The organism is Bacteroides muris (ex Fokt et al. 2023), from assembly GCF_024704895.1.
GTDB classification, from domain to species: Bacteria; Bacteroidota; Bacteroidia; order Bacteroidales; family Bacteroidaceae; genus Bacteroides; species Bacteroides muris.
In genome coordinates, this window is sequence record NZ_JAMZEE010000021.1 from 1 (window position 1) to 57,671 (window position 57,671).

The following is a 57,671-nucleotide window of genomic DNA, read 5'->3' on the forward strand; positions in this document are numbered from 1 at the left end:
TCAAAGAAAGAAATAATCTGGCGGATACGGAAACCTCTTTAGAAAAAGATTTCAGGCATTTTTAAACAGGCTCTAAATAAAATTATTAATTTATCCATTATTTTTTGCTATATTTGTATTCGTAATACATAAGTCTTTTGTGAACCCTTCGATTAATTAAATTATCATGAAAAAATTTATTTTTTACATTGCCTTAACTGTAACTTCGGCTATACCTGCGAGAGCGCAACAATATTTTGAAAAGCATGTGGTATTTCCATCAGGAGCTACCCTTGAACAAAAAATAGATATGGCTTCAAGACTCGTACCCAGCAAGCAACAGTTGGATTGGCAACAAATGGAGTTGACAGCATTTCTCCATTTCGGAATTAATACCTTTACAGGTCGAGAATGGGGAGAAGGGAAGGAAGACCCATCTTTATTCAATCCCACATCTTTGGATTGTGAACAATGGGTAAAATCTTTGAAAGAAAGTGGTTTCAAGATGGCCATCATTACCGCCAAACATCATGACGGCTTTTGTCTGTGGCCCACTAAAACTACCCAATATTCCGTAACTTCTTCACCATGGAAAGAAGGAAAAGGCGATGTGGTACGCGAATTACGTAATGCCTGCAAAAAATACGGATTGAAATTTGGTGTTTATCTTTCACCATGGGATCGTAATGCTAAATGCTATGGACAAGGTGATATTTATAATCAGTTTTTTATTAAACAACTCACAGAATTGCTCACTAATTATGGTGAAGTACATGAAGTGTGGTTTGACGGTGCTAATGGTGAGGGACCGAACGGAAAGAAGCAAATCTATGACTGGGCTGCCATCGAGAAGACAATCCGCAGTTTGCAGCCCAAAGCCGTAACTGCCATCATGGGCGACGATGTGCGTTGGGTTGGCAACGAAAAAGGGATTGGCCGTGAAACAGAATGGAGTGCCACGGTACTTACTCCTGGTATTTATACACACTCCGAACAAAGGAATAAGGAGATAGGCATTTTTAACCGTTCAAAAGATTTGGGAGGTAGAGAGGTACTGGCACGTGCATCGGAACTTTATTGGTATCCTTCAGAAGTAGATGTATCCATCAGACCAGGTTGGTTTTATCATGCAGACCAAAATGAGCAAGTAAAGCCATTGTCACATTTAGTGGATATTTATTTTAAATCGGTAGGATATAATTCTGTATTGCTACTGAATATACCACCTGACAAACGAGGATTGATTCATGAAACAGATCGTCTCCGGTTGAATGAATTTGCCAGTTATCTGAAAAATACGTTCAATGACAATTTCCTGAAAAAGGGAAACTCATATTGGCAGGCTTCCTCTGGAGAATCAAGAGAATTTACAGTTCAGACAAACGCACTGGTCAATACTTTTATGCTTCAGGAGGATATAGCAAAAGGGCAACGAGTAGAAGATTTCCTATTGGAAGGATGGATGGACAATGCATGGCATAAACTGGCAGAAGGCACCACCGTAGGCTATAAACGCCTGATACGTTTTGATTCATGCCAACCGGAAAAAGTAAGACTGACTATTCGTTCGGCACGAGGCAAAGCCAATTTTCTAAATGCCGGACTATTCTATGCACAACCACTCTCGAACACTAATGCCAAAGTGAAGTTGGGTAATGTGCCAATTTCTCAATACCACATCGTTGGTGATGACAAAGAAGCCGGTAAAGCCATAGACGGAAATCTTCAGAGCGTTTGGCGTACAGAGGGATTGATTCCATTGGTGGTTGACTTAGGCAGTGAAACAGAAATTACTGGTTTCAGCTATGCCCCTGCTACCGATGAAAACTTAGATGGAACAATCTACAAATATAATTTTTATGTAAGTAATGACGGTAAGAAATGGACAAAATGCATTACCCATGGTGAATTCAGCAACATCATGCACAATCCTGTACCTAATGTCGTACAATTCGAAAGAAGTTATAACGGCAGATATTTCAAATTAGAGCCGCTGATGGAAATCAATGCAAAGAATTGCACTTCTATTGCGGAAGTCGGCATATTTGCTTTGACAGTTTTGCAACAAGCTTTATAACCTGGGAGATAAAGGGAACCCTTGAGCAATAAATAGAGGGAAATGAATGGGCACAAAATAAAACCTAGAGCCTGTTTCCCCCTTTCTATTCGTTACATAGCTCGCTATGCTCCCAAAAAATGCTGAATAAGATTAAAACAGATTCTTAGAAGCACGAAGGCGAAAAACTAAAATCATATTAGCTTTTCGCCTTCAAAAAACACGAAGAGCAATCAAGATTTGTATTCCTTCTTTTGCTCGTCACATAGCCCACTATGCTCTTAATCACTCTTTCGCCTGATGCACCGTAAGTTGTGGGAACGGGAAGCCGATGCCCTCTTCGTTGAATACGGAGTAAACCTTCTTGTTCATATCAAAATATACGTCCCAGTAGTCGCCACTCTTTACCCAGACACGGATTACTACATTCACGCTGCTGGCATCCAAGGCATGAAGGGCGACAAACGGCTCGGGAACATTCAGGATACGGCTGTCTTCGGAGATGATACGACGCACGGTGCTTTCCACCTTATCATAATTTTCACCGTATTCCACCCCGATTACCCAATCTACACGACGCGTATCCTCACGGCTGTAATTGGTCACCGTCCCACTGCTCAACGCGCCATTGGGGATATAAATCACCTTATTATCGGCTGTGGTCAAAATCGTATGGAAGATTTGGATTTCACGTACCGTTCCGGACACGCCCTGACTTTCAATCCAGTCGCCTACCTTGAAAGGACGGAACAACAGCACAATCAATCCACCCGCAAAGTTCTGCAAGTTTCCGGAAAGTGCCATACCAACAGCCACACCGGCAGATGCCAACAAAGCTGCAAATGAAGTGGTCTCCACTCCCAACTTGCCGACAACGGCAATAATCAGCAGAACGGTCAGCAAGATATTGGCCAAACTTTTCACAAAACTCTGGATACTGGCATCCACACGCCTTTTTTCCAATAATCTCGCCAGCATTTTCCGGAGAAGGGATATCAAGAATCGCCCCACCACAAAAATGATGACAGCCCCAATGATGCGCCCACCGGCATCCACACTCCAATTTATCAATTGCTGAAGAAATATTTGCAGTTTGCTGAAACCATCGTCAGCAGTTTGGATGGCAAAAGTTGCCATGAATAAGGATAATAACATAACTATACTTTTTTGAAATTAAGCGTACAAAATTAACAAATAACTCAGGTTTTCGTTCACTTAGCTTGTCTTTTTCGACGGAACTCCCTACTTTTGCCCTCGATTTCAACTAAGGGGTGCCCTAATACGACGGGCTGAGATCATACCCATTGACCTGATCCGGGTAGTGCCGGCGGAGGGAAAAACGAGAAAAGTCTCCCCTTTTCTGTATTCATCTAAACGAAACAATTGCAAATGAAAAGACATGCAATGGCAGCCTGCCTCCTGATGGCAGCACTGAGTGTCTGTGCGCAGACACGGGAACAAGACAGCCTGCGGGTGGTGAACCTGCAAGAAGTGGAGGTCATCTCCACGCGTGCCACCAGCAGCACACCGGTGGCATTCACCAACATCGGAAAAGAACAACTGAAAAAACAGAATTTCGGACAAGATTTGCCGTATCTGTTGAGCATGACGCCCTCCGCCATTACCACCAGCGATGCCGGTGCGGGAGTAGGTTACACCACGCTGAGGGTCCGCGGCACAGACGGCACGCGCATCAACGTCACCGCCAACGGCATCCCCATCAACGATGCCGAGAGCCACACGGTGTTCTGGGTCAACCTGCCGGACTTTGCCTCCTCCGTCAAAGACATGCAGGTGCAACGCGGAGCAGGGACCTCAACAAACGGAGCTGGGGCTTTCGGTGCCAGCATCAACATGCAGACGGGTGATTTCTCCATGGAACCCTACGCAGAGTTCAACGGTTCCTACGGCTCCTTCAATACACACAAGGAAACGGTGAAAGTGGGAACAGGACTCATCAATAATCATTGGTCGTTCGATGCACGGCTCTCCAACATCAGCACGGACGGATATATAGACCGGGCGTCCGTAAGCCTAAACTCCTATTACCTGCAAGGAGGATATTACAATGACAATACCTCCATCAAGCTGATAACCTTTGCCGGCAAAGAGCGCACTTACCACGCATGGAACTACGCCAGCAAGGAGGAGATGGAACGCTACGGACGGCGTTATAATTCCTGCGGCTTCATGTACGCCACCGACCGGGAAGGCAACGTGTACGGCAAAGAATATTATAAAGACGACAACGGAGAGAAACATTACCTCACGAACGAAGGAGGCGCCCTGCACTTCTATAACGACCAGACCGACAACTATACACAGAAGAACTACCAACTGCTCCTCAACCACAACTTCACTTCACAATGGAATCTGAACGTCGGCCTGCACTACACCAAAGGCGACGGATACTATCAAGAATATAAAGGCGAACGCTCTTTGGCTGAATACGGTATGTCATTTTTCGAATGCAATGGCAGCAAGGTAGAAGAAAGCGACCTTATCCGTAAGAAAGCGATGGACAACAGGATGGGAGGCGGAATCTTCTCCGTAAGCTATAAATCCAACCGTTTGCATGCCTCACTGGGCGGTGCCCTGAACCGTTATGACGGCGACCACTTCGGCCGGGTGCTTTGGGTAAAGAACTATATTGGCCACCTGAACCCCGACCACGACTACTATCGCAACAACGCCACAAAGAACGACGGAAACATCTATCTGAAAGCCAACTATGACCTGATAAGCAGCCTAAGCGCCTATCTCGACCTACAATACCGCCACATCAACTACAAGATAAACGGACTGAACGACAAGTACAACTGGACTGCCGCCACTCCGGGAATGCAAAAGCTGGACATCGATGAAGATTTTGACTTCTTCAACCCGAAAGCCGGACTGTCCTGGCAACTCAACCGCAATCACCGCTTGTACGGTTCGTTCAGCGTAGCCCATAAAGAGCCGACACGTAACAACTACACCGACGGCTACTTCACCGAATATCCCAAGGCTGAGCGCTTGTTCGACTACGAACTGGGATATACCTTTGCCAACTCATGGCTCCATGCAGGTGCCAACTTCTACTATATGGATTATAAAGATCAGCTGGTACTGACGGGAGAGCTGAACGAGATAGGCGAAGCCATGGCCAGCAACGTGCCCGACAGCTACCGCATGGGTATCGAATTGATGGCAGGCATCCGGCTGGAGTGCGGTATCCAATGGGACATCAACGCCACGCTAAGCAAAAACCGTGTGCAAAACTTCACCGAGACACTCTACGAGAACGAAGAAGTCGGGTCTGAGGCATGGGGCGTCAAACACGGGGATACCCCCATCGCATTCTCTCCCGACTTCATACTGAATAACCGCTTCGGCTATTCATTCAAGGGATTCGAGGCCTCGTTACAGTCGCAATATATCAGCAAGCAATACATGAGCAACGCCAAGCAAAAGGAGTGCACGCTGGATGCTTATTTCGTAAGCAACCTGAATCTCTCCTATACCTTCAAGTTTCCTAAAGTAAAGTCGGTAACCGTAGGATGCACCATCTACAATCTGTTCAATGAAGAATACGAGAATAACGGATACGCAGGCAGCGGATACTACCGCGACGATAAAGGAGAAAAAGCCCGTTACAACTATGCGGGCTATGCCGCGCAGGCGGGAAGGAATGTACTGGGACACATAGCTATTAATTTTTGATGGAACACGGTCTTGAAATCATAGGCACTATTGTCGGGATTCTCTACCTCTGGTTGGAATACCGGGCAAGTATTTATCTCTGGATAGCAGGCATCATTATGCCCGCCGTTTATATCTTTGTCTACTACGAGGCAGGGTTATATGCCGATTGCGGCATCAATATCTACTATCTGGGTGCCGCCATCTACGGCTGGACGATGTGGAAGTACGGAGCGTCCCTACGACGGACTATCCTGAAACGGAAAGGTGCGCCACAAAGGGGAGAAGACAAAAGAATAGAAGAACAAAAGCAGGAACTGCCCATTACCCACATACCGTCGCACTATCTGTTGCCGCTTACCGCCGTATTTGTCGTGGCACTCTTAAGCATTACCTGGATACTGATGAACTTCACGGACAGCAATGTGCCCTGGCTGGACTCCTTCACTACCGCACTGAGCATCGTTGGCATGTGGATGCTGGCACGGAAATATGTGGAACAATGGTGGGCGTGGATTGTGGTAGATGCAGTCAGCGCCGGACTCTACCTCTACAAAGGACTTGATTTTACAGCCGGACTCTACGCACTTTACACAATTATAGCTATCTTTGGCTACTTCAAATGGAGAAAAATGATGAATGGCGACGAGTGATTAACGTTAAACGGATACGCAACAGATTATGAAGGACGAACTTTCAATTTTCAATTCTCAATATTCAATGAACGAAGCCGTGGTTCTGGCAAACGGAGAATACCCTACCGCTCCCCTGCCTTTGAAGATATTGGCAGAAGCGCCATACGTGGTTTGTTGCGACGGTGGAGCGGACGAATACATCCGCCGGGGCAATACTCCCGACGCAATCATCGGCGACGGCGACTCCCTCAGTGATGAAAACCGCCGGAAGTTCGGGCATATCCTACATCGCATCAGCGACCAGGAGACCAACGACCAGACCAAAGCCGTCAACTTCCTGCTGGCGCAAGGCAAACGCTACATCGCAATCATCGGCGCCACGGGCAAACGCGAAGACCATACACTAGGAAATATCAGCCTGCTCATCGACTATCTCCGCGCCGGAGCCGATGTACGCACCTATACCGATTACGGTATTTTCATCCCCTGTCGGGGTACCCGCACCTTCCCAAGTCATCCCAGACAGCAAGTATCCATCATCAACTTCACCGCACGCGGCTTGCATGGCAAAGGATTGGTCTATCCTCTCAGCGACTTCACCAACTGGTGGCAAGGCACACTCAACGAATGCACCGATACGGAATTCACCATCGAAGCGGAAGGAGAATACTTGGTATTCCTCAACGATACCGTTCTCCGCTGATTCTCCTCCCTCTTCTCCCCACCTGGTACGAAGCAGAAAAAGTATACCGTCCTAGCGCGTCAGCAAATAGGCCTTGAAGTTTGCAAAGTCCTTCGGCATCGGCAGGCTCTTCTTCTCACCGCGCATAAAGGTCTGAAGCTTAGCAGGCATTTCTACGGCTTCACCGATAATCTTTTCGACCGTATCCTTGAATTTCGCCGGATGAGCCGTTTCCAGGAACACGCCCGTTTCGCTGGGTTTCAGTCCTTCGGCCAGGGCCCGGAAGCCGCAGGCTCCGTGCGGGTCGAGCAAATAATAGTCCTTCTTCCACACTTCCCGCATAGTTTCGGCAATCTGCTCGTCGGTATAAGCGGCACCGCTGATTTCGGCAGAGATGGCGGCATGACTGCCTCCATAAAGGTCGAGTACGCGGGCAAAGTTGCTTGGGTCGCCCACATCCATCGCGTTGGCAATGGTGGCGATGCTGGGACGCGGCGTATAAATGCCCGTCTGCAAATATTGGAAGAAAATATCATTGCGGTTGTTGGAAGCGATAAAACGCTCCACGGGAAGCCCCATACGCTTACCGAAAAGTCCGGCAGTGATGTTGCCGAAATTACCGCTGGGGACACAGATAACCGGTGAGGAGTCACCCTTCACTTTCTTCAATTGAGCATAGGCATAGAAATAATAGAATGCCTGCGGCAGGAAACGCGCCACATTGATGGAATTGGCACTGGTCAGTTGCAGGTGTTCGTTGAGTTCCCGGTCCATAAAAGCGGATTTGACCAGAGCCTGGCAATCGTCGAACGTGCCATCTACCTCAATAGCCGTGATATTCTGTCCCAAGGTAGTGAATTGCTTCTCCTGAATTTCACTGACTTTTCCCTTCGGATAGAGCACATAGACGTGTATGCCTTCCACACCGAGGAAACCGTTGGCAACGGCACTCCCCGTATCACCGGAAGTAGCCACAAGAACATTAACTTGCTTCTTGCCCTCTTTCTTGATAAAGTACCCCAGCAAACGCGCCATGAAGCGCCCGCCTACATCCTTAAAGGCAAGCGTCGGACCATGGAACAGCTCAAGTGAATAAATATTCTCCGTCACCCAGACCAGAGGGACATCGAAACTGAGTGTGTCATAAACAATCTGTTTCAGCGTATCGGCAGGAACATCCTCGCCAAAGAAGGCATCGGCCACGCGATAGGCTATCTCCTGAAAGCTGAGCGTATCGATGCTATCGTAAAACTCTTGTGGCAGAGTTTTGATTGTAAAGGGCATGAAAAGCCCCTTGTCTGCGGCAAGCCCCTTTACCACGGCCTCTTCAAGAGTGGCTTCGGGGGCTTGTTTGTTGGTGCTATAATATTTCATTGCGGTATTTTTTTATTCACCACAGAGTCTCACAGAATTCTCTATAAATAAAACCCCGTGAAACTCTGTGTTACTCTGTGGTGGAACTCATAAATTCATTAATAAACTCGTCTTCTTTCATCAGTCCGTAACTGCCTTCACAGGCTGCCACTTCATCAAATGTCCGTACTTCGTCAGCCTCGATACCCGGATGCCAGATGAGGAACGGGATAGGTTCGGCCGTATGCGTACGGAGCTCGCAGGGAGTGGGATGGTCGGGCAATACGGAGATGGCAACGGGTTCCTCCCAATCCTTCACAGCCTCATAGATAGGACCTACGGCACGGCTGTCCAGATTCTCAATCGTCATAATCTTCAAGGGGACGTTTCCTTCATGACCAGCCTCATCACTGGCCTCGATATGCAGGTAGACAAAATCATCCGTCCGCAATGCATCGAGGGCGGCAGCCACCTTATTCTCATAGTTGGTATCATAAAGCCCCGTCGCACCTTCTACGGTGATGCGCCGCAATCCGGCATAGTAGCCGATACCGTTAATCAAATCCACGGCAGAAATCACTGCACCACGCTTCACCTGCGGGAACTTGTCTGAAAGGCGCTCCATCTGCGGACGATAACCAGGGCTCCATGGCCAGATGCTATTGGCAGGGTCCTTCCCCTCCGCCTTCCGCTTCACGTTGACCGGATGGTTTTCCAGCAACTCTTGCGAACGGAGAATCAAATCGTTAATCAAGTCGGCAGTCTGCTTCGGAGTAAGTGCTGCCTCTCCTTCGGGGACTGTAATGTTTTCCGTACCCTCCATCGGCTTCACCATCAACGGACGGAAAGGCTTCAAGGGGACATCGTGGGGCGGTGTGCAGTCAATGCGCTTGTCCCCTCCCTTTATTACCAGCAGATGGCGATATTGCACGCCCGTATGGAAACACACACGGTCGTCGCCCAGATGCTTCTGAAGGTATTTCACCAACACATCCGCTTCCTCTGTGGTGATGTGCCCGGCAGAATGATTCCGGATATCGTCTCCCTCGATGCAGATAATATTGCAGCGCATCGCCATCTCACCCGGCTGCAAGTCCACACCGATGCTCGCCGCCTCCAACGGACCACGGCCTTCATACACCTTCGGCAGGTTATAGCCCAGAACGGACATATTCGCCACCTCACTGCCGGGATGAAATCCCTCGGCCACTGTCACCAGCCTTCCCACACGTCCCATACATGCCAGCTTGTCCATATAGGGCGTTGCAGCCGCCTGTAGCAAGGTCTTTCCTCCCAGAGCCTTCACGGGCCAGTCGGCCATACCGTCACCTAATATAATGATGTGTTTCATCTTTCTATTTACCCTTGGGATTAAACGTTTGCAATGCTCATAATATCCGCAAATACCCCTGCAGCCGTTACACCCGCACCGGCTCCGTAGCCTTGTATCATCATCGGATATTCCTTATAACGTGCCGTGGTCAGCAGGATGATGTTATTGCTGCCCTCCAGACCGTAGAACGGATGGTTGGCACAGACTTCCTGTAAACCGACGGATGCCTTGCCGTTTTCCAGTTTGGCTACGAAACGCCAATGCTTGTTCTCGGCTTCCAACACCTTGCGGCGGGCTTCGAAATCGGCATCGAGGTCCGGCACTTTCTTCCAGAAGTCATCCAGGGAGCCTTCAAAGAAGTCATCGGGCACAAACAAGTTCTTCTCCACATCGCTCTGTTCCAAACGATAACCGGCCTCGCGTGCCAGAATCACCAGTTTGCGGATAACATCCTTTCCACTGAGGTCGATACGCGGATCGGGCTCGGAGTAACGTTCCTCTTGTGCCATCTTGATGGTCTTGCTGAAAGGAATGTCTGCACTGATTTTATTGAAGATGTAATTCAACGTACCACTCAGCACTGCTTCAATCTTCAATATCTTGTCACCGCTATGGATAAGGTCGTTAATGGTATTGATGATAGGGAGTCCGGCGCCTACATTCGTTTCAAACAAGTACTTCACACCGCGTTGGCGGGCAATCTGTTTCAGTTCACGGTAGTTCTCGTATTCAGAAGAAGCGGCAATCTTATTGGCAGCCACTACCGAAACATTGTGCAGCAACAAGTCCTTGTAAAGGGAAGCCACGCCTGCACTTGCCGTACAGTCCACAAAGACAGAGTTAAAGATGTTCATACCGATAATCTCATTGCGCAACGTTTCCAGGGAACTGTTCTTTCCTTTCTCCCGCAGCTCCTCACGGAAACGTCCCAAATCGAAACCTTCGCGGCTGAACATGGCCTTGTTTGCATCGGCGATACCCACTACATTCAGTTGCAAGCCGTTCTCCTGCATCAACTTCTGGCGCTGGCTGTGAATTTGCTCTATCAGGCTGCCGCCTACGGTTCCTATACCGCAGATAAAGAGATTCAATACCTGATATTCTGACAAGAAGAAAGAATCATGAATAACATTCAGCGATTTGCGCAACGACTTGTTGTCCACAACAAACGAGATGTTGGTTTCCGAGGCACCCTGCGCACAGGCAATTACATTGATACCGTTACGTCCCAACGTACCAAACAATTTTCCGGCAATACCCGGCGTATGCTTCATGTTCTCGCCTACGATGGCCACAGTAGCCAGATTCTTTTCCGCCTGAATGGGAGAAATCTCTCCCATCTCGATTTCCTTGGCAAACTCCTCGTTCAGTACCTCGCAAGCCAAGTCGGCATCCGCATTGCGCACACCGATAGAGGTTGAATTCTCTGAAGAAGCCTGGGACACAAGGAACACGCTGATGCCATTCTTTGCCAACGCCTTGAAGATACGGTAGTTCACACCGATAACACCTACCATACCAAGGCCTTGCACTGTAATCAGGCTCGTATCGTTAATGGAAGAAATACCTTTGATGGCCTTACTCTGCGGATTGGAAGCCTCTTGCTTGATAACAGTTCCTACCCCCTCCGGATTAAAGGTATTCTTTACCAGAATGGGGATATTCTTGTGGCAAACCGGATAGATTGTCGGCGGATAGACAACTTTCGCACCGAAGTTACAAAGCTCCGTAGCTTCCACATAGCTCAATTCATTGATTGTGTATGCCCCGGAAATCACACGCGGATCAGCCGTCATGAACCCGTCCACATCCGTCCAGATTTCCAGACTGTCGGCATCCAGCGCGGCAGCAATGATTGCCGCTGTATAGTCGGAACCACCTCTACCCAGATTTGTCACCTCGCCCGTCATCTTGTCTGTGGCGATAAAACCCGGAACCAGCACACGCTTGGGCAGGCTGCTGAATGTCTCACGTACCAGCGAATTGGTCAAGTCCGTATCCAGTACATGCTTGGAATGCTTCTTTTCCGTCTTGATAAACTTACGCGAATCAAACCATTCAGCCCCCGTCAACTGGGCAACAATGATGGATGAAAGACGCTCGCCATAGCTCACAATGGTATCGGATGTCTTCTGCGAAAGGTCTTTTATCAGATAAATACCCTGGAAGATGTCCTTCAGCTCGTTGAGCAGCTCACCAATCTGGCGCTGCAAGACAACCTGCGCCTCGCCTGCCGGAATCACTTCCTTAATCATTTCCACATGACGGTGGACAATCTCCCGAAACTCATTCTCGTAATAAGCATCACCGGCTGCCGCCATCTTGGAAGTGTTAATCAACTTGTCCGTGATGCCGCCCAATGCGGACACTACCACGATAACCGGTTCGTCAACTGCTTCTACAATTCTCTTGACGCTCAAAATACTGTTCACGGAACCTACGGACGTTCCGCCGAATTTCATTACTTTCATTTCTCTTTATATTGTTGAGATGGTTGATACAATGTGTCGGAAACAAGCTGCTACAGCTTGCATTGACTTTAATTAAATGGAAAAACTGCTTAAAAATGGTGTAACACGTAGAAACACAAAATACTACCCCTAACCCCTAAGGGTCATGGTCCACATGGATGTGACTGTATGCAGATAGTACTTGTTCATTGTCTCCTGTTTCTATCGTTTATGATAAGTGTTGCAAAAGTAACAATAAAAACATTCAATATATCACTTTTTACGACTTTTTTGCGATAAAAATATAGAAAGGCCCTAAAAAGGCAAGATATATGCACAACTTCCGGCTTACACTTTCACACTTTCCATACCTTTTTTCTGTATATCCGTCCATTCTTTTCTAACATTTTGATACTATTATTAAGATAAATCATTATATTTGCATGAAAAATATGAAAGAAAAGTGCGCATGAACCCAGAAAACACTTCCGTTTTGCTAATATACACCGGCGGAACTATTGGAATGATAGAGAATACAGAGACCGGTGCTCTGGAAAGCTTCAATTTCGAGCAGTTGCAGAAACATGTTCCCGAGCTTCAGAGGTTTGCGTTCCGTATCGACACTTATCAGTTCGACCCGCCCATGGATTCTTCGGACATGGCCCCCGATGCCTGGCGTAAACTGGTACGCATCATCAGCGACAACTACGACCGGTATACGGGTTTCGTCATTCTGCATGGCACAGATACGATGGCCTATACTGCATCCGCACTCAGCTTCATGCTCGAGGGACTGAACAAACCCGTTATCCTGACCGGTTCACAACTGCCCATCGGCGTGCTCCGTACAGACGGCAAAGAAAACCTACTGACCAGCATCGAGATAGCCACCGCCTGCCACGCCAACGGACGGCCCATCGTGCCCGAAGTCTGCATCTTCTTCGAAAACCACCTGATGCGCGGCAACCGCACCACCAAAATGAACGCGGAGAACTTCAATGCTTTCCGTTCCTTCAATTATCCGGTACTCGCTTCCGCCGGTATACATATTAAATATAATAATGTGCAGATTCATACACACGGCACTCCCCGCGAACTGGAGCCTCACTATCTGCTCGATACCAACATCGCCATACTGAAGCTTTTTCCAGGTATTCAGGAAAATGTCGTGGCAGCCATACTTGCCACTGAAGGACTGAAAGCCGTAGTCCTCGAAACCTACGGTTCCGGCAACGCTCCCCGAAAGGAATGGTTCCTACGCCGCCTGCACGATGCCTGCGAACAGGGAATCATCATTGTCAATGTCACCCAATGCAGCGCCGGCACCGTTGAAATGGAGCGTTATGAAACCGGTTACCAACTGATGCAGGCAGGAGTTGTCTGCGGATATGACAGTACGACGGAATCTGCCGTAACCAAGCTGATGTTCCTCCTGGGGCACGATTATCCGCCTGCCGAAATACGCGAACTGATGGGACGGCCGCTGGCAGGGGAAATTACCGTGTGAAGCACAACCATCACCGCACCGGGGTCAGTTCTCCCGTCACAGAATCTATTATGAAACCGCTGACATTGATGTCATTCGGTATCAGCGGATGATTGATAATGGCTTCCACCGTACCTTTTACCGATTTCTCCGTATCTTCGAATCCATATAACCAGGACTCAAAATCCACTCCGCAGAAACGAATCATATCAATCGTCTCCTGCTTGATACCCCGGGTCTTCATATGCTCTATCATCTGGACACTGCTCATATGGCACGCGCCGCAATCGGAGTGGGCAATCACCATAACTTCCGTCACTCCCAACTCATAGATGGCCACCATCAGACTACGGATGACGCTGCCAAACGGATGCGAAATGATTCCACCCGCATTCTTTATCATCTTCACATCGCCGTTCTTTATGCCCAAAGCGGCCGGCAGTAAAGCGGTCAAACGGGTATCCATACAAGAGAGGATGGCAATCTTCTTATCCGGGTATTTATTCGTGATGTATTTCTCATACCCCTTTTCGGCTACAAAACGTCTGTTATATGCAAGAATATCTTCTATCATGGCTTTTATGATATGTTATTGTTTTCTACCCACAAAAATAAAAAAACTCTATGGGAGTCTGCAAGCCCTGCATCGAAAAATTGTACCTTTGGGCAATCATTTTAGAAGGAATGCTCAATTATGGCTAAAGAAAAGACGGTTTATGTATGCAGCAACTGCGGGCAAGACTCTCCCAAATGGGTAGGCAAATGCCCGTCGTGCGGAATGTGGAACACGTATGTGGAAGAGGTGGTGCGGAAAGAAGTGGTGAACAAGCGTCCCGTATCGGGCATAGCAACTGCCAGGGCCAAACCCGTCACCCTCCATGAAATTGTGGCCGATGACGAGCCGCGTATCGACCTCCATGACGCCGAGCTGAACCGGGTACTTGGCGGCGGTCTTGTACAAGGCTCTCTTGTACTGATTGGCGGCGAACCGGGCATCGGCAAATCCACCCTGGTGCTACAGACCGTACTCCGCATACCGGAGAAACGCATCCTTTATGTATCCGGTGAAGAAAGCACCCGCCAGTTGAAACTGCGTGCCGACCGCTTGACAAACACTTCCAGTGACTGCCTCATCGTGTGCGAAACTTCCTTGGAACAGATTTACGTCCACGTCAAGAACATTCGTCCAGACATAGTCATCATCGACTCCATACAGACGATTTCTACCGAAACCCTCGAATCCTCGCCGGGGAGCATCGCTCAGGTGCGGGAATGTTCCGCTTCCATCCTGCGCTTTGCCAAGGAAACGCATACGGCGGTCATCCTCATCGGGCATATCAATAAGGAAGGCAGCATAGCCGGTCCCAAGGTACTGGAACATATCGTGGATACCGTACTCCAGTTCGAGGGCGACCAACATTATATGTACCGTATCCTACGCAGCATCAAGAACCGCTTCGGAAGTACCGCCGAACTGGGTATCTACGAAATGCGGCAAGATGGATTACGACAGGTAAGCAACCCCTCCGAACTGCTGCTGAGCCAGGACCATGAAGGCATGAGCGGCATAGCCATTGCCTCGGCGATAGAAGGCGTCAGGCCGTTCCTCATCGAAACGCAGGCATTGGTCAGCAGCGCTGTATATGGCAACCCGCAACGTTCTGCCACGGGATTCGACATCCGCCGCATGAATATGCTGCTGGCCGTATTGGAAAAACGTGTAGGCTTCAAGCTGGCACAGAAAGACGTATTTCTCAACATTGCCGGAGGATTGAAGGTAAACGATCCCGCCATAGACCTGGCTGTCATCAGCGCCATCCTCTCCAGCAACATGGACACAGCCGTAGAACCGGAGGTATGCATGGCGGGAGAGATAGGCCTGTCAGGCGAAATACGTCCTGTCAACCGCATAGAGCAACGTATCGGAGAAGCAGAGAAACTTGGATTCAAGCGATTCATACTTCCCAAGTATAACATGCAAGGACTGAACACGAAAAAGATTAAAATGGAATTGATACCGGTGCGGAAGGTGGAAGAAGCATTCCGTGCCCTATTCGGATAATCATTATGATACAAGAATACCAACTGCGCGTATTGCCCGAAGTTGCGGCAAACGAGCAACGCCTGAAAGACTACCTAGTACACGAAAAAGGCCTGAACGCACGGGAAATAACAGCCACGCGCATCCTGAAGCGCAGTATCGATGCCCGTCAGCGGACTATCTATATCAATCTCAACGTGCGGGCATATCTGAACGAGATGCCGAAAGAGGACGAATATCAACATACCCCATATAATAATGTAGAAGGAAAACCGCAAGTGATAGTGGTGGGAGCCGGTCCCGGAGGACTCTTCGCCGCTCTGCGCCTGATAGAGCTCGGCCTGCGTCCCGTCATTGTGGAACGTGGAAAGAACGTACGGGAACGCAAGAAAGACCTGGCGCAAATCGGCCGCCAGCAACTCGTCAACCCGGAGTCCAATTACAGCTTCGGAGAGGGAGGCGCCGGAGCCTACTCGGATGGCAAGCTGTACACACGCAGCAAGAAGCGCGGCAATGTAGACAAGATTCTGAACGTCTTCTGCCAACATGGCGCCTCTACTTCCATACTGGTAGATGCACATCCGCACATAGGTACGGACAAACTGCCGCGTGTCATCGAAAACATGCGGAACACCATCATCGAATGCGGTGGCGAAGTTCACTTCGAGACACGCATGGACGCCCTGCTCATAGAGAAGGATGAAGTCAAAGGCATTGAAACGAATACCGGCAAGACCTTCCTCGGCCCGGTGATACTTGCCACCGGTCACTCCGCCCGGGACGTATACCGCTGGCTTGCCGCCAACAACATAGAGATTGAAGCCAAAGGCATTGCCGTAGGCGTACGACTGGAACACCCCGCTGCCTTGATAGACCGGATACAATATCATAACCGGAACGGACGGGGAAAATATCTGCCCGCCGCCGAATACAGCTTTGTAAACCAGGTGGACGGACGGGGAGTATACAGTTTCTGCATGTGTCCCGGCGGTTTTGTCGTGCCCGCTGCCAGCGGTCCCGAACAGATTGTAGTCAACGGAATGAGTCCCAGCAACCGCGGCTCCCGTTGGAGCAATTCGGGAATGGTAGTGGAGTTGCGACCGGAAGACATAGAGCACGACAGTGCGGCTAATTGTCAATTGTCCACAGTCAATTCTCCATTAAGCATGATGTACTTTCAAGAATATCTGGAGCGCCTCTGCTGGCAACAAGGCAATATGAAGCAGACGGCACCGGCGCAGAGAATGGCAGACTTCACTAAGAAAAAATTGAGTTACGACCTGCCAGAAACTTCGTATGCACCGGGATTGGTTTCCTCACCTCTCCACTTCTGGATGCCTTCTTTCATTGCAGAACGCCTGAGCAAAGGTTTCCAGCTATTCGGAAAATACAGCCACGGTTTCTTGACGAACGAGGCGGTAATGATTGGAGTGGAAACGCGTACATCAGCACCGGTACGCATAACAAGAGACAAAGAAACGTTGCAACATATACGCATAAAAGGCTTGTTCCCTTGCGGAGAAGGCGCCGGATATGCCGGAGGCATTGTGTCTGCCGGAATTGACGGCGAACGGTGTGCGGAAGCGGCAAAGGCCTTCTTCAGCTGAGACACTGTTTTGATTTTCTTTTCGTTCATAAAAATAATCCGTACTTTTGCAGAAACAAAAAACGAGAATGACTCCTGAAATAGCAATCATCGACTTCAACACCCTCTCATGCCTGGGACTGCAGAACCTGCTGGAGGAAATCATCCCGACAGCCGTCATCCGCTCTTTCCGTTCCTTTGGTGAATTGATGGATGATACACCTGACATGTATGTGCATTACTTCATTTCTTCACAGATTTACTTCGAGCATACCGCTTTCTTTCTGGAGCGCAAGCCCAAAACCATTGTGCTGGTCAATGGTGAAACCGTTCCCCAACTGTCGGGCATGCCGACGCTGAACATCTATCAGGACGAACAAAACTTGGCAAAGAACATCCTGCAACTGCGCCAATACGGAAACCAATACAGACAAAACCACGAAAAGCCGGCACCTGCCAGGCACTCGGATATGGCAGTAAATACAGCTGCCGGACACGACCTTTCCGCCCGGGAAATAGAAGTACTGGTGCTGATTATCAAAGGACTTATCAACAAGGAGATTGCCGACAAACTGAACATCAGCCAGACTACCGTCATCTCACACCGCAAGAATATCACCGAGAAGCTGGGCATCAAGTCCGTATCCGGGCTGACTATCTATGCAGTCATGCATGGATATGTGGAAGCCGACAGAATATAATCCTACAACCGGAATACATCAGAAGCGGAGTTCTTCAGAAAGGCTCCGCCCCAATCAATATACTTATATGTTAAAACTTAATCGTTCCGTCATGGGGTAAAAATCGTTCCACCATGGTGGAACGATTTTTACCCCATGACGGAACGATATTTTCTATGTGATGGAACGATTCATGATTGGCACTCCAAGAACGAAATCCTAATAAATGAGGATTGCCTCTTCCGAAAGAATCCCTTTACTTTGCAAGCGCAAAAAAACAGTTTATGAACAGACATAGAATTTTAGCCGGTGTCTTCTGCCTTTTGGCAACCGGCAATGTACTTGCCGAAGAGGCAGACACTTTGAAAGTGGTGGATGTGGAGGAAATAACCGTCATTGCTGCCCCAAAAGAGAACCGGAAACTGCGCGAGCAGCCCGCTGCCGTCACCCTGCTTTCGCAACAAGACATGCAGAACGCACAAGTAAACTCCATCAAGAATCTGACGTCCGTAGTGCCCAATATGTTTATCCCCGACTACGGCTCGCGACTGACTTCGGCTGTCTATATCCGCGGCATAGGTTCGCGCATCAACACTCCCTCGGTAGGACTTTACGTGGATAACATTCCTTATATAGACAAGTCGGCCTTCGACTTCAGCTACGCCGACGTGGAGCGCATTGACGTGCTTCGCGGTCCGCAAGGCACGCTCTACGGACGCAATGCCATGGGCGGGCTGATAAAGGTACACACCAAATCCCCCTTCTCCTACCAAGGAACGGACTTCCACGTGGGGGCAGGCACGCACAATGCCTATAACACCTCGTTGACCCACTATCACCGGCTTTCGGAACGGTTCGCCTTTTCTGCCGGAGGATTCTACGACTACCAGGGAGGATTCTTCCGCAACACGGTGAGAGACGAGAAAGCCGACAAGGGGCAATCGGCAGGCGGACGCTTCCGTGCCATCTACCTCCCCTCGGACAACTGGAAGGCAGACCTGAACATCAACTACGAATACAGCGACCAAGGAGGATATCCCTACTTTTACCTGGGCAGTCTGGCCCCTGCCGGACAGAAAGAGGAACTGAAACCCTACATCGGCAAAATCTCCAACGACGAGGCAAGCAGTTACTACCGCAACCTGCTGAATGCCGGACTGAACCTGGAATATCAAGCCCGTAACTTCACTCTGAGTATGGTCACCGGCTATCAATACCTCAAAGACCGCATGTTCATGGACCAGGACTTCAGCCCCGCCAACATCTTCAACATCGAGCAGAGGCAGAAGATGAACACCCTCTCCGAGGAAGTTGTCCTCAAGTCGAGGCCCAACCGCCGCTGGCAATGGACCACCGGTGCCTTCGGATTCTATCAATGGCTGCACACGGACGGACCGGTCGTGTTCCACAAGGAAGGCATCGACCAGGTGATAGAAGGAAACGCGAACAATGTATTCGCCGGGCTTTCGGGAGCACCGGACATGCACCTGACCATCAACGACCAAAACATGCGGGTAAGCGGCAGTTTCGACACACCCACACTAAGCGGAGCCATCTTCCACCAGTCCACCTTCAACGACCTGCTGACAGAAGGACTGTCCGCTACAGTCGGCCTGCGTCTGGATTATGAAAAGATACGGATGGACTATAATTCAGCCTCTACTCCTACCGATTTCGACTTCAAAGTGACAGTCAACAAGCCAGGCATGCCATTCCCCATCATCATCGGAAACGCCTCGCCGCTGCGAGGCAATGCGGCCTATCAAGGAAAGGAGTCGACGGACTACGTACAGCTGTTGCCCAAATTCGCCCTGCAATACGAGTGGAGCAAAGGAAACAATGTATATGCCACCGCTACCCGAGGATACCGTTCGGGGGGATACAACATACAGATGTTCTCCGACCTGATTACCGGCGTATTGAGCAATTCGATGATAGACGCCATCGCTGCGGACGAGAACCTGAAGATGATAAACCTGATGATTGATGTGAACACCATCAAACAAAAGGTACCGGAAGTACGTGAAGCAACCCGCTACAAGCCCGAATATACCTGGAATTACGAGGCAGGTATGCACCTCACGCTTTGGGAAGACCGTCTGCTGGCCGATGTCTCCGCTTTCTATATGGACACCCGCGACCAGCAAATATCCAAATTCGCAGAAAGCGGACTGGGACGCATTACTGTAAACGCCGGAAAAAGCCGGAGCTACGGAGCCGAAGCAAGCCTGCAGGCTGCCCTGACCGACGCGTTCACGCTGAATGCCTGCTACGGATATACATACGCCACCTTCAAGGAGTACGTCGGCAATGCCCGTATCAACGAAGAACTCCAGGAAGTGAGCTACAACGGCAAATATGTACCGTTTGTCCCCAAGCATACCATGAACGTGGGCGGGCAGTACATCTTCCGCATCCGTCCGGGACGCTGGCTGGACCGTATCCGGTTGAGCGCCAACTATACCGGCGCCGGACGTATCTACTGGACGGAAGAGAACACCGTGAGCCAAGCCTTCTACGGCACGCTGAACGGACGCATCAGCTTCCAGAAAGGGCATGGACAGATTGACTTCTGGGTACGTAATGCACTCGACAAAGATTACGCCTCCTTCTATTTCGAGAGTATGGGAAACGGATTCATGCAGAAAGGACGTCCCGTGCAGGCAGGGATAGAACTGCGATGCAGATTCTGATTTATTCATTAATCGCTCCGCAATGCGGGCAGACTCCTTTTTCCCTCAGTTTCTGCCCGCATCTGCCGCAACGATAGCGTGAAGCCAGCAGCGAAACACGAAGCCTTTTGAAGAATACCCATACAAAAGCAGCCAAAAACAAGTATCCGACATAGATGGATGTAGCAAGGATAAAGAAGAAATAACAGAAGATGCAGCAGGAGGCCAGCCCCAACAGATAGAATACGGCAGCTGCCGGTGAAAGCTGGCGGAACAAGTCATCGAGCACTGCCAGCAATACCACAATGAACAACCAGAAACCCATCAGAAAAGCAGAAAGCACAAGCGGCACCTTGAACGGAGACAAGGTAGGATTGAAGTAGAAGTGCTGCCACGTTTCCGGCGCAAAAACCTGAACAGACTCATAAATAGTGGCACAAGACGCCATCAGCAAGCATAGCAACAACGGATAGAGACTGTCTATGTCATTGAAGTACACCATCTTCAACTGCTTGCGCCGGAAAGCATGGAACAGCCAGACCGCCACGAACAAGGCAAAAATCATGATGAAATAAGAGACATGGGTATCACTGAACAAGTAGATGGCCTGCGAAATACTGTCCGTAGGAATAAAAGCATGCAGCATCTCGGACTCCCTCAGCCATCCCTGCACCTCCTGCGAATGGGCAAGCTTCACCCATACACTGTCCACGCTGTCGGCAGGGTGGATGGCAAACTCCGCGACAACCACGCGGTCTCCCCGATGAAGCATGTTATAGCAGTCTTTCACGGGCAGGCAAGCCAAATTCACGGAATCCGCCAGCACTTCCAGATTGGCGTTCCAGGTATAATGCCGCTCAAAAAGACAAGTCAGCGAATCACGCGTTTCCTCAGACAGATTCTCATCTTCAAGATTAGGACGGGGATAATGGCAGGAAACTAAAGCTATGAAGCATGAAAAATAAAGAATGAAGAACAGGAGAGAACGCAGTGAGCGCAAAGGATGCTTGTCTCTACCCGCTTCCCGGCACCGGTCATTTGCCAGCCTTTTATTACATTTCCGTTCCTCACTACTCATTTTCAAGCATTTGTTAGTAACACCTCATTTTTCATTAAAGCGGTTCTTGATGAGCAAGGACTTTCATCTGGCAATTCTTGCAGTCAAACGACAAACGGAAGCGCTTGCCGTCCGTTCCAACCAAATAATACGGTTCTCTATAAGGAGAATGTCCTTTCTGATAGGAGGGACACCATCCCATACTGAAACGCAGACAATGCTTGCAGAACATGAGTACAGCATCCGGAACCGCTTGCACCTCGTAGGCAGGCGCTATAGACGAAAGTCCATGCTCATGGTAGAAACTCCGGGCAGCACTGTTCATCACATTGCCCAAATAGGTCAGCGAAGTAGCCGGGAAAACATGGCTTGTCGGTTTCCAGACGGCCAGCTCACGACGACAAGTAACACGCCGGGCCACAATCAGCTTATCTATCACCTGCCGGCGCCAGTCTGCCACCACAGAAGCAGGAAGGAACCAGTTCGCAGAAAGATTGAGCCTGATACCCGACGCCTCTTCTGACAGATGCCCGGCTACCTCGAAAGGGGTATTTCCCAACTTAACCAGTTGGCTGCGCAGGTTATCCGCCTGCGGTGTACGTGCCAACTCCTTCGGATAAGGGAAAGAGAGTGTCACGCGGTTATCATCTTCGTCCGCAGCCGTCAGGCTGAATCCGAAAGAAGTATCTGCCAACTCCCAACAAACACCTATTTTACGTTCGGAAGATTTACGGGTAAGGGCACGTTCAAACTCCTGGTCGAAGTTACGATAAAGCCGGGTACGCGATCTGATACGAGGCACTTCCCCTGCCAGATAGAGCTTGTTGCCATCCACCCGGTTGATACGGAAACCTTGCAAACGTCCCTGCTCATCCAGAAAACAGACACCGTCTCCGTTGTGGAAAGGCTTTACACCGGCCACAGTGAGATAGCCTCTGCGCTGCTCCTTCAAGGTGCCCATCTCTTCTCCCAAAGATTTGGGCGTATCGAATGAAGTAATTTCCCCTCCTCTTCCTTGCAGGAAATAATGAGTGAAACCACGACTGAAACTCTTGTCCAACTGTGGCCGGAAATCAAAACGGCAGGTGCCTGAAGAAGCACGGGCATATTCCTTGCGACGGGCAAAGATGGCATCTAGTTTCCTACGGTAAGCCGCCGTCACATTCTTCACATAGGTCACATCCTTTAAACGGCCTTCTATCTTCAGGGAAGTGGCTCCGGCATCCAGCAGTTCTTCCAACACCTCGCTTTGGTTGAGGTCTTTCAAAGAAAGCAGATGCTTGTCGTGCACAATGGTCTTGCCATCGGCATCTGCCAGGCTGAAGGGCAAACGGCAGAATTGCGCACATTCCCCCCGGTTGGCACTCCGTCCGAAACAGGCCTGGCTGACATAGCACTGCCCGCTATAACTGACACAAAGAGCCCCGTGTACAAAAACCTCGAGCGGCACGTCGGGACAAGCCTCGTGGATACCGCGTATCTCCTGCAACGACAACTCGCGTGCCAGCACAACCTGACGGAAACCGGCATCGGCAAGAAAACGTACTTTCTCCGGCGTACGGTTATCCATCTGCGTACTGCCATGCAACGGGATGGGTGGCAAATTCAGCCGCGTAATCCCCATGTCCTGCACAATCAGCGCATCCACCCCGATGCGGTACAATTCCCAAATCATCCTCTCCGTCTCCTTCAGCTCTTCTTCTTTCAGAATGGTATTGACCGTCACATAGATACGGGCATTATACAAATGGGCATGCTCCACCAAGACTGCAATATCCTCCAAAGAGTTGACGGCAGCGGCACGCGCACCGAACTTGGGTGCACCGATGTAGACCGCATCCGCTCCATGATTCACGGCTTCTATGCCACACTCCAAATTCTTGGCAGGAGCCAGCAGCTCTATTTTACGTTGTTTTATCATTTGTTCAGTTACAAATTACTCACGACTCATTCTATATCGTTGATATTATACGGCGTCTCCTGATATACGAAATAATTCAGCCAATTGGAGAACAACAAATTGGCATGGGCGCGCCAACGCACCAGCACTCCTTTGTCCGGGTCATCGTCCACATAGTAGTTACGGGGCATCTCGATGGGCAGGCCCTTATTCAAGTCACGTCGATACTCTGTGTCCAGCGTCAACGGAGAGTATTCCGAATGGCCGGTCACGAAGAACTCACGCCCTCCACGGGCCACTGCCATATATACACCGGCATCCTCCGACTCGGAAAGCAACGTCAATTCCGGAATCTTCAGTATATCTTCCCGGCGCACTTCCGTGTGACGGCTATGCGGCACATAGAACATATCATCAAATCCTCGGAAAATGGGATGCAACGGCTGCAGGGTACGATGTTCAAAGATACCGAACATCTTCTTATCCAGTGCATGCTTCGACACTCCATAATGATGATAGAGCCCTGCCTGCGCCGCCCAGCAGATATAGAGAGTAGAGGTGACATGCGTACGTGCCCAGTCGAATATCCCGGTAATCTCATCCCAATAAGTCACCTCCTCAAAATCCATCTGTTCTACCGGAGCACCGGTGATAATCATGCCGTCGTACTTTTCATCGCGCATCTTGTCAAAGTCCGTATAGAACGCTTTCATGTGCTCCATCGGAGTGTTCTTGGAAGTATGGCTTTTTATCTTCATGAACGATATTTCCACCTGAAGCGGAGTATTGGAAAGCAGACGCACCAAGTCCGTTTCCGTCGTAATCTTTAGCGGCATCAGGTTCAGAACAACGATACGCAACGGACGGATATCCTGCTGGGTTGCCCGGGAATTGTCAATAACAAAAATATTCTCTTCTTTCAGCAACTCGATAGCAGGTAGTTTATCGGGTAAATTTAAAGGCATGAGCTTATATCTATGGTTTAACTTATTACTGTCTATGATTTTAGCGTGTAAAGTTAGGCAAAAAATCAGAGTGTGATAAATAAACTATAAAAGTTTTATTGATTTATCCCTCTTTATTTAACACGTTTCCTTATATTTGCGCCCGAACCTTATAAAAATTATTAAAAAACAAGATTTAAAAGCACTGCAGCATCAAGCATGATGCCGATAATTAGCATTCAAAAGCGTAAAAGACTTTTCCATACCAGTTATAGCTCTGCTAAATCCTCATTTTAAGACAAGGTCTATTAAGTATAACTGGGAAAGCGGAAAAACCGTTGCCCCGCAATAATAATATAATGAAAAAACTTATTCTTGCAAAAGGAGTCTTAGCAGCCTCTTTATTCTGCTGTATGTCCTTAGGAAATACAGCTTGTGTGAATCGGATTGATGAAGAACCAGAAGTGGAAATTAAGGAAGGGACGATACCTATTACGTTCTCTATCAAAATGGAAAAGGCAAACACCAAGGTCACAAACACCACCTTTGAAAAAGGAGACAGAATGGGTTTGTTTGCAACCACTTCCTCCGGCTCCATCAAGGGAAAACGGTATATTGACAATCTGGTTCTGGAATATACGGAAGGCTCCACACTGGTTGCCAAAAAGACAGTATTCTATCCGGAAGGAGATGTACCACTGGACTTTATCAGTTACCACCCTTACCAAACCGAAGGGGTAGCCGCCGGTACGTCCGTCCTTCCCGTATCCGTACAGACAGACCAAAGCAATGAGAAGAACCGCGCACAAAGTGACTTTTTGGTAGCCAAAGCGCAAGGAATCACCAATAAGACCAAATCTGTAACCTTGGAGTTCCAGCACAAGCTGTCCAAACTGGCAATCTCTTTGACTCCTGACGCAAGCAACTCCGCCAATGATTTGCTGAAAGCCAATCCGCGCATCATCGCAACCGGGCTCAAGACCTCGGCCGATTATAATCTGGAGGACGGGACTTTCAGTAATCTTGCAGGAACACAAGACATCATAGCCTCCGGCGAGTGGAACGTCAAAGACAACAAACTTACCGGCAAGGAATTCATCATCATACCCCAAACGATAAACGACGGCAAACAATCCTTCATTATGGAGTGGAACGGACGTATATACAGTTGTGCAATACCCGACGTGGAAATGAACAGCAGCACCCAATGTACCATCAACATATCAGCCATGCAGAGCAACAGCAACGTACTGAGCAGTTTTGCCGGAGAAATCAAGGAATGGAGCAGCCTCCCTCCCATTGACACCGACAATATGGAAGATTACACTGCCATACATATCTCCGCTCTCTCCTTTTCTCTTTCAAATGTATACAGAATTTATCACGAAGGAGTACCCGTTGCAGAAGTATGTAGGGAATATCTCAAATCAGCGTCATTGACTTCCAGAGCCATCATAGCCTATCCCGTAGACGAAAATGAAAAGACCGACCTGAGCAATGGAATCATCCTACAGCTTGCAGACCGCAACGACACCATCTGCGGAGGAAAGATAAGCTGGAATACAGACGATTATGGATTCACCTATACCAAAGGAAAATCTACCGGCATAGATAAGCTCTATATAGACAACAACCATAAGCTGCTTCTGGAAAAGCCGGAAAACGCCATCAAAGTGAATGTGGCATGCTACACTCTTCGAGACATCAGAAAAGGAGTGTCTACCGAATACCCCGTTGTCAAGATTGGAGCCCAATACTGGATGGGTGGAGAGCTCCATGCCACCACCTACCGTGACGGAACTCCCCTGAAAAAACAGATTGACTTGGGAACGGACAAAGCCGGATATTACAAGCCGGACAAATATGATATTTATTTTTACAATGGAGAAGCCATACTGGCAGGAGAGTTGGCTCCCGAAGGCTGGAAAATTCCATCGGATGCAGACTGGGAGCAACTGAAAAACTACACCGACAACGATACCTCCATACTAAAAGCAGGAGAATGGCAGGTAATGGTATCCGGCGAAGTTGTCCCCGTCAACAACCATACCCGATTCAATGCTTTCCCCGTAGGAATGTGGTACAACAAGAGCCACAACAGCCCAAACAAGATGACCGCCTTTTGGAGTTGGGACTACACAAAGCATACACTTTCGGAAAGCACCTTTTACTTTCTCGGCGAAAGCAACGAGTTTGTCAAAAGCACCGCCCATGTCACCGGCAAGCCCTATTATAAAGCCCTTTCCATTCGCTGTATAAAAGAATAGCCGGCAATTCCGGCATTTCTCATTTCTTTTTCGTATTTTTGTTCCCAATGTGCAAGTTTCTTGCCAACCGGACAAAGATAACGAAAAAGAAATGAGAGTAATCGACCTGATAAACAGTAACGAAAGAACAGCTTTTTCCTTTGAAATATTGCCACCACTGAAAGGTACAGGCATCGAAAAGCTGTATCAGACCATAGATACGTTACGGGAATTCGACCCTAAATATATCAACATCACCACGCACCGCAGCGAATATGTGTACAAAGACCTCGGCAACGGATTGTTCCAGCGGAACCGCCTGCGCCGCCGCCCCGGAACCGTAGCCGTAGCCGCTGCCATCCAGAATAAATACAACATCACCATGGTGCCACACATCCTTTGCAGCGGCTTCACCCGCGAGGAGACGGAGTACGTGCTGCTCGACCTGCAATTCCTCGGCATCACCGACCTGCTGGTACTTCGTGGGGACAAGGCAAAGCACGAATCCTCGTTTATCCCCGTGGGCAACGGTTATCACCACGCCATCGAACTACAGGAACAAATCAATAACTTCAACAAAGGCATCTTTGTGGACGGCTCCGAGATGAAAGTCACCAATACCCCGTTTTCATACGGTGTGGCATGCTATCCGGAAAAGCATGAAGAAGCTCCCAACATGGATACTGACATCCACTGGCTGAAGAAGAAAATGGAAATGGGTGCGGAGTATGCCGTGACCCAGCTCTTCTACGACAACCGGAAATATTTCGACTTCGTGAAGCGCGCCCGTCAAGCCGGTGTCACCATCCCGATTATCCCGGGCATCAAGCCCTTCAAGAAGTTGTCACAACTTAGCATGATACCCAAGACGTTCAAAGTAGATTTGCCCGAGGAACTGACCCAAGAGGTTCTGAAGTGCAACACCGATGCGGAAACTCAGCAAGTGGGTATCGAATGGTGCGTGCAGCAGTGCAAAGAGCTGATAGCCCATGGCGTCCCAAGCCTCCACTTCTACTCGGTAGGAGCCACAGACAGCATCAGGGAAGTAGCCAAACAAATCTACTAAACAATGGATGACTGATAGTTGACAATTGGCAACTGGCAGTGTCACAAGTAATAACTCATAACTAATTAACCCGTGTTCAGTTTCAAGGAGATAATAGGTCAAGAGGCAGCCAAACAAAGGCTGATACAAGAAGTGCAGGAAGGACGCATCCCCCACGCACAACTTTTCTGCGGCTCTGCCGGAGTAGGAAAACTCCCATTGGCACTTGCCTATGCCCGCTATCTCTGCTGTCCCCACCGGACGGAAACCGATGCATGCGGCACCTGCCCTTCCTGCGTGAAATGGAACAAGCTGGTGCATCCCGACGTACACTTCGTATACCCTATCGTCAAAAGCGCCAAAGGGAAAAAGGAAGTCTGCGACGATTATATCGCCAACTGGCGACGCCTTCTGCTGAACAGTCCCTATTTCGGGCTGAACCATTGGCTGAACGAAATGGATGCCGAGAACGGACAAGCTATCATCTACGCCAAAGAGAGTGATGAGATAACTCGCAAACTCAGCCTGAAGTCCAGCGAAGGAGGTTACAAAGTGACCATCGTATGGCTACCCGAAAAAATGCACGAGGTCTGCGCCAACAAGCTACTGAAGCTACTGGAAGAGCCACCCGAAAGAACGATATTCCTCCTCATCTCCGAAGCTCCGGAAATGATACTGCCTACCATCCTCAGCCGCACGCAGCGCTTCAACATCCCCAAGATTGAAGAAGCCGACATAGCCGAAGCCCTGCAGCAGAAATACGGAGTGCAGCCCCGCGACAGCGAGACGATAGCCCATCTGGCAAACGGCGACTTCATCAAAGCGCTGGAAACCATCCACCTGAATGAGGAGAACGAACTGTTCTTCAATCTCTTTGTCAGCTTGATGCGTCTCTCCTACCAGCGCAAGATACGGGAAATGAAACAATGGAGCGAGCAACTTGCCGCCATGGGACGCGAACGGCAGAAAAACTTCCTGGACTACTGCCAGCGTATGACCCGCGAGAACTTCATCTACAACCTGCATCGTAAGGAGATGAACTACATGACGTTGCCCGAACAAAACTTCGCCACCCGTTTCGCCCCCTTTGTCAACGAACGGAATGTCATGGGTATCATGGACGAACTAAGTGAGGCACAACGCCACATCGAGCAGAACGTAAACGCCCGCATGGTGTTCTTCGACTTCTCGCTAAAGATGATTGTGCTGTTGAAACAATGAAAGGTGGCAAAACAATGAAATGCAAAGTATCAAATAGTAAATAGTCAAATAGTAAATAAATCAGATGATGGAATTTAAACTACATAACGGAAGCGGAGGCCTGTGCTGCAAGAGTTGCGGCAGGCAGGACAAGCAACTGAACACCTACGACTGGCTGGCAGACATTCCGGGCAATGCCAATGAAAGTGAGCTGGTAGAGGTTCAGTTCAAGAATACTCGCAAGGGTTATTTCCGCAACAGCAACAAGATACCTCTGGAGAAAGGCGACATCGTAGCCGTAGAAGCCACCCCCGGACATGACATCGGTGTGGTAACCCTGACCGGACGACTCGTACCGCTACAAATGAAGAAGACCAATATCAAGTCCGAGGCAGACATCAAACGCATTTATCGCAAGGCGAAACCTGTGGATATGGAGAAGTACAACGAGGCAAAAGCCCGCGAACACTCAACCATGATACGTTCGCGTCAGATAGCCTTAGACCTCGACCTCAACATGAAGATTGGCGACGTGGAATATCAGGGAGACGGCAACAAGGCCATCTTCTACTACATCGCCGACGAGCGGGTGGACTTCCGCCAGCTCATCAAAGTTCTTGCCGACGCCTTCCACGTACGCATCGAGATGAAACAGATAGGCGCCCGCCAAGAAGCAGGACGCATCGGTGGCATCGGTCCTTGCGGACGCGAACTCTGCTGCGCCACCTGGATGACCTCCTTCGTATCGGTATCTACCAGCGCGGCGCGTTTCCAAGACATATCCCTGAATCCGCAGAAGCTTGCCGGCCAATGCGCCAAGCTGAAATGCTGCCTCAACTACGAAGTGGACTGTTACGTGGAAGCACAAAAGCGTCTGCCCTCACGTGAGATTACCCTGGAAACGAAGGATGGCGAGTTCTTCTTCTTCAAGGCTGACATCCTGAGCAATCTGATAACCTACTCGAGCGACAAGAATATCCCCGCCAACCTGGTGACCATCAGCGGCAGACGGGCTTTTGAGGTCATCGGCTTGAACAGACGCGGCATCAAGCCCGACAGCCTGACAGAAGAAAACCATCGCTCCGAACCTAAAAAGCCGGTAGACTTGCTGGAACAAGAGAGCCTCACCCGCTTTGACCGTAACCGTAAAGGCAAGGGTGGCGGTGACGGCAACGGTGGCGAAAACAGCAACAACAACCGTAACAGGAAAAAGAAAAAGAGTGGAAACGGTCGTCCGCAACAGAGTGCTCCCCAAGCCAACAGTCAGAGAGAACAATCTTGGCAAGACCGGCAACCGAGGCAAAAACAAGACCGGCAAGCATCCAAACTGGGTGACCAGCAACAAGGCGAACGTCAACAAAGGAACAATAACAACCGTCGTCCGCCCCGTAACAATAAGCCTAAACCTCAAGGTGAAAGACCTGCCCAAAATGACAAACCGACTCAAGAATAGAAATCTCTGCCTGAAAGGTATCATACTACTGTTTGCCGCAAGCCTGCTGAGCGCTTGCGACAAACAGACTGTATACCATTCCTTCCAATCCCTCCCCACCAAAGGCTGGTTGCGCAAAGACACACTCTCTTTCGACGTGAAGGTCACCGACTCACTGACCTATTACAAACTGTCTTTGGAAGTTCGTAACCGAAGCAACTATCCTTATCAGAATCTACCTCTATCCATCTGCTACACCACCACAGATTCCATCCCGGCACCTGCAGACACCATACAGCTAATTCTGGCAGACAAAGAAGGAGTCTGGAAAGGTGACGGCTGGGGAGGTCTCTATCAGACTGCCGTTTCCGCAGGAAGCATTCGAATCGGCAAACCCGGCATCTACCTTTTTAAAGTGGCCTATACGCTACCGGACGACAGACTGCAAGGAATCAACGACATCGGAATCAAACTGAAGAGATAGGAGCTCCCTATTCTGCTTTATTACCTTTTCTAACAACTGTCTCAATCTCCCACTCACATCTCCTCGAAGGGGAAACTGACGAGGTCTCATAACCGGCCCTCTTACCTCATAGCGTTACGTCTTTTACGCCAAGATGTAACGGCCATTACACCAAAATGTAAAAGGCGTTACAATACAGCGTAAAGAACGTTACAATATGATGTAAACAATGTATAAATGCAATACAATGACAATCAAGCCCATTCGCATATTCCACAAGAAAACGGAATCACAACTAAATTCGGCGATTACGTCCCGCATCAATCCGTAGGAAGATAAACAACAGGATAGTGAACCCCCAAAGAGACGAACCTCCATAACTGAAGAAAGGCAATGGGATACCGATAACAGGAGTCAGTCCCAGCACCATACCTATATTGATGAATAAATGAAATAAGAATATGCTAAGCACAGAGTAGCCGTATACCCGGCCAAAGGGAGATTGCTGCCGCTCGGCCACAGCAATCAGCCGTAAGACAAGAATAAGGAACAGTAACAGTACAGCCGTAGACCCTACGAATCCTTCCTCCTCGCCCACGGTGCAAAAGATGAAGTCCGTATCTTGCTCCGGCACATACTTCAGCTTTGTCTGCGTACCGTTCAAGAAACCTTTGCCGGTCAGGCCCCCGGAGCCAATGGCTATCTTCGACTGGTTTACGTTATAGCCGGCACCTGCAAGGTCCTCCTCCATGCCAAGTACCACCTTGATACGTATCTGCTGATGAGGTTCCAGCACTTTATTGAAGAAGTAGTCGCTGGAGTAGAGAAAACCTATCGAACCCAAGGCAAACAGCCCGATTAGAAAATAAGATAAATGGCGCTCGCTTAAAGAAAGAAAGATAAGATACCCGACAACAAGTGCACAAAGCCCCCACTGTACCCACACCAAGTTGAAGGGTACCACGTATTCCGAAGTCAGATAAGCCACAAGTAGCAGTCCCAACGAACCACCAATGATATTCCGCGTGGGTTCCCAACGCTTTTTATAAACCCACACCATGCCTCCGGCAAAGAGCAGCACCATCAGCAGCACGGCAAACTCTCCGATAGGCGTCGGCGTATCGGCAATCATTACCGCATCAAAACGGATGCCCACTACAAAGTAGACCACCGCACATATACCCGAAAAGAGCACCACGCCCGGCATTCCCTCCCGATAAAGCATCAGAAAAAATGCAGAGTACACCAATGCCGAACCCGTCTCCCGCTGCAGGATAATCAGCAACATGGGGAAGAGAATCAGAAAAGCCAGCATAAGGAAGCTTTTCCAGTTCTTCATCGTAAACGAGTAGGCACTCATATACTTGGCCAGCGCCAGCGCCGTGGCAAACTTAGCAAATTCCGCCGGTTGCAAACTGACCGGTCCCAGGATAATCCACGACCGCGATCCTTTCGTGTCGGGCGCAATGAATATCGTGACAATCAGCAACAGCATCAGCCCTATATATATAAGGTAGGAGAACATGTCATAGAGGGAATCGTCCAGCATCAGCAATACAAACCCCAGCCCGAAGGAACATATAATCCAGACGAACTGCTTGCCGGCACGGGTGGAGAAGTCCAGAAAGTCACGGTCACCATAATCATAACTCGCTCCACAGACACTGAACCAGCCGAATACAATCAGCAGCAGGTAAACGACAATCGTCACCCAGTCCAATGATTTCCACATACTATCTTTCCGCGTCACCAATTTATTCACTATTTTACGATTTACAATTTACGATTGGAGTTACTCATCCTTGATTCCTCTCCATCATCTCTCCTCATCACCGTAGAGTATCACACGGTTGCTGAATTCTTCTGCCCGTATCTCGTTCTCGGGCGACAGTTTTCCATGCAGGTACTGATCCATCATCATTGCACCGATAGGCACTCCATACGTAGCACCGAAACCACCGTTCTCCACATACACCGCAATGGCTATCTTGGGATTATCCATCGGGGCAAAGCCCATGAAAACGGAATGGTCTTTGCCACGGTTCTGCGCCGTACCCGTCTTACCACACACCTCTATACCGGGCAAGATAGCACCTGCCACACGGCATGTCCCTCCCGTAACGGCGGCACGCATACCCTTCACCACCATCTCATAATACTCACGGTCGACAATGGGATAGCGGGGATTACGATAAAGAGTGTCGAGCTCATTGTCCTCTATCTCCTTTACGATATGCGGAGTGATGAAATGTCCCCGGTTGGCAATGGTCGCACCCAAATTAGCAATCTGCAACGGAGTAGCGGTAATCTCACCCTGCCCGATGGAGATACTGATAACTGTCAGCCCGTTCCAAGAGCCCCGATACGTCTTATCATAAAATTGGGCATTGGGAATAAAGCCACGCTGCTCACCAGGAAGATCGGTACCGAGCCGATAGCCGAACCCCTGCGACACCATGTGGTCTTTCCATACCGTAATCGCATTCTGTGGCGAACCATACTTCTTGTCACCGAACATACGGAACAGCCCCCAGCAGAAATAAGAGTTACACGAAGTGGCGATGGCAGGTACCAGTGGCAACGGGGAGCCATGCGCATGGCATCCTACATGCAAACTTCCATAGTTGAAGCCATGCGCACAAGGATAAGCCGGATAATCCTCATGAATAATCTCTTCCTGAAGGAACGTCAGCGCCTGAGCCGTCTTGAAAGTAGAACCCGGAGGATATGCCCCCATAATGGCACGGTTCAGCAAAGGTTTCCGCTTGTCCATCTGCAACATCCGGTGATTTTTTCCGCGTTGCCGCCCAATCATCAGATGAGGGTCGAAGGAAGGCGAAGAAACCATACAGAGAATCTCGCCCGTAGCCGGTTCGATGGCCACGATTGCACCGATTTTATTCTGCAGCAGGCGTTCGCCCAGCATCTGCAAGTCTATGTCCAACCCCAAGGTCAAGTTCTTGCCCGGCACGGAAGGACGATCCAACTGTCCATTCATGTAGCGCCCCTGAATACGTCCATGGGCATCACGCAAGAGGATTTCCACCCCTTTTTCTCCACGCAGGTACTTTTCATAAGACTTCTCGATGCCTTGCTTGCCTATATAGTCACCACGGATATAGTAATCATCGTTCTCTATATCACGCTTGGACACCTCAGCAATATCCCCCAACGCATGTCCGGCAGAATTATAAGTATATTGGCGGATGGTGCGCCGCTGAATATAGAAACCCTGAAACTTGAACAGCTTCTCCTGAAACACGCCGCACTCCTCGGCAGAAAGTTGCGTCATAAACACCTGATGGGTGTATTTGGAATAACCGGGATTCATCCAACGGTTCTTGACGTCCTTCATCCGTTTGTCAAACTGTTCACGGGTGATGTTCAAGGCGCTGCAAAGGTCGAGCGTGTCCAACTGTATCACCTCCCGCGGAACAAACGTAATGTCGTATGCCGGCTGGTTAAACACAAGCAACTTACCGTTACGATCGTAGATAGCCCCGCGCGAGGGATATTGTATCTTGTTCAGAAAAGCGTTGCTGTCGGCATTCTTCTTGTAGTCATCGGTCATAATCTGCAAGTCGAACAACCGGAACACGTAAATAATAACGATGACAATAGCCGCCGCCCCAATTACATATTTCCGCTTTTCTAATGTATAATCTTTCATCAATTCCTAATCCTTAATCCCTTTATCCTTTCTTTCTTATCCCCTCAACAGCCATAATGCAGGTCACAGTAAGCAGGGTACTTGTCGCGATTCTCAACAACAGCGTACCGATATGGGCAAAAGAGAAAAATTCGAGGGCAAGCAACAAGCCGTGATGTATCAGCACACTCACAACCAAATATTTCAGAAAAGGAAGAATCCCCATTGTACGGATAGCCGGAACCAGTGTATCCAGCGTGTCACGAGGCACGAATAAGCGCAGGAAAACGGGACGCAAGAAAGCCAGGAACACCGTAGCAGCAGCATTCATCCCCGGCGTGTCGGAAAAGACATCGACAGCCAAGCCCAAGAAAAATGCCCACAACATCAACGCATTGCGGGGAGTGTCCGACTCAAACTTCAATATCAGGTAAATGTACAGAAATGGAGTGGCATATCCTGCTATATGCACATTGTTCAATATCAGTACCTGCAACAGTACCAAGCCTATGAACCATCCTATTTTATGCAGATAATTAACTAACAATGTTATCTTTTTTTACGCTAAACGATATATCATCAATCATCAATCACCAATTACTACTCTTCCCCCTTTGCTTCCAATGCCTTTTGCTCAGCTTGCCCGGTGCGGGATATGACACGCACATTGCTCAGCTTTCCAAAGTCCGTAGCCAGCTTTATCTTCAACAGATAGGAAAGCCCGTCGTGCGAATCGGACATATCATCCACCGTCCCCACCATGACACCTTCGGGAAACACCGTAGAATAACCACTGGTCACCACCGTATCTCCCAGATTGAATTCAGCATGCCGGGGCAAATCCTTCAGATAGGCAAAACGGGAGTCACCTCCCTCCCATTTCAGATAACCGAAATAATCACTGCCCACAATCTTGCTGCTGATGCTCGACTTGCTGTTCAACAACGGAATGACCAACGAATAATGGGGAGAGGTCTTATACACAATGCCCACCACGCCATTGGCATCCACCACTCCCATCTCAGGACGGATACCTTCCGTCGTTCCACGGTCTAAAGTGATGTAATTATCAGCCTTGTTCAGGCTGTTCTTTATGACATTCGCCTTGAATACCTGATACTCCGTAGGAGCAAGCCGTTCCATACTGTACAGTCTGGCGGAGTCCAATCCTTTTTCTTTCAATACATTTTCCAGAAAGGAAAGTCGCTGTTCCAACCACATATTACGGTCGAGCAAGTCCTCATTGACCGTCTTCAAATGAAAATAAGAAGTGATGCCACCCGATAGCTCATAAACCTTCCCTGTCACGCCATTGGCAGAGGTGAAATACACACTCTGCTGGTAATGGTTGAAGCGAAATAATAAAATAAAACTGGCTACCTCTAACAGAAGAAAGAGGAACCAGTAATTATATTTAATGAGAAAGTTTAATAAATTCCGCATTACCGCATCAGGAATGAGAAGCGGTCAACATTCTTCAATGCCACGCCCGTACCTTTGGCAACGGCATGCAAGGGGTCTTCCGCAATGTGGAACGGTATGTTTATTTTATCAGTCAGACGCTTATCCAGGCCACGAAGCAATGCACCGCCGCCGGCAAGGTAGATACCGTTGTGGACGATGTCGGCATACAATTCGGGAGGTGTATTCTCCAATGCACTCAAGATGGCAGTCTCAATCTTAGAAATAGACTTCTCCAAGCAGTGCGCCACTTCCTGATAGCATACCGGCACTTCCATGGGCAATGCCGTGATGCGGTTCGGACCATGAACGATATAGTCTTCGGGAGCATCTTCACCAAGTTCCGTCAAGGCGGCACCTACATTAATCTTAATACGCTCAGCCATACGCTCGCTGACCTTCACGTTGTGCTGGCGGCTCATGTATTCCTGAATATCGGCTGTCAGGTCATCACCGGCAATACGGATGGAGTTGTTGCTTACGATACCTCCCAAAGAGATAACGGCAATTTCCGTAGAGCCACCACCTATGTCAACAATCATATTGCCTTCGGGAGCCTCCACGTCGATACCGATACCGATGGCAGCGGCCATCGGCTCGAAAATCAAATAAACGTCGCGCCCGCCGGCATGCTCGGCAGAATCGCGCACGGCACGCAACTCCACTTCGGTACTGCCCGAAGGAACTCCAATCACCATGCGGAGTGACGGAGAGAAAAGACGGTTACGGTTGTTCACCATCTTGATAAGTCCGCGTATCATCTGCTCGCAAGCATAGAAGTCTGCAATCACACCATCACGCAGCGGACGGATGGTACGTATGTTTTCGTGGGTCTTTTCATGCATCATCTTTGCCTTGTCACCCACGGCAATCATTTTATCGGTACGACGGTCTAAGGCCACCACCGAAGGCTCATCCACCACAATCTTGCCATTCGTGGTGATGATGGTATTGGCTGTGCCAAGGTCCATCGCTATTTCTTGTGTAAAAGAGAATAATCCCATTAATATTTACGATTTAACTATTTACGATTGATATTCCTTTTGTTTACAATTTGAGATTCAGACTTACGATGTAACTTCAATCGTAAATCGTAAATCGTCAAATCGTAAATCCGAATTAGTGCTTAAAATGACGGAATCCGGTAATTACCATGGCAATACCATGTTCGTTGCAATATTCAAACGAGAGTTCATCCTTGATACTCCCACCCGGCTGGATGACAGCAGTTACTCCCTCGTTACCGGCAATCTCCACACAATCCGGGAAAGGGAAGAACGCGTCACTCGCCATTACTGCACCATTCAGGTCGAAACCAAAGTTCTTGGCTTTCTCGATAGCCTGTTTCAAAGCATCCACACGGCTGGTCTGACCTACACCGCTTGCCAACAGTTGCTTGCCTTTTGCCAGCACAATAGCATTCGACTTACTGTTCTTCACAATTTTGTTTGCAAAGAGCATGTCTTCAATTTCTTGGGCTGTGGGAGCTTTTGTGGTTACAGTCTTCAACTCTTCAGGAGTTTCCACCTTAAGGTCGCGGTCCTGAACCAATACACCGTTCAGCAGAGAGCGGAACTGCTTCTTAGGCAGAGCTGCCGACTTGCGAACCAAGATAATACGGTTCTTCTTCTGACCGAGAATTTCCAACGCATCCACATCATAATCGGGAGCAATAATCACCTCAAAGAAAATTTTATTGATTTCTTCGGCGGCAGTCTTGTCTATCACACTGTTCGTGATGAGTACACCACCGAAAGCAGATACCGGGTCACCGGCAAGCGCATCGTTCCATGCTTCCAGTACAGTGGGACGTGAAGCCAACCCGCAGGCATTGTTATGTTTCAGGATAGCGAAAGTAGTATCTTTGAATTCATCAATCAAGTCAACGGCAGCATTGATGTCGAGCAGGTTGTTATAAGAGATTTCCTTACCGTGAATCTGGTCGAACATAGCATCAATATTGCCATAGAAATAACCTTTCTGGTGCGGATTCTCACCGTAGCGTAAAGTCTTCTGGCTGTTGGCAGAACAACGGAAAGCGGAACTTTCCTCGCCATCAAAATAGTTGAAGATAGCAGAATCATAGTGTGAAGACACTCCGAACGCCTCTTTGGCAAACCAACGACGCTCTTCGATGGTAGTAGTGGCCCCGTGTTCCATCAGCATGTCACGGAACGGCTGATATTGTGCCTGCGAAGCGATGATAACCACATCATTGTAGTTCTTGGCAGCAGCACGAATCAGGGAGATACCACCTATATCAATCTTTTCGATGATGGCCGGTTCTTCGGCACCACTGGCAACTGTAGCCTCAAACGGATAGAGGTCAACGATGACGAGGTCTATTTCGGGGATTTCATATTTTTCAATCTGTTGCATATCCTGCTCCAGTCCACGGCGGCAAAGGATGCCTCCGAAAACCTTCGGATGCAAAGTCTTCACGCGTCCACCCAAAATGGAAGGGTATGTAGTCAGGTCTTCCACTGCCTTGCAGGGATACCCCAGGGATTCTATAAACTGACGGGTTCCACCGGTTGAGAGGAACTCTACACCTTCTTCATGCAGTTTGGTAATGATTTCGTCCAAACCTTCCTTATGGTAAACTGATACCAGAGCTGTTTTGATTCTTTTTGTTTCAGACATGGATTTGCGTATTAAAGTATGCGTATATTAGTATTTGATGTGCAAAGTTACAAATTTTGTTTATTCATACATACATTCATACACAATAAATTAGGTATAATTAAAAAAGGCGGCATCTGTTTCCAGTCTGCCGCCTTTTTTTAAGGGCCATTTTGTTGGTTTACCAAATAGATACACGTTTTTCTACCGGCAAGAACATCGGGTCTTTTTCTGTCACATTAAATGCCTCATACCAAGCACCTATTTGCGGCAGTGCACCGTTTACACGCCATTCGCCCAATGAGTGCACATCACTTTTTGTGCGGTTCAGCACTTCTTCGGGACGGATATTGTTGCCCCATACACCTGCGTATGCCAGGAAGAAACGCTGTTCGGGAGTGAAACCATCCAACACCGGCAACGAATTGGTAGCCGTAGCTTTCTTGAATGCCTGATAAGCAACCTGCAGGCCACCGTGGTCGGCAATATTCTCACCCAATGTCATGCGTCCGTTGGCATATACGCCCGGAGCAACCTCAATGCTATCGAAGAAGTTTACCATCACCTGGGCACGTTCGTCAAAGTTCTTGGCGTCTTCAGCAGTCCACCAGTCTTTCAGGTTACCGTCCTTGTCGTACTGGCGGCCTTGGTCATCGAATCCATGAGTCATTTCATGGCCGATTACCACACCGATGGCACCGTAGTTAAAGGCGTCATCTGCATTCATATCGAAGAAAGGATATTGCAGGATACCGGCGGGGAAACAGATTTCATTGGTAGTGGGGTTGTAATAAGCGTTGACAGTCTGCGGAGTCATCAGCCACTCGTCCTTATCCACCGGCTTTCCGGTCTTGGCTATCATTTGGGCATGGTCCCACTCATTGGCACGCTCCATGTTTGCCCAATAAGAATCGTCCTTGATTTCCAGCGTGGAGTAGTCTTTCCAAGTGTCGGGATAACCAATCTTCACATGGAAGGTAGCCAGTTTTTCCAGAGCTTTCACCTTGGTAGAATCACCCATCCAGGCAAGATTCTTGATACGTTCGCCCAGGCTTTCCTGCAAGTTCTTCACCAAAGTAACCATACGTTCCTTGGCAGCAGCAGGGAAATATTTCTCCACGTACATCTGACCTACAGCTTCACCCAGCGCACTGCTTACAGTGCTTACCGCTCTCTTCCAGCGGGGCTGCATCTCTTGTGTACCGCTCATGGTGCGGCTGTAGAAGTCGAAGTTCTGTTCTGCCATAGCATCGTTCAGCAAGCTTGCGGCAGAATCAATCAATTTCCATTGCAGATAAAGGCTCTGCTGTTCAATAGGCAACGTATCCAGAATATCGGCAGCAGCTTTCAGCGAAGCAGGCTGGCCTACGATAATTTCCTTCACATCCTTCAATCCCATGGCAGACAAATAAGCATTCCAATCGAAAGTAGGATAATTCTGTTTCAGCTCTTCCATGCTCATTTTGTTATAATTGGCATGCGGGTCACGCAACTCCGTACGAGAGCGGAAAGCCTTGGCAAGACATGTTTCCACATCCATCACCACCTCCATACCTTTCTTGGCAGTAGCCTCGTCAAAACCGGCCAATCGATACATCTTCTGTACATGCGCGCGGAAAGCATCACGAATTTTAGCAGTAGCCTCATCGTTTTCCAGATAGTATTCGCGTTCGCCCATGCTCAGCCCGGTCTGATAGGTCTGTACAGCATTCATGCTACTGTTCATTTCGTCAGCGCCAACATACAGCACGTTGTAGGCGATGATACCTTTCTTCTGCATATCGCCCAGCAAAGCATAAAGCTCCTTCTTGTCCTTCAAAGCAGCCAGCTGGTCAAGTTCAGCCTTGATGGGGGCTACACCGTCCTTGTTCAGCTTCACGCTGTCCATTACGATTTTGTACAAGTCACCGATTTTTTGTGCCACACTACCGGCTTCGTGCTGGGTGGCGGCAAGTTCTTCAATCAGTCCTTGAATCTGCTTACGGTTGTTTTCTGCAAGGATAGTGAAAGAGCCGTACTGTGAGTACTCAGCAGGAATCGGATTGTTCTTCATCCAACCGCCACATGCGTATTGGTAAAAGTCAGTTCCGGGTAGAGCCGTCGTGTCAAGATTGGCGAGCTGGATGCCTGCTGTAAGTTCAGCCTGCTGCTTGCCGGTGTTGCAGGATGCCGTCATCAGACAGAACGCTGCAATAGGTAACAAATGATTTGCTTTCATAAATATATAAAATATAACAGTTAGTGATTCTCCAACTCTACAGTAGCCGCGTCCCACTCTTCCATCGCACGGTCAAGCTGCTCTTTCAGTTTTTGGTGCTGCTCATAAAGCGACATGTCCGAAGCGCCTTCCGGTGTAGCCATCCTGGCCTCAAGAATAGCAATGGCAGCCTCCGTCTGCTCTATCTCCGCTTCACAATCGGCAACGCGGCGTTCCAGTTTCTTAAGTTTCTTGTTAAACTCCTTCTGCTCCTCGTAAGAGAGTTTGGTTGCCGAGGGTTGGGCCGATTCTGCACCGACACTGCCCGATGCCGCCTTTCCGGCAGTGGGCGAAGTGGAAAGTGAAGGGGATTTCTGTAACTCATTCAGACTCTCTATCTGCTTCTTTTGCAGGAAATCATAAATTCCTCCCAGATGTTCCTTCACCAGTCCGCCACCGAACTCGTACACTTTAGTCGCAAGTCCGTCCAAGAAATCACGGTCATGACTGACTATTATCACAGTACCGTCAAAATCGCGAACAGCCTCCTTCAGCACATCTTTGGAGCGCATGTCAAGATGATTCGTCGGTTCGTCGAGAATCAGAAAATTCACCGGTTCCAACAGCAGTTTTATCATGGCAAGCCGGGTGCGCTCTCCACCGCTGAGCACTTTCACCTTTTTATCCGAAGCCTCACCGCCGAACATGAAAGCACCCAGAATATCACGGATTTTGAGACGGACATCCCCTACGGCCACGCGGTCAATGGTATCGAATACAGTCAAGTTCTCATCCAAGAGTTGTGCCTGGTTCTGGGCAAAATATCCAATCTGCACATTATGTCCCAGTGTAAGTTTTCCGGTATAATCCGTAATCTCACCCATAATACACTTTACAAGCGTAGACTTACCTTCGCCATTCTTGCCGACAAAAGCAACCTTCTCTCCTCGGTTGATGGTCAAGTTCACATCATGGAAAATAACGTGCTCACCGTAGGATTTCTCCATATCCTCGCAAATAACAGGATAATTACCGCTACGACTACTGCAAACGAACTTCAGGCGCAAAGAGGAGTTGTCTTCTTCATCCACCTCGATACGTTCTATCTTTTCAAGCTGCTTGATGCGACTTTGCACCTGCACTGCTTTGGTAGCCTTGTACCGGAAGCGTTCGATAAAGTCTTCCGTATCTTGTATCTGCTTCTGCTGATTCTCGTAAGCACGCAGTTGCTGCTCCCGACGCTCCTTGCGAAGCACCACGAACTCATCATATTTCACTTTATAGTCGTAAATGCGTCCACAAGTTATTTCGATGGTACGCGTAGTGACGTTGTTCAAAAAGGCGCGGTCGTGGCTGACAAGCACCACCGCATTGGCACGGGTGGAAAGAAAGTTCTCCAACCACTGGATACTTTCGATATCAAGGTGGTTGGTGGGCTCGTCGAGCAACAACACATCCGGACGGCGAAGCAACAGTTTGGCAAGTTCTATACGCATGCGCCAACCACCGGAGAATTCGCTTGTAGAGCGGTCGAAGTCCTCGCGGCTGAAGCCCAGCCCCTGAAGCGTGCGTTCTATCTCGGCACGGTAGTTGGTACCACCCATCATCAGGAAACGTTCATTTTCGTTGGTGAAGCGGTCAATCAGTTTCTGGTAATCCTCGCTGTCGTAGTCGGTACGTTCGGCAAGTTGCAAGTTCATACGCTCAATATCAGCCTGCATCTCAAAAATATGCTCGAAGGCAAGTTCGGCCTCCTGCATCACAGTACGCTCGTCACTGAGTATCATCACTTGGGGCAAATACCCGATAGTACATTCGCGGGGAACGGCAACAACACCGGCAGTGGGCTGCTGAATGCCAGCCAATATCTTGAGCATGGTAGACTTACCGGCACCATTCTTGCCGACAAGAGCTATACGGTCTTTCTTATTGATAACATAAGAGACGTCTTCGAACAGAGGAGTGGCATTAAATTCTACCTTCAGTCCTTCTACAGATATCATAGTGTCAATGAATTTATCGTTAAGAGCTGCAAAGGTAGCGATTTTCAACGGTATATAAAGATAAAACAGAGAAAATGCCGGCAATTCCTACAATAGTATATCACACTTCCTCGCACACCACCAGCACCAGCATCAGCCCCACACCGCAACCTGAGTCACCTGCTTTCCGTATCCGCGGCTCCTCGTTCATATTTATTAAAAATGAAAAAGTCATGGTAATCAGAGGATACCTTGCCAAGGCATAGACATAGCACCGGCACGGTTTTGCCAAAGTAATGGCAAGACTTTGCCAAGCTGATGACAAGGCCTTGCCAACAAGGAGGCAAAACTGTGCCAACAAGCTGGCAAAAGAATGGAAGCATGGAAGACAAAAACAAAAAAGACAGAAGAACAAAAGAACAAACACAGCTCCGGCAAAACGCCTTCCCCATATTTGTCCTTTTGCTCTTCTGTCCTATAAATTAACGCAAATCGCGAATCAGGTTATCCTTCTATCTTACTTTTAGAACAACTTTGCAGGATATTCGCCTGCATCCACCAGAGCCTGAATCTTGTCGACCACGCTCTGACGGTCTTCAGGATAAGTCACACCAAACCACTTGCTGGTCGTATCGAGCACTTCGCAGGTAGCAGTGCCGTCGTTAATCAGTTTATCCACCATCAGCGGGATGAAGAATTCGCTCTTCAGGTTCTCCATGTTCTTCGGGTCGCTCAAGAAACTCTTGAAAAATTCTGCACTGTAAGCAAAATAATCGGGAGTAAAGCCCCAGAAATTCATGCTGACCGGAGTAGTCTCGGGAGTGGCAGTCCATTCGCCGTTATCGTCGATGTACTTCACTTCGCCGTCCATACGTTGAATCTTGGTACGTTCCACTACGGAAGTCAACAGATTGTTTGCATCCGTTCCGCACAAACCGCGGGATACGGTACCGCTTTCACTCAACGTGTTGCCAATGCGGAATCCTACCATGGAATACACATTCTTGGAACCTTCGGGAAGGGAAGACAGGAATTTGCCCATTACCTGAAAAGAGTCGCGGCCATAGAAATCATCACAATTGATAACGGCAAACGGTTCCTTTATCACATCGGCACCCATCATCACAGCATGATTGGTTCCCCAAGGTTTGGTACGTCCTTCGGGACAAGTGAAGCCTTCGGGAAGGTTGTCGATAGACTGGAACACCAGTTCGCATGGAATATGACCTTCGTATTTAGAAATGATTTTATCACGGAAATCCTGCTCAAAATCCTTACGGATAACAAAAACGAGCTTGCCGAAACCGGCATTGATAGCATCGTAGATAGAATAATCCATAATAGTTTCGCCATTGGGACCCAGTCCGTCCAATTGTTTCAAGCCACCGTAACGGCTACCCATACCGGCTGCCAATAAGAATAAAGTTGGTTTCATATCAGTTATATTTAAAAAGGTTAGTGTATCACGTTTGATAACGATTGCAAATGTACAAAAATTTATGACTGGCAGAAGGAAGTTTCAGTTCATTCTTTAGCCTCAACCGTACAAAAACGCGCATTTTATGAAAAATCAACTTCTTCACAAACAATCAGAACGGATAACCGATGGCAAAGTGCACAGCCAGTCCGTCTTTGAACTTAGGAATATTGTAATATTCCGACTTTCCGGTATCATACGGATTATGCAGTCCGATACCCAAATCCAGACGGAAAACAAGGAAGTCCAAATCGTAACGCAAGCCGAATCCCGTGCCCAAAGCAATCTGTTTCGGGAAGTTCTTCAGGGTAAACTCACCGTTCGGGCGACTTTCGTCCTTGCGCATCAGCCATACATTGCCGGCATCCAGAAACACAGCCCCGTGCAAATCCGCAATCATACGGAAGCGATACTCTACATTGGCTTCCATGCGGATATCGCCTACATGGTTAATATAGGTATACTTCCTGTTCTTCTCGGGAGGATAGCCACCCGGGCCTATGCTGCGCGCAGAGAAAGCACGCACACTATTGGCACCACCGATATAGAACTGTTCTGTATAAGGGGCAGTCGTAGCGTTTCCGTACGACCATATCACTCCTCCCGCAATGCGCGAGGCTATCATCTGATTCTTGTCTATACGGTAATGATACCTGAATTCCGAATTCAGCTTCAGGAACTGTGCGAAAGGCACACCGAAAAGCTTCTTTCCCTCCTCGCCGAACGGCTTGCCGAACATGCGGTAAACAGCCGAAGTCAGATTACCGGCCGATACGACAGTGGTCTGCCACCAAATGGGATTGCGCTTGCGACGCACAGAAGCATTGTCATAAGTATAGGTATACTCCATAGCTGGTATAAACTGGTCGCGCAAACTGACATAGAGAGCCGGATTCTGGGCACGCAACGCATCAAAAGCAGCCGTAGGATTGCGCAGTACATTAAACGTCAGTCTGAAAGGAGTTATACTGTGCCTGGAAGTGGCCTTGGGTTGGAAGTCGTAAGTGACGTTACCGCCAAAAGCCAGCAATTTATAATATTTGGCACGATTCACCTGATTGGCATACAAACGGAATGTCGTAGTGGCAGGAAAATCATATTCACGGTCACCCATCCGAGGAAACACCACGCGCGGAAAGACAAGCGAGGAGGAAATGCCCAGTTCATAACTGTTCATCAAGGAAGAGCTCTCCTTGCCCGTCTGCCATTCATACGAAGCGTTCAGCTTCACATTCCAGCTTTCGCCGCCACCGAAGACATTGTTCCTGGTCACGGTAAAGGCAGCACCCGGTCCGGTCTGGTTATTGCTCTTCATGGTGACATTAAAATCCAATTCGGCATCGTATGGCTTATCAAGGGCGGCAATGACTTTCACATCTAATGTATCGGACACAAATGCCGTATCACGCGGTATATACTGCATTTCGGCATAACGGAAGATGCCGACACTTGCCAGTCGTTCCTGAATACGGGTTTGCCGATACAGACTATACAAGCTCTGCACGGAACGCTGGCGGGCAATACCCGCACTGTCCTGTATCTGACGTTTCCGCCGATAACCTTGATAGTTCAGCCAACGGTAAAGCATGTTGGGACGTACCGGAGGTTTGTTATAGTAGTGTATGGTCAAGCCTTTATAATCCATGCTGTCATTGGGCTCCTGCCCCTGTTTTCCAAGAAGATATACGGATTTACGCCCCACACGGAACTGCCTCTCGGCTACCGTTGGCATACCGGGAACGGGAATCAAGCGCATCTGGACATGCCCATTAGGAACCATCATGGTATCTGCCTGATAGGTCAAGTAGTCGGGACGGAAATAATAACAGCCCACATTACGCAGCAAGGTGCTGATACGGGTACGCTCCCCATCCAAATCAGCCACATTGAATTGTTCTCCCGGGCTGATAAGGGAACGTCGACGCCCCAATTCCATGATGCGGGTGGTGCGCTGGTTAAAACCACGATAATATACCGTATCTATAAAATAAGGATTACGCATATCTACTGTATACTGCAGTTTGGCTTTCAAGGAATCCTTCGGGTCTGCAAATGTCTTGTAGCTGACGCTTCCATTGAAATAGCCATAATCGCGCAGCAAGTTGACAGCCGCCTTTTGGCGAATATCAGGATTCACTGTGGACATAAGTACCGGAGTGGCGGCAAACTTATTGAATATCCACTTGCCCAACCCTTTCTCGTATTTCTGGAAACCATTGTAAATCCACAGTCCGAAAGGAAAGGGATAACGGATTCTGGAACTTCCCAACAAAGAATTATTGGGCGCCGTGGCAAGAGCCGCCTCCACCTCTTCCATAGCAATCTCGCCAACGGGAGTTTCACTGCGATTCAATACCACCATCGGCTTCTGGCCGGTATAGAGTATTTCTCCTTCGGGCAAGTGCTTCGTAGTAGAGCAACCCGCCAGAAAAATCAATCCTGCAACATGCAATATCAATCGTTTCATATCATTTGCTTCATATTAAGTTTCAAGCTGATGAAGATGCAAGGAGGGAAAGAAGATGAATACTTTTTGCTTTGTCAACTCACTCCCTCTTCAACCCGTTTTCCCGCTCCTTTATCCCCTTCTTTTTAAAGATGAAGAGTTCACCCAACCGGTCCATCTTCCGGCGCAATACAAGGCCGACACCCGTCTCGGTTATCTCGCCATCAAGTATGCTTTCATAATTTTTATTATGGAATACCCGGACATAACGGGTGCCCGAAGCATCAAGGCGGTATTCCAACGATATATTGTCGATGAACGACTCCGCATTGTTCGTGGCATTGGCACCGGTAGATACCTTACCACCGATGACAATCTGCACGCGGTCGTTGAAGAAACGCTGGGAATAACGGAAGCTGAAATCTTTCTGCGTGTCGCCTGTTTCAGAAGAGGTGCGGTCTTCCACACCCACGCTGATATTAGCGCCCTTTATGCCTCCCGCCAAAGAATTTATCTGGCTCTGAAGCACAGAGTTCAAGGCAGCTCCCATCGTCAATCCTCCTCCTTTGGCACCACTATTCAGATAGATGCCTGTGGCAAGCATGGCAATGGCCTGCTTACTGCGCTCCTCCGCGCCCATGGCTTGCAGTTCATTCTCCACAGCGGCATCTTCGGGTGCTGAAATATCGAAGATGAGATCAGGCGATTCAAGCTTGTTCTTAATGGAAATGGAAACATCGAAATTCACCATTCGCGAACCGTCCCCATCTCCATCGGACACAGAAGAACGTACACGTTCCGTTGCTTTCAGATTCAGAGCAGGATTCATGATATTGCCCCGCCAATCCACATAGCTGCCGGGATTGAACTGGAACTCCTTCAGCGGAATAATGGGCAACGAATACTTCATGACACCGCCCGAAAGGGTGTAGCGTCCGGTAAGGCTCATATCTCCCTGGGGGGTATACTGCATGTTCAGGTCACCGCCGCCTTCCAGTTCGATATACTTGCTGCGGTCGGTACTCAGGTCGGCACGAAGACGGACTGCATCGTCTATATGGACAGACATGTACATCTCCAACCCTCCCAGCGACATGGCCGGCACCTCTTCTGCCGCCACCGACATGGTATCGGCAAACGAGGTAAAGGTGACCAGTCCGTCAAGGCGGTCTTCTACAGTCAAAGGAGAGTCGGTCAACACATATGTCACGTTGGTATTGCCCAGCAGGTTCATGTTTCCGCGCATGGCAAGACCGTCAAGCGGCCCCTTCACCGTGGCACGCAAATCGACAAACACTTTTCCGTAAACCAAGCTCTCGCGGGTGCGCGGTGCATCCAGCAAGGTATAATTTTCGGCCAGCAGATTGAGATTGGCTGTAGGACGTTCCATATTCCGGAAATCTACCTTACCGTCAATCGTAAACGGATTCTTGCTGGTGGTATAAATGGCAAACTTATCGAATATCAACTGGTTGTCTTTTACCTGTACCGGACGGTTGTCAAACCAGTAACGCGCTCCTGCCTGACGTGCGTAGACCGACACGCTGTCCAAAGCAATATCACCATGCATCTGAGGCTTGTCCAGCGAACCGCCAATATAAAGCCCCCCATCAATATCTCCGGTAAAAGTCACCATTTGGTCAGGGATGAATGCATTGACCATCTTCAATGGGAAATGTTCGAAACGAGTGGACACTTCCAGGGTATCCTTTCCGTTCTTCTGCTTCAGGATACCGTCGGCAGTCATCACCTCTTCATTATCATATGTAAAATAGGTATTCAGATAGTGTGTATCCTTGTCGCCCGGTAACCAGGTAGCCCCCAAGCCGATATCGCCCACAGGCTGACGTTCATAGGTCAGTTTCTCTACATTAGCTTCGGCGGACACCTGCAAGGAAGTGGCGGTCTGTATATAATTTGCTTCGGCGGAGAACAATCCCGTAAGCCGGGGCATATAAGGAAGTACATCGGTCAGTTCGTCCAAACGCAACCGGTTCAGTTCCACATTTATGTTCTGCAAAGAAAGGGTGTCATCCTTGTTTGACTGCATGCGGAAGCACAAACCGTCGTCGCTGTCCATGTCGATATTGGCATAGACGCGCATATTCTTATGCAAATAAATCCAGTTACAATTGTCCTCAAAATGGAATTTACGGAAAGCAATAATCGGCTCGGCAGGAACGAGGTTCAGCAGCACACCATTACCGCGACCATGTCCTTCGGTCAACGGACGGGCATTAATACCGAATAGCACACCGGTCTGCCCTTTTCCATCCACATAATCCACAGTCAGCTCCGCATCTTCATTACGGACTTCACCCGTCAGAGTACTGCGGAACACAAACTGCGGGTTCTTGGGACCGTTTATGACACCGCCTTGCAACTTCATGCGGGCAGTATCCTGTTTCACTGTAAAAAATATCGTATCAAGCTGCAAGGAGTCCATGCGCAATCCGTGAACAGCCGTACGCCCGTTGATGCCGACTTGCGGAGTAAACCCGAAACTCAGTTTGAAATCATTATAGGAAATACCCTTTGCAGCCAGAAAATAACTGACGGGATTCTGATTACCGGCTTCCAGATGCATGCCCGCTGAAGGAAGGACTTGGCGCAAAGTGGCATGGTCCAGACACCGTTCATCAATCTGCTTTGTCAGGATAGAGACAAATTTATCCGACTGTTCCATCAACTTCTTCAACGTGCTGTGGGCGCGGAAACGCAGATTCAAGTCACCGGCATCAAGCCTCAACTTGAGAGAATCATGGCGTGCCTCCACTCCCATTGTAAAGGCAAACGGGTGTTTCAACGGTCGGGGCACCAACCCCAGCTTATGCAGATTTACCTCTTTCACATTCAAATCCAAAGCGCCATCCAGATAGCTGCGGTCAAGACGCATATCCGCATTTCCCTGCATCTTGAGAAGAACATTATCGCTGGCAAGACGGACGGTAGCAACGGATGACTTGAGTCCGGCACGCACATCCACGCCGGAAATGTCCCAATGGCCATACTGTAGTTTTTCCAAGGAGGCATTCAAAGCAGCCACAGTCTTTCGTGATGCCATATCCACCCCTTGTCCCTTAGCGGACATCTTTGCCGTAAGAGCATAGATAGAGTCCTTAGGCAGGAAGTGATGCACCTGCAAGTTGTTGATGGCAAGGTCGGCATGGTAGGCCTCCGTAGCAAGGTTATAGGCAGCGTCCAGACTCAAGTCGCCCTCCTTCTCTTGCAGCTTCAAGGTAGCAGTGCACTGCGCCCCCTCCACACCGACACGTGCCGCAAGGTGCATGCTATCCGGCACGATGACAGAGCCGTCGGGAGAAATGTCGGCAAGTCCGGTCAGGAAGTTCAAGTTCTGTGTGTGCATTTCAAAGTCCATGCTCCCGCTACGTTTTATACTGTCGGTCAGATTCCAAAACTCTCCTCCTCCACTCAGCGAAAAAGCTCCGGGCAGCTCGGCCGTAAAACGTGAAATCTGCATCTGCTTCAGGTTTCCTTCCGTACCGGCATGAATCGTCAACGGACGGAACGGGTAGGCTTCCTTGAAAGCTTCCGGCAGGCCACCGGCAAAAAGCAGTACATCCTGTTTGCCGATACGGGCATTGAAACGGGCTGTCAGACGGCCGGTGGTAGGCATATTTATCAGTTTCCAGTAAGTCTGTGCCGTAAGGTTCATTTCACTATGAGGTGTCAGTAACTTCAAAGAAGGGATACGGATAACGGTAGAGTCGGCAAACAACCGACCGGTCAGAGAAGTTACACTCAAACCGGAACGCTCATACATGGAAAATTCCCGGATAACGGCGTTCATATCCCTGCCGTAGTACATCACAGAGTCAATGCCCAGACGGATGTCACGAAGAGCTATGTGTGAGGGATCGAAACCCGCAGAGGCACGTACGGCAATAGAATCGGTGGAGATAGAAGCATCTGTGTCGGAAACACCGGCTATCGCATGCTCCAGACCACCGGTATCATAATTGACGGAAGTTCCGGTCAGCAGGAATTTCCTCCAGCCATAGAACTGATGCTTCAAATCGGCGGCGGCATCCGCAATCTCTGCATCCCCTATATGTGCTTTCAGTCCCATAGAGTCCAACGGCATCTGTAAATCGACCGATACATTCTTCAATTTCAGGGTATGGAGAGTCACTTTCCAGTTCAACGCCGTCTCAGTGGTATCTTTGGGAGTCCCGGTCGTATCGGTAAGCATCACCTGAACGTGGGTATCGCTCAACTCAATGTTATTGAGAATAGCATCTTCCTTAGTGAGATCTATACCATGGCTTTCAAGAAAGAAATGCCCCAGTACCCCTTTGATGCGCATGCCTTCCACCAGATTGGAGGAGTTTACGGCAACTTGTTTCAAGGTAATGTCATCTACCTCCACTTTTCCTTTAAACAAAGGCCATGCCTGCACATGTACATTCAGGCTTTCCAGATTCAACAAGGTATCGGGATGCTGCACACCGGCAGTGCTGTCAGCCGGTTCTACTACAAGTACACCACGAACCACCAGATTCAAAGGAAAGCGCAAATCAATCCGTTCTACGGATATATCCATACCCGTAGCATCTGACGCAATTGCCGTAGCTTGCTTCCGTATGAAACTTTGTACGGGAGGTACATAGAGCAATATCATCAGTATTATAAATAATGTTATAGGAGTAAGCAACGCCCAAAGTGCTATTTTAAATCCTTTTCTTTTCATCGGAACGTTAATCAGTCATCGTATTCAAAAGTTCTACAAAGGAAACAATTTCTTGTGACATTTAGTTCTTATACGTTGCGAAAAGAGTAACATTTGTCGCATTTTAAAAAAATATCATTAGATTTGCGGGATAAGCCATTAAAACCAAACTTAAAAGCGAATAGATTATGAAAAAAATTATTATTACCATGTTTGCAGCAGCGGCTATATCCTTCAGCTATTTAAGACATCGCAATATGGATTTAGCGCAACTTACAGACCTCCAATTAGCAAATATTGAAGCACTTGCCAACACAGAAGGAGACAAACCGGTCAAAATACCTTGTTCAGAAAAGGAAAACGCAGAATGTAAGTTTCTGACAGAAGGATCTGACGGTATCTGGCGACACATCATCATTAAAGACATGACCAAATCCCAATAACATGAAACGCACGTTCCCCTTCCTCCTCCTTGTCCTGATTCTGACGGGGGCATTGACAATGTCGTGTTCCCGTCGCACATCAGACGGGACTACCACGTTTTATCTTGAAGGAGTTGCAGTGCCGACCGACTCTCTACAAAACGGTTATGTAGTAATCGACGCCGATGCTAACGAGATTATCATAGAAGTTTCCAAAGAACAACACTTCTTTGAGACCTACAGGCTGACCGCCGACAGCGCCTGCCTCACCCAACGCTACGGCGCACGGGGAGCAGGCCCCACAGAACTGGCAGAAGCCCACTCGATATACTATCACAAACCTACCCGCAACATGTTGCTCTATAGCGGCAACGACATGGGTGCACAGCTTATCAACCTCAACACAAAAGCTGTGTATCCCGTCACTGCTTTCAGGCAAAACGCCTCCTTATGGCTCATGAAAGCGGACTTCGTCAACGACAGTATTGTACTTGTTGCCTGTGTCATACCTAATCCCAAGAATAAGAGACAAGATTGGTTCAAGCTATTGCATCTGCCTACTGGTCGGCTGACAGACGTAGCGGGTTTCTTCCCCGCCGACGGTTTCGACGGTCCGATGATGACCAAGCAGTGGATCTACAACTCCTCGGCACGCCTCAAAAAACATCCCACCCGCAATCGCTTCCTATATGGCTGCGGTGACGAGGGGCTTTATGCCGAAATCTTCGATCTGGAAGACAACCGGGTCATCAACCGCAAAGTCATGCTCGACCAATATCCTACCTATCAGCCTGGCGAAGACGGCATCTCACCGGAAGGAGCTCCGGATTGGCAATTGACCGGATTCAAAGTATCCGTGACATCCCGGTACATCTATCTGCTTCTATCCCGAGAGAGCCATGGCGAACGGCGTGCCATAACCCGAGGACAAACGCCCGACAAGTTCAAGGGTCCAGGCAAAAGAACCGCTTTCAGCGAAGAGATTCTTGTATTCGACTGGGAAGGCCGTCTGTGCCACAAGCTGCACCTAAATCCCTTCGTGGTCAACATTGCCGTTACGGAAGACGACAGCCTCATCTATGGCATCACGGAATCGGAAGCGTATGAACCCGTCCTGATGCGTTACCCCCACATCTTCTGAAAGCAATGCCTCCCTCAGCCTGCCGGAATGTGCCGATACACTTCCTCCAGCAGGCGCAGTGCCAAAGCTGCCTTTGTCCCCCATTCGTCCGTAAAAGGCGTTCCCGTAGCGGCTTCCAACTGCCTTAACAATGCCACAACTTCCGCGGCTCCCAACAATTTGAAGAGGGGAATCATTTTATGGGAAACAGCGGCCATCCCGTCCATATCGCAAGCTGCAACAGCCTCTTCCAAGCGATGGATATTGAGACGCATCTCCGATCGAAAACTCTCCAGAATAGATTGTGCAGCTTCAAAATCATCGCCTGCAAAGGAAGTCAACGCAGCGAAGTCATAAGTCGAACCTGCCACCACAGAAGCAGCCTTCACAATGGGCACCGCAGCCGCGGCAATGGCATTTGCCGTACCGGTAGACATCGAAATAGCCGTTGCTTCCGCATCTCCGGCATTCGTTTCGGAAAGAAGTTCCTGCACCGTAAAAGGCTTGTGCAGACACCCGGCAAAGCCGTGCGAAGTAAATTCTTCACGCTTCATGTCACTGCGGGCAGTTACGGCAATAATCGGAATGGACTGTGCTTGCGGTATATTTGAGGCACGTAGCAGCTTCAGCAAGTCGAAACCATTAATGGCAGGCATCTGTACATCTGTGAGCAGCGCATCAAAAGTCTCCGTTCGCAAAGCATCCAACAATTCGTCCAATTGCAGGCAGGAAACAGAATTTATACCGCTCTGCCGGAGCATGGCGGCAGTAAGAGTAAGCTGAATATGGTCGTCATCAATAAGGAGGACATTCTTCAGTGAAGGATGAGAAATAGGGCATGAAGAATTGCCATTCTGCATGCCGGCACAGTCCGGCTCTTTATCCTTAATGTCATGTCCTTCACTTCTTACGGGATAGATAGGAATATATATGGTAAAAGTGCTTCCCTTACCCGGTACACTATCCACTTCAATCGCACCTTCGAGCAACTGTACCAACATACGGACGATGGAAAGTCCGAGTCCGAATCCTTCTTTTCCCTGAGCGCCCGGCAAGCGGGTGAACTCCTGAAAGATACGTTCACGGTCGGCAGGCTCCATTCCCTTACCGGTATCAGCGATGGCAACTACCAGTTGACGGGCTTCGTAACGGGCCGTCATGGTAATACTGCCCCGGTCCGTAAACTTCACGGCATTGGACAGCAGATTATTAATAATCTGGCGCAGACGCAAGGGATCGCAGATATAAGTACCTCCCAGTTCGGGGGCTATGTCACAATGAAGCATCAGCTCTTTGGCAGCCGTAAGTGGCTCAAAACTGACGTGTATCTCTTCGAGCAGGCGGGAAGGATGAAAGGTGACCCGGTTGACTTCGGCCTTGTTCAAGTCAAGGCGATGGAAATCGAGCAAATCAATGACCAGCTTCAGCAGATGCTCCGATGAGGTTTTCATATTGTCCAGGTAAAACCGCTGCCGCTCATCCACCGTCAGCCGGGAAAGCAGATCGGCATAGCCCATGATAGAGCCGAGCGGTGCTTTGAAGTCATGGGTAATGGCAAGCATCAGTTTTTCACGGACAGCAAGCAGGTCTTCGGCGCGACGGCGGGCCTCTTCAAGTTCACGGCGGTAACGGTTGCTGCGGGTTATGTCGCGACCAATGATAATAAGAAAAAAAGCGGAAAGCACCACCGCCCCTGCGGCAATGCCACCGATAATCTTTGCCGAACGGTAGCGAACCGCTTGTTGATATTCGTCCTCCTCCCGGGCACGCAGCAATGTTTCCGTCTCATAATCTTTCAGCAAGCTGTCTATGCGGGCTGTCAGTGTATGGTCCAAACGCTGCAGATAGCGTTTACGTCGCTGTATAACAGTGTTTACAGCTTTCTTCTGCCGGGCCACAGCCCGCAGTTTCTCATGCAAAGAGTCGGCCGGATTATAAGGTTCTATCACCGTATCCGTTGCAAATTCGAGGGAGGTTTTTACTTGGATAGCCGTATCTTCCTTGGAGGGGACAAACACTTCACCCAAACGACGGAAAAACCCCTTCTTCTTAGGACGCGTCACAACCGTATCCCGATGTGTAATGATACGATGCTGCACACGCTGCTGGGCCACTACCGAATCCTGCCGGGCAATTATCTGTTCAATGTCGCTAGTAGATACCACACTGTCACTCGCCTCACTCAGCGTACGCAGCATTCTTATCGTGTTGGCATCTTTCTCTCGTATCAAGGCAAGCACACTATCCGCCCATTGTACATTGTGGTCATCGGTAAGAATAAGGTTCTCCATTTCCCGCCGCACGAATAACAAGGAAAAAAACAATACAGCCAGCAACAAAGTGTAGCCTACGGCAATCTTTACTTTGGAGACACTATTCATACTTATCAGGCCCTGTTCCTTGTCTGTTTACGGAATCTCAACCACAGCATCAGCCCCGCACTGGTAAGTCCGAACGGAAAAGCCATCCAGACTCCCGTCAGTCCCCAGCCGAAGATGAAGCCACAAAGGTACCCTACAGGCAAAGATATCATAAAATAGGATATAAATGCAATAATAATCATTGGCTTCACGTCCGAGATACCGCGCAAAGCATTGGCAAAGTTAATCTGCAACCCATCACCGAACTGGTAAATCAAGAACGGGAAGAAAAGAGAAGCAACCATGGCAGAAACCTCCGCATTGTCCGTAAACCATCCGCCCACTTGTCCGCGAAGTGCAAAGACGATACTCAGCAACACCACCTCCATACAAAGGACAATGTGGAAACCTGCATATGCCGAGCGACGCACATTCTGTCCGTCTTCCCGCCCCTTGAAGTTGCTGACACGCACAGCAACCGCAGCACCCATGCCGTAATACATCATAAAGGTGAACTGAGAGATAGTAAGCATTATCTGATGCGATGCCAAAGCAAGTGTTCCCAACCAGCCTACCATGATGACACTCAGACTGAAGGAAGCCGTCTCCATCCCCATCTGCATGCCGACGGGCCAGCCCAGCGCATTGAGTTTCTTGAACATCGGGGTCGACCATCCCAACCGCATGAAACCGATTCTATAACGAATAAACCGACGACTGCGGAACATAATCAGCGCAAAGACCACCACCATTACAATGCGGGAAAACAAGGTACTGATACCCGCACCCAGCAATCCCAGTTCCGGGAAACCCAGTTTGCCATTAATTAGAATATAGTTTCCTACGATGTTAAGCGCATTTCCTCCAAGCAGAATCCACATGGCCGTCTTGGTATCAGTGATGCCGTCGGTAAACTGTTTGAAACCGTTGAACAACATGACAAAAACCAATGAAGCAAGCAACACCAGATAATAAGGCTTAATCAGAGGCAGTAATTCTTCAGGTTGCCCCAACCGTTCTACATTGAAATACAGAACAGTCATGACGGAAGTCAGCAGTAAAGCCACCAGCACATTGGCCACCAGACTGCACCGCAACGCCTGTCCGGCCTCGGCAAAACGGCGGTTACCGTAAAAGCCTCCTACAATCGGTGTCAGCCCGTAACTGAAACCCGTACTGAAAATAATGCATAGAGTAAACAGATTGTTTACAAAAGAAGCGGCCCCCAGCTCCTCCGTGCTGTGATGCCCAATCATCAGCGTATCGGCAAAACCAAGTACAATGACTCCCAACTGGCCCACCACAATGGGCAGTCCCAAGAGAAGCAGTGCTTTATAGTGTTGCTTATACGTATCAAATAAATTTCTCATACTAAAGGTTTTCTTTTTGATAATAGAGCACAACCCCGTTTTCGTCACGGAACGTCTGCTGTGCCACCCTATGAAGCTGTTCTGCCGTCACGGCACGGTAATTGTCTACTTCACGGTCTATGTCTTCCGCCTCTCCGGTCAGCTCAAACCAGGCAAGGTTCGTAGCAACATTCAAATAATTGATGTTGCCGAATATCTGTGTAGATTCAAACTTATTCTTTACTTTCTCCAATTCCTGCTCTCCAACAAGCCCAGATTTCAACTCTTCCAGTTCTTGCCGAACAGCAGCCTCGGCCTGCTCCAGAGATACGCCTGCAGAGGGTTTTCCACTGATATGCAGCAGTCCGGCATCCCGTGTACCGGAGATATAGGCATCGAGACTGGAAAAGAGCTTTTGCTCCTGCACCAGCCTGCGGGTCAATCGGCTGGAACTTCCATTGCTCAGAACATCCGATAAAATATCGAATGCATAATAATCGGCATCCTTACGGCTACACATGTGATAAGCCATGAACAATGCATCCAAAGGAACATTCCGTTCCACCGTTTGTCGGCGTTCCACCGTCTGTGCGACTTCTTGCGGCAATTGCCTTACGGGCACGTTTCTACGGGGAATGGGAGCGAACCACTTTTCAGTCAGCCTCACCGTTTCTTCCCACGAAATATTTCCGGTAACGGCCAAAACCGCATTATTAGGTGCATAAAAACGGAAAAAGAATTCCTTTACCTCATCCAGCGTGGCATTGGCAATATGAGAAAGGTCCTTTCCGATAGTAGGCCAGCGATAAGGATGCGTCTGATAGGCCAAAGGACGAAGCAGATGCCCCACATCGCCATACGGTTGGTTCAGGCAACGTTGTTTGAATTCCTCCATCACTACCGCACGCTGCACTTCAAGACTCTGCTCACTGAATGCCAGTTCCAGCATACGGTCGGACTCCAGCCAAAAACCAAT

At 48.9% G+C, this 57,671-nt stretch carries 38 protein-coding genes and 1 riboswitch (1 of these 39 running past the window's edge); of the genes, 16 read left to right on the forward strand and 22 right to left on the reverse strand.

Annotation, left to right across the window (positions count from 1 at the left end):
- The first annotated feature begins 166 nt into the window (after nt 1-166).
- Nucleotides 167-2,056, forward strand: a complete 1,890-nt coding sequence (locus M1B78_RS09975) for an alpha-L-fucosidase (protein ID WP_257940576.1) — start codon at nt 167-169, stop codon at nt 2,054-2,056.
- A 264-nt stretch (nt 2,057-2,320) separates the two neighbouring features.
- Here the strand turns inward: M1B78_RS09975 and M1B78_RS09980 are convergent, their stop codons facing one another.
- Entirely contained in the window at nt 2,321-3,172 is an 852-nt protein-coding gene (locus M1B78_RS09980) for a mechanosensitive ion channel family protein (RefSeq protein WP_136009791.1), read from the reverse strand.
- 120 nt (nt 3,173-3,292) lie between these two features.
- A riboswitch (TPP riboswitch) is annotated at nt 3,293-3,388 on the forward strand.
- Between the two features lie 36 nt (nt 3,389-3,424).
- Here M1B78_RS09980 and M1B78_RS09985 point away from each other — a divergent pair.
- The 3 genes from M1B78_RS09985 to M1B78_RS09995 are packed head-to-tail and all read left to right on the forward strand — an operon-like array spanning nt 3,425 to nt 7,054.
- Nucleotides 3,425-5,737, forward strand: coding sequence for a TonB-dependent receptor (locus tag M1B78_RS09985; protein ID WP_257940577.1), 2,313 nt, complete (start codon nt 3,425-3,427; stop codon nt 5,735-5,737).
- Complete coding sequence (gene pnuC / locus M1B78_RS09990) at nt 5,737-6,369, forward strand: nicotinamide riboside transporter PnuC (protein WP_257931605.1); 633 nt, start codon at nt 5,737-5,739, stop codon at nt 6,367-6,369. Before M1B78_RS09985 ends, pnuC begins: the two co-directional genes overlap by 1 nt.
- Before the next feature lie 28 nt (nt 6,370-6,397).
- The gene (locus M1B78_RS09995) at nt 6,398-7,054 is read left to right on the forward strand and encodes a thiamine diphosphokinase (RefSeq protein ID WP_257931606.1); all 657 of its coding nucleotides are present in this window, start codon (nt 6,398-6,400) and stop codon (nt 7,052-7,054) included.
- 51 nt (nt 7,055-7,105) lie between these two features.
- Here the strand turns inward: M1B78_RS09995 and thrC are convergent, their stop codons facing one another.
- The 3 genes from thrC to thrA all read right to left on the reverse strand — a co-directional run bounded on the left by thrC (nt 7,106) and on the right by thrA (nt 12,190).
- Nucleotides 7,106-8,407 carry a threonine synthase gene (gene thrC, locus M1B78_RS10000; protein WP_257940578.1) on the reverse strand — a complete coding sequence of 434 codons (1,302 nt, stop codon included), beginning with the start codon at nt 8,405-8,407 and terminating at the stop codon, nt 7,106-7,108.
- Nucleotides 8,408-8,477: 70 nt separating this feature from the next.
- Nucleotides 8,478-9,737 carry a cofactor-independent phosphoglycerate mutase gene (locus M1B78_RS10005; RefSeq protein WP_257940579.1) on the reverse strand — a complete coding sequence of 420 codons (1,260 nt, stop codon included), beginning with the start codon at nt 9,735-9,737 and terminating at the stop codon, nt 8,478-8,480.
- A gap of 20 nt (nt 9,738-9,757) precedes the next feature.
- A complete protein-coding gene (thrA, locus tag M1B78_RS10010; RefSeq protein WP_257940580.1) occupies nt 9,758-12,190 on the reverse strand; it encodes a bifunctional aspartate kinase/homoserine dehydrogenase I in 2,433 nt (810 codons plus the stop codon).
- A gap of 448 nt (nt 12,191-12,638) precedes the next feature.
- Here thrA and M1B78_RS10015 point away from each other — a divergent pair, with 448 nt between their 5' ends.
- Complete coding sequence (locus tag M1B78_RS10015; RefSeq protein ID WP_136009761.1) at nt 12,639-13,676, forward strand: asparaginase; 1,038 nt, start codon at nt 12,639-12,641, stop codon at nt 13,674-13,676.
- A 10-nt stretch (nt 13,677-13,686) separates the two neighbouring features.
- Here M1B78_RS10015 and M1B78_RS10020 read toward each other — a convergent pair whose 3' ends face one another.
- Nucleotides 13,687-14,229: a beta-class carbonic anhydrase gene (locus M1B78_RS10020; RefSeq protein WP_257940581.1), complete on the reverse strand. Its 543-nt coding sequence runs from the start codon at nt 14,227-14,229 to the stop codon at nt 13,687-13,689.
- A 120-nt stretch (nt 14,230-14,349) separates the two neighbouring features.
- On the opposite strand from M1B78_RS10020, the gene radA reads away from it, so the two are divergent.
- From radA to M1B78_RS10040, 4 genes are all read left to right on the forward strand, one after another.
- On the forward strand, nt 14,350-15,717 hold the full coding sequence (gene radA, locus M1B78_RS10025; RefSeq protein WP_257940582.1) for a DNA repair protein RadA: 1,368 nt from the start codon (nt 14,350-14,352) through the stop codon (nt 15,715-15,717).
- A gap of 5 nt (nt 15,718-15,722) precedes the next feature.
- Nucleotides 15,723-17,303 (forward strand): NAD(P)/FAD-dependent oxidoreductase, encoded by a 1,581-nt coding sequence (locus tag M1B78_RS10030; RefSeq protein WP_257940583.1) that lies wholly within the window; start codon nt 15,723-15,725, stop codon nt 17,301-17,303.
- Between the two features lie 67 nt (nt 17,304-17,370).
- Complete coding sequence (locus M1B78_RS10035) at nt 17,371-17,982, forward strand: response regulator transcription factor (RefSeq protein WP_257931611.1); 612 nt, start codon at nt 17,371-17,373, stop codon at nt 17,980-17,982.
- A gap of 263 nt (nt 17,983-18,245) precedes the next feature.
- The gene (locus M1B78_RS10040; protein WP_257940584.1) at nt 18,246-20,654 is read left to right on the forward strand and encodes a TonB-dependent receptor; all 2,409 of its coding nucleotides are present in this window, start codon (nt 18,246-18,248) and stop codon (nt 20,652-20,654) included.
- Between the two features lies 1 nt (nt 20,655).
- Here M1B78_RS10040 and M1B78_RS10045 read toward each other — a convergent pair whose 3' ends face one another.
- From M1B78_RS10045 to metA, 3 genes are read right to left on the reverse strand one after another with little or no spacing between them, the layout of a single operon-like run.
- Nucleotides 20,656-21,711 carry a hypothetical protein gene (locus M1B78_RS10045; RefSeq protein WP_257940585.1) on the reverse strand — a complete coding sequence of 352 codons (1,056 nt, stop codon included), beginning with the start codon at nt 21,709-21,711 and terminating at the stop codon, nt 20,656-20,658.
- A gap of 34 nt (nt 21,712-21,745) precedes the next feature.
- The gene (locus M1B78_RS10050; protein WP_257940586.1) at nt 21,746-23,611 is read right to left on the reverse strand and encodes a peptidase U32 family protein; all 1,866 of its coding nucleotides are present in this window, start codon (nt 23,609-23,611) and stop codon (nt 21,746-21,748) included.
- A gap of 26 nt (nt 23,612-23,637) precedes the next feature.
- Nucleotides 23,638-24,555: a homoserine O-acetyltransferase MetA gene (metA, locus tag M1B78_RS10055; protein ID WP_176468495.1), complete on the reverse strand. Its 918-nt coding sequence runs from the start codon at nt 24,553-24,555 to the stop codon at nt 23,638-23,640.
- A gap of 338 nt (nt 24,556-24,893) precedes the next feature.
- On the opposite strand from metA, the gene M1B78_RS10060 reads away from it, so the two are divergent.
- The 5 genes from M1B78_RS10060 (at nt 24,894) to M1B78_RS10080 (ending at nt 30,941) form a co-directional block, all read left to right on the forward strand.
- Nucleotides 24,894-26,801 (forward strand): fimbrillin family protein, encoded by a 1,908-nt coding sequence (locus M1B78_RS10060; protein WP_257940587.1) that lies wholly within the window; start codon nt 24,894-24,896, stop codon nt 26,799-26,801.
- 91 nt (nt 26,802-26,892) lie between these two features.
- Nucleotides 26,893-27,846, forward strand: a complete 954-nt coding sequence (gene metF, locus M1B78_RS10065; RefSeq protein WP_176468497.1) for a methylenetetrahydrofolate reductase [NAD(P)H] — start codon at nt 26,893-26,895, stop codon at nt 27,844-27,846.
- Between the two features lie 72 nt (nt 27,847-27,918).
- Entirely contained in the window at nt 27,919-29,046 is a 1,128-nt protein-coding gene (gene holB / locus M1B78_RS10070) for a DNA polymerase III subunit delta' (RefSeq protein ID WP_136009750.1), read from the forward strand.
- Between the two features lie 67 nt (nt 29,047-29,113).
- A complete protein-coding gene (locus tag M1B78_RS10075; protein ID WP_257940601.1) occupies nt 29,114-30,478 on the forward strand; it encodes a PSP1 domain-containing protein in 1,365 nt (454 codons plus the stop codon).
- Complete coding sequence (locus tag M1B78_RS10080; RefSeq protein WP_257940588.1) at nt 30,456-30,941, forward strand: gliding motility lipoprotein GldH; 486 nt, start codon at nt 30,456-30,458, stop codon at nt 30,939-30,941. Before M1B78_RS10075 ends, M1B78_RS10080 begins: the two co-directional genes overlap by 23 nt.
- A gap of 274 nt (nt 30,942-31,215) precedes the next feature.
- On the opposite strand, the gene rodA is transcribed toward M1B78_RS10080, so the two are convergent.
- From rodA to M1B78_RS10135, 11 genes are all read right to left on the reverse strand, one after another.
- On the reverse strand, nt 31,216-32,673 hold the full coding sequence (rodA, locus tag M1B78_RS10085; RefSeq protein WP_257940602.1) for a rod shape-determining protein RodA: 1,458 nt from the start codon (nt 32,671-32,673) through the stop codon (nt 31,216-31,218).
- Nucleotides 32,674-32,736: 63 nt separating this feature from the next.
- Nucleotides 32,737-34,593 (reverse strand): penicillin-binding protein 2, encoded by a 1,857-nt coding sequence (gene mrdA / locus M1B78_RS10090; RefSeq protein WP_136009747.1) that lies wholly within the window; start codon nt 34,591-34,593, stop codon nt 32,737-32,739.
- A gap of 19 nt (nt 34,594-34,612) precedes the next feature.
- Nucleotides 34,613-35,116, reverse strand: coding sequence for a rod shape-determining protein MreD (gene mreD / locus M1B78_RS10095; protein WP_257940589.1), 504 nt, complete (start codon nt 35,114-35,116; stop codon nt 34,613-34,615).
- Nucleotides 35,117-35,169: 53 nt separating this feature from the next.
- On the reverse strand, nt 35,170-36,012 hold the full coding sequence (gene mreC, locus M1B78_RS10100) for a rod shape-determining protein MreC (RefSeq protein WP_257940590.1): 843 nt from the start codon (nt 36,010-36,012) through the stop codon (nt 35,170-35,172).
- Nucleotides 36,012-37,034, reverse strand: coding sequence for a rod shape-determining protein (locus tag M1B78_RS10105; RefSeq protein ID WP_005828544.1), 1,023 nt, complete (start codon nt 37,032-37,034; stop codon nt 36,012-36,014). The genes mreC and M1B78_RS10105 overlap by 1 nt, the downstream gene beginning before the upstream one ends.
- 115 nt (nt 37,035-37,149) lie before the next feature.
- On the reverse strand, nt 37,150-38,673 hold the full coding sequence (gene purH, locus M1B78_RS10110; RefSeq protein WP_136009744.1) for a bifunctional phosphoribosylaminoimidazolecarboxamide formyltransferase/IMP cyclohydrolase: 1,524 nt from the start codon (nt 38,671-38,673) through the stop codon (nt 37,150-37,152).
- Nucleotides 38,674-38,833: 160 nt separating this feature from the next.
- Nucleotides 38,834-40,870, reverse strand: a complete 2,037-nt coding sequence (locus tag M1B78_RS10115; RefSeq protein WP_257940591.1) for a M13 family metallopeptidase — start codon at nt 40,868-40,870, stop codon at nt 38,834-38,836.
- 20 nt (nt 40,871-40,890) lie between these two features.
- Nucleotides 40,891-42,852, reverse strand: coding sequence for an ABC-F family ATP-binding cassette domain-containing protein (locus tag M1B78_RS10120; RefSeq protein WP_176468503.1), 1,962 nt, complete (start codon nt 42,850-42,852; stop codon nt 40,891-40,893).
- Nucleotides 42,853-43,354: 502 nt separating this feature from the next.
- Entirely contained in the window at nt 43,355-44,266 is a 912-nt protein-coding gene (locus M1B78_RS10125) for a nucleotidyltransferase family protein (protein WP_136009740.1), read from the reverse strand.
- Nucleotides 44,267-44,420: 154 nt separating this feature from the next.
- Nucleotides 44,421-46,775 carry an outer membrane protein assembly factor gene (locus tag M1B78_RS10130; RefSeq protein ID WP_257940592.1) on the reverse strand — a complete coding sequence of 785 codons (2,355 nt, stop codon included), beginning with the start codon at nt 46,773-46,775 and terminating at the stop codon, nt 44,421-44,423.
- Between the two features lie 79 nt (nt 46,776-46,854).
- Entirely contained in the window at nt 46,855-51,465 is a 4,611-nt protein-coding gene (locus M1B78_RS10135; protein WP_257940593.1) for a translocation/assembly module TamB domain-containing protein, read from the reverse strand.
- A 167-nt stretch (nt 51,466-51,632) separates the two neighbouring features.
- Here M1B78_RS10135 and M1B78_RS10140 point away from each other — a divergent pair, with 167 nt between their 5' ends.
- Nucleotides 51,633-51,887, forward strand: a complete 255-nt coding sequence (locus M1B78_RS10140) for an NVEALA domain-containing protein (protein WP_136009737.1) — start codon at nt 51,633-51,635, stop codon at nt 51,885-51,887.
- A gap of 1 nt (nt 51,888) precedes the next feature.
- On the forward strand, nt 51,889-53,007 hold the full coding sequence (locus M1B78_RS10145) for a TolB-like 6-bladed beta-propeller domain-containing protein (protein WP_257931622.1): 1,119 nt from the start codon (nt 51,889-51,891) through the stop codon (nt 53,005-53,007).
- A 14-nt stretch (nt 53,008-53,021) separates the two neighbouring features.
- Here the strand turns inward: M1B78_RS10145 and M1B78_RS10150 are convergent, their stop codons facing one another.
- The 3 genes in view from M1B78_RS10150 to M1B78_RS10160 are tightly spaced (at most 5 nt apart) and all read right to left on the reverse strand, a layout consistent with a single transcriptional unit that may run on beyond the window.
- The gene (locus M1B78_RS10150; RefSeq protein ID WP_257940594.1) at nt 53,022-55,367 is read right to left on the reverse strand and encodes a hybrid sensor histidine kinase/response regulator; all 2,346 of its coding nucleotides are present in this window, start codon (nt 55,365-55,367) and stop codon (nt 53,022-53,024) included.
- Between the two features lie 5 nt (nt 55,368-55,372).
- Nucleotides 55,373-56,716 (reverse strand): MATE family efflux transporter, encoded by a 1,344-nt coding sequence (locus M1B78_RS10155; RefSeq protein ID WP_257940595.1) that lies wholly within the window; start codon nt 56,714-56,716, stop codon nt 55,373-55,375.
- Nucleotide 56,717: 1 nt separating this feature from the next.
- On the reverse strand, nt 56,718-57,671 hold the 3' portion of the coding sequence (locus M1B78_RS10160) for a M16 family metallopeptidase (protein ID WP_136009733.1). It continues 285 nt past the right edge of the window; the window shows 954 of its 1,239 coding nt (coding positions 286-1,239); its start codon lies beyond the right edge, outside the window; its stop codon occupies nt 56,718-56,720.

What these genes read in the sequence shown, in the direction of transcription:
- M1B78_RS10030 (WP_257940583.1), top strand. Translation starts at nt 15,723, where the DNA reads ATGATACAAGAATACCAACTGCGCGTATTGCCCGAAGTTGCGGCAAAC.
- M1B78_RS09975 (WP_257940576.1), top strand. Translation starts at nt 167, where the DNA reads ATGAAAAAATTTATTTTTTACATTGCCTTAACTGTAACTTCGGCTATA.
- M1B78_RS10140 (WP_136009737.1), top strand. Translation starts at nt 51,633, where the DNA reads ATGAAAAAAATTATTATTACCATGTTTGCAGCAGCGGCTATATCCTTC.
- M1B78_RS10020 (WP_257940581.1), bottom strand. Translation starts at nt 14,229, where the DNA reads ATGATAGAAGATATTCTTGCATATAACAGACGTTTTGTAGCCGAAAAG.
- M1B78_RS10115 (WP_257940591.1), bottom strand. Translation starts at nt 40,870, where the DNA reads ATGAAAGCAAATCATTTGTTACCTATTGCAGCGTTCTGTCTGATGACG.
- metF (WP_176468497.1), top strand. Translation starts at nt 26,893, where the DNA reads ATGAGAGTAATCGACCTGATAAACAGTAACGAAAGAACAGCTTTTTCC.
- M1B78_RS10080 (WP_257940588.1), top strand. Translation starts at nt 30,456, where the DNA reads ATGACAAACCGACTCAAGAATAGAAATCTCTGCCTGAAAGGTATCATA.
- thrC (WP_257940578.1), bottom strand. Translation starts at nt 8,407, where the DNA reads ATGAAATATTATAGCACCAACAAACAAGCCCCCGAAGCCACTCTTGAA.
- M1B78_RS09980 (WP_136009791.1), bottom strand. Translation starts at nt 3,172, where the DNA reads ATGGCAACTTTTGCCATCCAAACTGCTGACGATGGTTTCAGCAAACTG.
- metA (WP_176468495.1), bottom strand. Translation starts at nt 24,555, where the DNA reads ATGCCTTTAAATTTACCCGATAAACTACCTGCTATCGAGTTGCTGAAA.
- M1B78_RS10050 (WP_257940586.1), bottom strand. Translation starts at nt 23,611, where the DNA reads ATGATAAAACAACGTAAAATAGAGCTGCTGGCTCCTGCCAAGAATTTG.
- M1B78_RS10005 (WP_257940579.1), bottom strand. Translation starts at nt 9,737, where the DNA reads ATGAAACACATCATTATATTAGGTGACGGTATGGCCGACTGGCCCGTG.
- M1B78_RS10045 (WP_257940585.1), bottom strand. Translation starts at nt 21,711, where the DNA reads ATGAGTAGTGAGGAACGGAAATGTAATAAAAGGCTGGCAAATGACCGG.
- M1B78_RS10145 (WP_257931622.1), top strand. Translation starts at nt 51,889, where the DNA reads ATGAAACGCACGTTCCCCTTCCTCCTCCTTGTCCTGATTCTGACGGGG.
- mreC (WP_257940590.1), bottom strand. Translation starts at nt 36,012, where the DNA reads ATGCGGAATTTATTAAACTTTCTCATTAAATATAATTACTGGTTCCTC.
- M1B78_RS10155 (WP_257940595.1), bottom strand. Translation starts at nt 56,716, where the DNA reads ATGAGAAATTTATTTGATACGTATAAGCAACACTATAAAGCACTGCTT.
- M1B78_RS10035 (WP_257931611.1), top strand. Translation starts at nt 17,371, where the DNA reads ATGACTCCTGAAATAGCAATCATCGACTTCAACACCCTCTCATGCCTG.
- M1B78_RS10105 (WP_005828544.1), bottom strand. Translation starts at nt 37,034, where the DNA reads ATGGGATTATTCTCTTTTACACAAGAAATAGCGATGGACCTTGGCACA.
- M1B78_RS09995 (WP_257931606.1), top strand. Translation starts at nt 6,398, where the DNA reads ATGAAGGACGAACTTTCAATTTTCAATTCTCAATATTCAATGAACGAA.
- purH (WP_136009744.1), bottom strand. Translation starts at nt 38,673, where the DNA reads ATGTCTGAAACAAAAAGAATCAAAACAGCTCTGGTATCAGTTTACCAT.
- M1B78_RS10120 (WP_176468503.1), bottom strand. Translation starts at nt 42,852, where the DNA reads ATGATATCTGTAGAAGGACTGAAGGTAGAATTTAATGCCACTCCTCTG.
- M1B78_RS10125 (WP_136009740.1), bottom strand. Translation starts at nt 44,266, where the DNA reads ATGAAACCAACTTTATTCTTATTGGCAGCCGGTATGGGTAGCCGTTAC.
- M1B78_RS10150 (WP_257940594.1), bottom strand. Translation starts at nt 55,367, where the DNA reads ATGAATAGTGTCTCCAAAGTAAAGATTGCCGTAGGCTACACTTTGTTG.
- thrA (WP_257940580.1), bottom strand. Translation starts at nt 12,190, where the DNA reads ATGAAAGTAATGAAATTCGGCGGAACGTCCGTAGGTTCCGTGAACAGT.
- M1B78_RS10130 (WP_257940592.1), bottom strand. Translation starts at nt 46,775, where the DNA reads ATGAAACGATTGATATTGCATGTTGCAGGATTGATTTTTCTGGCGGGT.
- M1B78_RS10015 (WP_136009761.1), top strand. Translation starts at nt 12,639, where the DNA reads ATGAACCCAGAAAACACTTCCGTTTTGCTAATATACACCGGCGGAACT.
- M1B78_RS10135 (WP_257940593.1), bottom strand. Translation starts at nt 51,465, where the DNA reads ATGAAAAGAAAAGGATTTAAAATAGCACTTTGGGCGTTGCTTACTCCT.
- M1B78_RS09985 (WP_257940577.1), top strand. Translation starts at nt 3,425, where the DNA reads ATGAAAAGACATGCAATGGCAGCCTGCCTCCTGATGGCAGCACTGAGT.
- M1B78_RS10075 (WP_257940601.1), top strand. Translation starts at nt 29,114, where the DNA reads ATGGAATTTAAACTACATAACGGAAGCGGAGGCCTGTGCTGCAAGAGT.
- M1B78_RS10060 (WP_257940587.1), top strand. Translation starts at nt 24,894, where the DNA reads ATGAAAAAACTTATTCTTGCAAAAGGAGTCTTAGCAGCCTCTTTATTC.
- radA (WP_257940582.1), top strand. Translation starts at nt 14,350, where the DNA reads ATGGCTAAAGAAAAGACGGTTTATGTATGCAGCAACTGCGGGCAAGAC.
- pnuC (WP_257931605.1), top strand. Translation starts at nt 5,737, where the DNA reads ATGGAACACGGTCTTGAAATCATAGGCACTATTGTCGGGATTCTCTAC.
- M1B78_RS10040 (WP_257940584.1), top strand. Translation starts at nt 18,246, where the DNA reads ATGAACAGACATAGAATTTTAGCCGGTGTCTTCTGCCTTTTGGCAACC.